Source organism: Carboxylicivirga mesophila, from assembly GCF_018271975.1.
Taxonomy (GTDB): Bacteria; Bacteroidota; Bacteroidia; order Bacteroidales; family Marinilabiliaceae; genus Carboxylicivirga; species Carboxylicivirga mesophila.
Genome location: NZ_JAGUCN010000019.1, coordinates 57672 through 115342 on the forward strand (window position 1 = coordinate 57672; position 57671 = coordinate 115342).

A 57671-nucleotide genomic window follows, 5' to 3' on the forward strand; every position below is an offset into this window, starting at 1 on the left:
ATCTTTGGTAATGCCAATGATACGACCCGGCAACTGACGCTTTAATTCTTCTTTAGTGGCGAAAAAGGCAGCATGCGGTCCGCCATAGCCCATTGGAATACCAAAGCGCTGAGTAGTACCAAATACAATATCAGCTCCCCATTCTCCAGGAGGCGTCAATAATGCTAAGGACATTAAGTCGGCAGCAACGGCAATACGGCAATCATTGGCATGTACTTTTTCGGTAAGCGCTTTGTAACATTCAACAGTACCATTGGAGTTAGGATACTGCACCATCACACCAAATACCTTGTCATTACACTCGAATGTGTGAATGTCACCAAACTGCAGTTCAATACCCAGTGGCTTGGCGCGGGTGATAAGTACCTCTTTTGTTTGAGGCCACATATTTTCGTCTGCAAAAAGCACATTCACGCCAGCTTTGGCTTGTTTTCGGCTTCTTGAGTTAAAAAGCATAATCATGGCTTCGGCTGCAGCAGTAGCCTCATCCAATAAAGACGCATTGGCTAACTCCATACCGGTCATCTCCGTTACCACAGTCTGGAAGTTTAATAATGCTTCTAAACGCCCTTGAGAAATCTCCGCCTGGTAAGGTGTATAGGATGTATACCACACCGGATTCTCCAATACATTGCGCTGAATAACGGCTGGCGTAATAACATCGTAATACCCCATACCAATGTAGGTATTGTATACCTTGTTTTGCTGAGCAATGTCGTGTATTTTTCTAAAATACTGACGCTCAGTCAACCCTTTACCGATATTCAATGGTTTCTCCAATCGGATAGAGGACGGTACAGTTTGTTCAATCAGCTCATCCAGGCTTGATGCGCCAACAGTTTTTAGCATGGTGTCTATCTCATGATCCCTAGGACCAATGTGACGAGAGACAAACTTATCGGTTCCCATATGCTTGCGTTTATGTTATCGATTTACTTTTTGGTATAATTTGAAGATTCAAATTGATTAATAAAAACTCAAAAAGACAATGATATTTGCTTGGTTAATAGAAAATAATTATCAATGAAAAAAGCTCCTTCTCCAATAAAGGGAAAGAGCTTTATGCTTTACTAAGTTAAAAATGGATTACTGGTTCTTTCGTGCCCAATTGTTGATGCGGGCCCATGACCGGGGTATACCTTCACCTCATCATCCAGCGCCAACAGCTTGTTTTTAATATTTGACACCAGCGCTTCGAAATCGCCGCCCGGCAAATCTGCCCTGCCGATACTTTCACGAAACAGCACATCGCCCACAATGGCTATCTTATCCTCTTTGCTTAAAAAAACAATACCTCCAGGTGAATGACCTGGCACATGTATCACCTCCAGTAATGAATTTCCAAAAGTAACTTTATCACCTTCGTTTAAATAGTTACCAATGGAGGGTGGATTAGCATCGAGCTCCATCCCAAAATTAGCTGCATACTCAACCGTTTGTTCACCCCAGAATTCATCATCTTTATGGGCTTCCAGCTTAAGGTTGTATTTGTCAGCTATAAACTTACTACCAAACACATGATCGAGGTGCATATGTGTTTGCAGCAATCGCACTGGCTGGTAGCCTTTCTCTTCAATAAACCGTGCAACTGCATCGCGTTCCTCAGCCGATAAACAGCCCGGATCAATAATTACGCATTCCTTTGTTTCATCTGACAGAATATAGGTGTTTTCCTGCCAAGGATTAATAGGTATTATATCTACATGTATCATTATAATTAGTCTTTAGCTCTTATTACAATTTTATTTGCCAACTACTCCATTGAGCATGGGCACAAAAGCACACTCTTCAATTTCCTCTTGCTCAAATTCATCCTCATTGATCCGTATAATGCGCATCAACACCTGCTTTGTGTCGCCAAAAGGAATAACCATCATCCCACCAACTTTCAACTGCATCAGCAGATTTCGGGGGATTATTGGCGCTCCTGCCGTAATTATTATTTTATCGAAAGGCGCCTGAGCCGGTAAGCCTTCGTAACCATCTCCCAAGTAAAATCGCCCTTGGTACCCCAGTTCCCTGAGCAAACGCACAGAACGCTGATAAAGTTCACCCTGGCGCTCAATCGAAAACAGTTTTACACCCATTTCAAGCAATACGGCTGCCTGATAGCCTGAACCAGTGCCAACTTCCAATATTTTTTCTCCCGCCTTGACTTCTAATAGCTGTGATTGCAATGCTACAGTGTATGGTTGAGAAATAGTTTGCCCTGCCCCTATTGGAAATGCCTTATCCTGGTAAGCAAACTTTATAAAACTGCTTTCGAGAAACAGATGTCTTGGCACCCGGCCAATAGCCTCTAGAACTCGCTCATCGGTGATTCTTTTGCGGCGCAACTCCTCAACAAGTCTTGCTCGCATGCCTATATGTCGGAATGAATCTTTACGCATCATGGCGCCAAAAATAATGCATTTATTCGGATTCCGCTTCTTATAAACACAAAGAGGCTTTTCACATTACCTTCTATGCCGCTGATCAAAAAAAATGCAACCCGATTGACTAAAACCGGTAAAATCAAATGGTACTATAATAAATCAAAAATGCCAACGTTATTATAGGCAGAACAATTGGGGAATGTTGAAAGACAGGGAGAGTATAATGCAAATTGCACCAGGATACACATATAGTTACGAGCGAGAACTGGATAGGCAAATTCTCGAGCATCGAAGCTCAGAGTTAGTACCTGTACCAGTTTGGAATAAAGCAAAATACGCCATCAAGCGAAGCAGTGATGTGACCATGTCACTCATAGGCCTTTTGGTCATATCACCTTTTATACCCTTAATTTATTGGAAAATAAAGAACGAATCGCCGGGGCCGTTTATTTATAAGCAGGAACGTGTAGGCGAAAATGGGAAGACCTTCCAGATACTGAAGTTCAGAACAATGTATGATGATGCTGAAAAAAACGGACCTGCCTTATCCTCAGCTACAGATGAAAGAGTTACGCCATTTGGTCGTTTTCTGCGGAAGTGGCGTATCGACGAACTCCCTCAATTCATAAACGTTATTAAGGGAGAAATGTCGGTTATCGGCCCACGACCAGAGCGGCAACACTATATTAATCAATTAATTAAAGACGAACCTGCTTTTTTAGAGTTACTTAAAACAAAGCCCGGCATCACATCATTGGGTCAGGTGCTGTTTGGTTATGCGGAGAATAAAACAGAAATGCTGCAGCGCCTTAAGCTGGAGTTGTTTTACATGAGAAAATACTCGTTACGGCTCGATATAAGGATTTTCTTTTATACACTGCGAACACTTGTAAAAGCAGAAGGAAAGTAATAAAAAATGGCCTTTAGAAATCATCTTAAGGCCATTTTTGTATTTTATTGTTTCACTAATTTTCTGACTTCGGTTTTTCCTTTACTTCTAATTCGTAACAGGTAGTGCCCCTTGGGCAAGTCACTCCAGCTTAGTGTTGCGGCCCCTCCGTTTATGCGTCCCTTCTTCACCAAAACGCCTGTTAAACTGAATAACTCGTACTCTGCTACAGACTCATCAATCTTAATAGAAACATCATCCTTAAACGGATTTGGCGACACCCCAAGTGTCAGACTATTTAAATCATCGCCAATGGAAGTGGGTTGTTCAAAACCACTCAGCTTCTTTTGACTATAAACCACATATTCGCCAGGTTGAAGGTACACCTGCATTTGCGTATCTGTTACATCAATACTATCGCGTACAAATACATTGTACCACTTGCCTTTTGTACTGAAATTAGGTGTCATACTCGCTGCTTCAACACCAAAATTAGCCACTATACGCACATCGCTGCCGTTGCTATTTAACTCAATACGCTTCGCTTCTCCGGCCACATCCATCACAAATTGATTGGTGGCAAATACCGGCTCGTTCTTTTTGTACTCAATCATTTTCTGGTACACTTTAAACAAGCGCATACGTTCTTTGCTATTCTGGTACTCCCATTTGGGAGGCTTGGCAGCCAATCGGCAGTCATTGCTAATTGTTCCGTCGGTACAGCGATTAATACTTAATTCAAAGCCTAACTCACCAAACTGCCATATCATCTTCGGTCCAGGAATGGCCATAAGCATGACTGCAGCGGCCTCAGTACGTTTTAATGCTGTTGCAAGTTCTGTTACATCATAGTCACCACTGCTATTACCATACTCTAAATTTTTATACATGATGCGCTCTTCATCATGACTTTCCATATAGTTCACTACGCCTGGTCTGTCCCATCCTCTTTTTTGATAAGATGTCCATGATAAATCAGATGGGTACCCCATTGTAGCTTCATTAAAATCATGATTAGCATTGCCCCACAACAAAATGCCGTTACCATGGTTAGATAGCTCTTTCTCTTCACTATTCTCTGACAAATGCTCAAAAATAACAATGGCATCAGGTTTCTGCTCCCAGATAGCAGAAGCCATTCGTTTTAGAATACCAATACGGGAGGCATCGTAAGCACTTGCCCAATTACCTGCCGGATATGGCGTATTCGTAAATCCTTTGGTAAAATCAAACCGAAAACCATCAATCTTGTACTCTTCCATCCAATATGAACAGATACTGTCAACCAATTGCTGCGTATGCGTGCTTTCGTGATTGAAATCGTAGCCCCATTGAGCAGCTGGTTCTGCCATGTTATGCTCTGTATTGTACCATGGATTGTTTAAGGGCTTGCCATCATCTCCCAGATACATCCTTGCAAAAGGCGACTGCCCATAGGAATGGTTCAACACCATATCCATAATAACAGCAATACCAGCCTTATGACACTCATCGATAAAGGTCTTGTAATCCCCTACCGTACCATATGCTTTGTCGGCAGCAAAATAAAACGATGGATTATACCCCCAGCTATCATTGCCTTCAAACTCATTAAACGGCATCAGTTCAATGGCATTAACCCCTAATCTCTTCAGGTAAGAAAGCGTATCGGTTATGGTCTTAATATCTTTGTTATCGGTAAAGTCGCGAATCAACACTTCATAAACCACAAGTTCTTCGGGCGATGGGGCTACAAAATCATTTACCTCCCAGATAAAAGTCTGATCGGCTGTTGTAAACACACTCACTATCTCATCTGTTTTTCCTTCGGGATAGGCTTTTAGGTTGGGATAGATATCCTCTGGTATGTATTTATCATTCCATGGATCCAGTATTTTAGTGGCATAAGGATCAGCTACTTTCAAATCGCTACCAATCCAAAACTGATAAGCGTACTCTTGTGTATCATCCAAGTCGGTTAGTGTTAACCAGAAATAATCACCATCTTTCTTCATCATGGCCGAGTTAGATGGCTCCCAATTATTAAAGTCACCCATCAGATACACATATTCTTTATTAGGGGCAAACAAAACAACTGTTGCAGTATTGGCATCAATTACATTAACGCCTCGTTTTAGCCCTAAGGGTAAAGGCTCGTTCACCACCTCTCCTTTTACAAAAAATTTAGTGGTAGCGCTTATCGAACTTGTAGCATCACTGGCTGTTGCCTCTAAAATGTACTGATCCAGCGTCACATTGGTGATGTCATGTACCAGTTCCTGGCCGGTGGTGCTGGCTACCACTTCACCATTAACCCTTAACTGAAGCTGATCATTTAACAGAGCATTGACCTGCACCTTAACAGTCGAACCACTTTCATGAATACTGTTATTAACAGGACTAGATATCGAGACTGACAGTTCTTCATCCGACACATCCACAAAAATATCTTTGTTACCTGTATCCTTGCCTTCTTTAGAGTTATCGGTACTGCGAAACACAAATGCCATTTGCTTGATGACTTCAGAGGCTGCAACGCCATAGTAATCTCTAATGTTAGGAGTAATCTCAAGCGTATACTCGTTGGTCGAAACACGCGTCATTTTGTATTTGGAACTGTTATCACCCCATGTAGGCGCGTATTTCCAGTCACTCCCACTGGTACTTTCGTTGGTAATAACACCGGTATGAGCATATACATCGCCTGTGTAATCCATGAGTCCCTGGTTACCTTTATCTGCATAAAAAGTAATTGTAACAGATTTTGATTCAACAGGAATAGCAGGTTCAGAGGTAACCACCTGTGCCTTTAGTCCAATGGAAACAAGGAACATAAAGAGCAAAAATGTGCCCCTGCTAATTAGTTTATTTAGGTAATTATCTCTCATAAGCATGTGTTTTAAAAAAAAAGCCGCCACAGTGGGCGGCTTTTTTATGCAAATATTATTAAGTGTTCTATTCAACTATTTCAAAAGTATAAGTCATATTGTTTAAATCAAATGTTACGTGGTAGTTACCAGGCGTATCGCATGAAATGTTATCACCTGAACCTACAAGATTACCATTAGAATCACCTGTAAGGTCACCGCCCCATGAACTATTCTTTCTGAATTTCCAACCTCCTGCTACGAAATCAGCAGTTGCCTCCCAGTACTTACGCTGGCCATTGTAGTGCATAATGATATCATCAGTATCACCCCAGCCACCAATGGCTTCACCAATTATTCCCCAATAATCAGTTTTAGTCAACGTTATTGTATTCGCATCCAAGTCAACTCTAAATACATATGTACCAGGAGTTACTTTGAAGTTATCTCCACCGCCAACGGTTCCTGTATAATTGTCACCATCTGCAGTTAATGTTCCACCCCAGTTTACATCCCAGCTAGGACCTTCAGTTAATTTAAACTCTCCATTATTATCAGCTGTTTCAGTAATTCTGATGATTCCCTCATAAACATTGTCGAAATTATACGAATACAACCTACCATTTTCGGCACCTGGACTCCAACCTTGGTATGCTCCAGGAACATAAATCATTGGGTAATCGATTATTGTTTCATATGGAGTAGTCGTATACTCTTTGAAAGCAGATACTATATCATCTACATTCTCATTAATCTTAGCCAAAACACGCAAATAAACTTGTGTTTCAACACCAGGATCCAATTCTAAAGCAATTAATGCATTATTAACACCACTAACTTTAATATCAACACTGGTTTCGCTAGTTTCAGCCAAAGTAGTTACAACATCAAAAATATTTGTTGTAGAAAGTTCAACTACATAATCAACCTGAACACTTACACCAGGATCTGTAGCTGACCACTCGAATGTAATTAATTCATCGGCATCATCTTTTGTAAATACTAATCCATCAGCACCTGGCAAACTAATATTTGACTCAGTTGCTAACTCAGGGTTGTATGTTAATTTATCATCTTCTGAACAAGACGAAAACAACATGGCTCCCAGTAATATAACAGCTATATATTGAAATATTTTCATTTGTCTAAAATTTATAGGTTAACGATTAATAACCTGGGTTCTGATTAAGATTTGGATTTGCAGTAATATCTGTAAATGGAATAGGCATTAGATTATACTTATCATCCACATCTTTCCCCTGCAAAGCATCACCTTTTAGAGGCCAGTTATAACCTTTTGTAAACTTACCAAAGCGCACAAGATCTGAACGACGGTGACACTCCCAATATAATTCACGAGCTCTCTCATCAAGAATCCAATCTAGATCAATTGTTCCTGGTAAAGTTGTTCCTGCTCTATCAGCAATCTCTTGCAAGTATGCCCTACTTGCACCCGAAACAGCTCCATCTAATCTTAGGTCAACCTCAGCAGCCATTAAATAAGCATCGGCCAAACGGAAAACAGGAATGTTAATATCAGTCCAGTCTGATTTACCTTCGTTAGAACCATAACCACCACTTCTTGTTCTGTTTTTATACTTAACAACCGCATAGCCGTGAGTAAATTGATCTTGTTGCTCAATTTCTAACTGCTGGCCAGTTGTAAACCAAAGTGCACGGTTATCATCAACACTAAATTTATTTACCAGGGCCTTTGTAGTGCGGTTACCACCCCAACCATTAGCCATACCATAATCATTTGGCTTCATTTCATCACCACCGATAGAAGCAGCTACCACATATGTCATACCACCATACGTTCTGGTATCATCACCATTGGAGTTAATTGAATAAATGATTTCATTATCAGCTTTATAATTATCAGCTAAGAATAGGTATTCATATGGAGAATACACATCACCCGCAACAGCATCAGCATCAGTAATCAGGCTATATCCTGCTGACGTTACTTTATTGATGTAAGTACGAGCTTTTGTATAATATGCATTGTCTAATTCTCCTCTGTAAATATTATGATTCAAATACAACTTTGCTAATACCATCCATGCTGCAGCTTTATTAGCCTGGCCTCCATAAGTTTGGCCAACATCAGCTAATACCTGTGATTTATCTTCACCTTCTCCAACTATGGCTAACAATTCACTTTCGATGTAATCGAACAGTTCTGGTCCACGTGGGTTTTCACCAGCAGGTAGAGGTAAAACAGAACCAATGGCACTATTCTCAGTTACAAATGGAACACCATTTCCAAATAAATCCAAAGCATGCCAGTATGATAAGGCTCTTAAGAAACGAGCTTCTGCCATATACTGCGGTAAGTTAGAATACTCAGGTTTTCCTAATCTGTTTGCCTGACGAATAAACTCGTTAGCTAAAGAAACCTGGTAAATAGCTCTGTAGTAAAATTGACGGATGAATCCATTGTTTGCACCCCAATCTACCTGACTTACATCTGGCAAATCACCATCAGCCCATCCATTTACGGCTTCATCGGTTGGTAATTCCTGACAAACGAAATAACCTCTCCAATACTGGCTGTGACCTTCGTCAAAACCAACTAAATCTGGATCACCTGCAGGTCCTTGTTGGCCTGAAACTGCAAAACCAGCATAAATCTTAGCCAACACTTGAGCAAATGCCTCCTCTGAATCCAAAACTTTATCTGCTGTTGCCAAGTTTGGATCAATCGGCGTAACATCTAAATCACTTGTACATGCACCTAAACCAACGATAATAGCAAGTGCAAATGCAATTTTATTTAATACTTTTATCTTCATGACTTCTTCAAATTAAAATGTAACATTTACACCAAGTAAAAATGTTCTTGGACGTGGGTAAATATTATTATCAATACCTCCACTCACCTCAGGATCAATTCCTTCATAGTCTGTAATAACAAATACGTTATTAACCGAAGTGTAAACTCTCATCTTCATATTGTTGTTCAACAAATCAGACATATCATATCCAAGGGTGATATTGTCCATTCTGAAGAAAGAGGCATTCTGCACATAGTAATCACTTAAGTATTGAGCAGTGTTAAAACCTGTATTGAATACATCTTTATTCAAATTATTCAGGTACTCACCACTAATTTGCATTCTGTTATAGAATCCACCATCAGAGGCCATGTTATTATAGACATATTGACCTAAGTTAGCGCGTCCTGCCATGCTGAAATCCCAGTTTTTATAATTGAAGTTAGTATTCAAACCAAGCATCACTTTAGGAGCTGATTGCTTATAAACTCTCAAATCACTTTCGTTGAATTGTCCGTCTCCATTAACGTCTTCATATAAACCTTCAATTGGCATGCCATTAGTACCATATATTTGCTTATAAACAAAGAATGAATTAGCTGGCTGTCCAACTTGGTGAATTTGAACCATATTACCAGTACCACCTGAAATACCACCTGTTTGAACACCCAAGTAGTTCGGATCTTCAACCCTTGTTAATTTTGTAATCTCATTTTCATTATAGGCAACATTGGCACCAATACTCCAAGAGTAATCGCTTCCTTCCAACGCAATTGCATTAACAGACAATTCAAAACCTTTATTCTCCAACGAACCAACATTTGTAACAAGTTCATTAGTTAAGTTAGCACCTGCAGGCACAGGAATCTGGTTCAACAGATCCTTTGTTTCACGTAAGTAGACATCTAAGGTACCGCTAATGCGATTATTTAAGAATCCATAGTCGAATCCAATATTATAGGTTGTTGTTTCCTCCCATTTCAAATTCTCATCATATCCGTTAGGGCGAATTGTAGTTAATGGCACACGATCATATGAACCAGTCACATTGTTGTAATAAACATACTGCGCTGTTGGCTGTCCTGATTTATAAGTTCCGAAATAACCATAGTCAGAACCAATATTTTGCTGACCAGTTACACCATAACCCAATTTCATTTTCAAGGTAGAAAGCACATCACTTCCTTCTAAGAAAGATTCTTCTTTCACATTCCATGCTAAAGCAACAGATGGGAAAAGACCCCAACGATTATCTTCTGAGAAACGTGACGATCCATCATTTCTTAAAGTAAATGTTAAGTAGTATTTATCGGATAACACATAATTTAATCTACCGAAGAATGATACCAGGTAGTTCTCATTACGGGTCAAGTTTTCTGGATCTCTCACGAAATCACCATCTTCATTTGGTAAGTTGAACCAACTACCTGATGTGTTTTCAGTCCAGAAATGTTGCCATGAGTACCCACCCATCACATCAAAACGAGAATCTATGGCATCTAGGTTTTTAGTATACTGCAAGTAGAAATCAAGTAATTTATTTTCTTTCTTTAATTTATACTTTTCATAAGAACCTCCACGCAAATATGCATCAGTATCCCATGCAGCACCAGCCATAACTTCTTTTGGATCATCCTGTGATTCCAGCATGTCCATCCCGATATTCAAATTGGCGCGAAGCTCTGGTAAAAAGTGGAATTTATAGTCGAATTGAGCATTTCCAATGAACCTATTCACTTTAGATTTATCAACTCGCTGGTCAATTAGTGCTCTTGGGTTATCAGGGGCATTACCATTAGGAGTTCCATCTCCACGGGTCCATGTAAAGTAACCTCCATAAGGCTCAAACATATCACCTGTTATCATTTGTGTTGGATCCATAGAAATTGCGGCTCCAACAGCTCCTGTATTTGAAAAGTTGTTGTTAACAAACATTCCTTTGGCAGAAAGATTCACTCTTAAGTGATCATCAAAAAATGTTGGATTAACATTAATTGACGCTGTTGTTCTTTCCATACTTGATTCATCAAGGATACCATTTGAAAGGTTGTATCCAACAGAAGCACGATATGGCATTTTGTCCGCAATCATACCTGACATTGCAAGGTTATGATCAGTACTTACTGCAGTTCTATAAACTTCTTTTTGCCAATCAGTACTTGCCTCTCCCATTAAACCTACATTATCAGGGAATTTATCTGTAAGAACCTCTCTATATTGATTAGCGCTTAAAATGTCTAACTCATTCGCTTTAGTTGCCACAGATACATTACCTGCATAATCTATCTTCATTCCAGCTCCACTACCTTTTTTAGTAGTAATTAAGATTACTCCATTAGATGCTCGTGAACCATAAATTGCGGTAGCTGATGCATCCTTTAATACAGTAAAAGTTTCAATATCATTTGGATTAACAACATTAAGCGGGTTACGCATACCTCCTACATCTCCTCCATCAAGAGGCACACCATCAATAATAATTAGAGGATCATTAGACGCTGTAAGTGAAGAACCACCGCGAATTCTAATAGTCGCACCTTCTCCAGGCGCACCACCACCATCAGTAATCTGCACACCAGCTACTTTACCATTAATTAACTGTTGTGGAGATGCAATCGCTCCCTGGTTAAAATCATCAGCATTAACGGTCTGGATAGATCCTGTTAAATCTTTCTTTTTTGTAGTACCATACCCAATAACAACCACTTCTTCCATGCCAATTATATCTTCTTCCAAGGCAACATTAATGGTTGTATTAGTAGCAACAATTTCTTGTGATTTATAGCCAATAAATGAGAAAACCAGCGTTTGCCCATTTTCAACGCTTAACGTGTAATTTCCATCAGGAGTAGTAATTGTACCGGTTGTGGTACCTTTAACTGCAACGGTTACGCCAGGTAATGGCATTCCATCAGCTGCGTCTGTTACCGTTCCTGACACTGTCATTTGTTGGGCGTATAGCGCTGAAAAGCTAAAAAGCGCCACAACAATAAGCAGTAACTTAAAAAGATTTGACTGTCTTTTCATAAAAACTAGATTTTCATGTGTTGATAAAAAATTTAATTTATCATGTTAGCCCCCTTGCAATTGGGGTGGTTTAGACCACTAATCAAAATTATACCAATTTAAACGTGGTGCTATACCGAATTAAACATCCGTTATCCGTTTTAAAGGATTTTCATTTGTGGATTAATTGAGAAGATGATTCTGTTAATACCTTTAAAACAATGCTTAATTTAACCACTAAGACCGCTACAAACATATGCAATTTTGAAGATTCTGTAAACATTTATTAACACACAAATACACAATTTTGCAGATAATTCGTCGCAACCGTTTGCGGTGTCGTTTGCGGTGTCGTTTGCGGTAAAACAACCTGCTGTAGAACATGTTTTGTTTTTTTCAGAATTATGATCCGTCAACTCATTTTTCGGCAAACTATGAGAGGTATTGATGTTTTTGCTATCTTTAATTTTTATCAGTCTAACAACAGTTCCATAGCTATAAAAATGAAATCCCAACCAATCACGATTAAAGATATTGCCAGAATACTTGGTATCTCACCATCTACTGTTTCAAGGGCTCTGAAGGACCACCCAGACATTAGCCCGAAAACCAAACAGTTGGTGCAAACATTTGCCGAAAAAGTAAACTACCGTCCCAATGCATTGGCGTTAAGTTTGAGGAGCAGTAAAACTAATACCATTGGCATTGTAATACCGGAGATTGTTCACCATTTCTTTTCTACAGTTATTAGTGGTATTGAAGATGTAGCATATGGAAGAGGTTATAATGCCATCATTTGCCAAACGAATGAAAATTACCAGAGAGAGGTGATTGACCTACAAGCGCTTGTTGACAACCGGGTGGATGGTATTTTAATATCGATGAGCAAGAACACACATGAGTTTGCCCACTTCGAAAACCTGAAGGAAAATGGTGTTCCAGTGGTGTTTTTCGACCGAATATGCGAACAAATTAGCTCCGACAGAGTAATTGCTGACGATTTTGAAGGCGCCAGAATTGCCACTCGTCATTTGATAGATAAAGGCTGTAAAAAAATTATGCACCTGGCAGCACCGCAACATTTATTAATAGGTAAAAACCGCAAAGAAGGATATTGCAGTGCTCTAAAAGAGCATAAACTCAGCTGTGACGATCGCTTAATAGTTAAGTGTGACACACGTGAAACTGTATTTGCCAGGGCTGATGATATTATCCGCTTAGCTCCTGAAGTTGATGGTATATTTGCCGTTAACGACAGTACTGCCATTGCTGCTATGCAAGTCCTTCAGCGTAACGGCTACAGCATCCCCAAAGACATTGCAGTTGTGGGCTTTGGCGACGGCCCCAATGCCAATATAGCTTACCCACCACTCACAACCGTTGAGCAAAAAGGCTATGATATAGGACAGGCCGCTATGCGCCTATTAATAGGCCATATTGAAAACAATGTGGATGAGGAAGAATATGAGACGAAAATATTTACGCCTGAACTGGTAGAACGCGCCTCATCGCAACTAGGCACTGAATACTAAGCACTACCCTTTACTTTAATAATTAACTGCATTGATGGCCATTGTTAACCATGCAGTCTATGGGCTATTGGCTATAAAGTAATACCTTCCGAAAACGTTTGCAAAAAATCCGGTTTGTTAATTTTCAGCCTATCTCTAAAAAATGCAAGGCATTTCGCAAACGATTGCAATCAGTAATAGTACTGATTTATTAGAAGATAGCCTAAAACACCGCAACAAATAAAGCTGGCATAAATATTAAGTTTATCTTAAATTTGTATTGGATTTAATTGATAAGAGACTTTCCTGTTAATGCCTTTCAATAATGCTTATACCTTTATAAGTCATTAAGGTATTGTTGTACCTCATCTAAGACTATGAATATCATTTTGCCTGCGGTTGGTTTACTAACTGTTATCAATTGGTATTCCTGTAACTAAAAACAAGTAATTATGAAACAATTACCAAAGTTATCCTTTTGGCAAATTTGGAACTTAAGCTTTGGCTTTTTAGGCGTACAATTTGGGTTTGCACTGCAAAATGCAAATGCCAGTCGTATTTTAACCAGTTTAGGTGCCGACCCACATAACCTGTCGTTTTTTTGGTTGGTTGCTCCCATTATGGGGTTAATCGTTCAACCGGTTGTAGGTGCAGCCAGTGATAAAACATGGACAAAGCTCGGTCGTCGTTCACCTTATATATTAGGTGGTGCCATTGTTTCAATGATTGCTATGTTTTTTATGCCCAATGCGCCTTTGGTAATAAAAGCCGGCGGGGCTGGTGTTTTGTTTTTCGGTGTTGCTATGCTGGCACTAATGGATGGTTCATTTAATGTGACATTTCAACCATTCAGAGCCCTTGTAGCAGATATGACGCCGGAAGAACAGCGTAACATTGGTTATTCAGTCCAAAGCTTCCTGATTAATACAGGAGCTGTTATTGGATCTGCATTACCTTTTATACTTACGGCAATAGGTATTGAAAATGAACCTGAGGCTGGAAAAGTAGCCCCATCGGTTATCTGGTCATTCTACATTGGCGGATCATTATTACTGATAAGCGTTTTGGTAACTGTATTTAAAACAAAAGAGTACCCTCCGGAGGAGTTTGAGGCATACAAAAACATTACTGAAGAAGATAAAGCCCAGAAAGAAAGTTTCTGGAAGCTTTTAATCAACATGCCAAAAACAATGCAGCAATTGTCAATTGTACAATTGTTTTCATGGTTTCCACTTTTCCTGTTGTGGGTATATTCTACTACAGCTATTTCACAACACTATTTTGGCGTACCAATAGATTTTAATGCCGAAACAGAAACAAATGAAGCCACACTAAAAGCTTTTAATGAAGCTGGTAACTGGGTGGGTATTTGTTTTGCAGTGTACAGTGCTGTGGCTGCTATCTTTTCAATTGTTATGCCTTGGTTTATTAAACTAACCAGTCGCAAAACAGTTTATGCCGGTTCATTGCTACTCGGTGGCTTAGGATATATTTCAACCTACTTCTTTGATGATCAGTACATGCTATTGATATCAATGGTTGGAATCGGAATTGCCTGGGCAGGTATTTTAGCAATGCCATATGCCATTCTTTCTGGCTCACTTCCTGCCAAACGCATGGGTATTTACATGGGACTGTTTAACCTGACAGTTGTTGTCCCTCAAATTTTGAGTGGCGTCATAGGTGGTCCTATCTTACGAATGTTTTTTGGTGGTGAAGGCATATACATCCTGATTATGGCCGGTGTAATTATGATTTTAGGTGCCTTCATGGTATCATTTGTAAAATCAGAATCAAAAACAACAGAATAAAACAAATTGGATGGGACAAATAAAAGCATGTTTGTTTGATTTAGATGGAGTGATTGTTGATACGGCAAAGTATCATTATATCGCATGGAAAGAACTGGCAAGCAACTTAGGCTTCGAGTTCACAGAGGAAGATAATGAGCGTCTGAAAGGGGTAAGTCGAATGACTTCGCTTAACATACTGCTGGAGATAGGCGGAATAACCCTGAGCGATGAAGAGAAGCACCGCCTGGCTGAAAAGAAAAATGAAAACTACAGAACATTCATTTTAAAAATGCAGCCCGATGAAATTTTAGATGGTGCAAAAGAATTTTTACAAGAGTTAAAAGCTAAAGGCATTAAAATAGCATTGGGTTCTGCCAGCAAAAATGCCATGACCATCCTGGAACGATTAGAATTAACCGAATTGTTTGAAGCCATTATTGACGGAACCAAGGTAACTGAGGCAAAACCCAATCCTGAGGTTTTCCTGAAAGGAGCTGAGGCGCTAAATGTTGCACCGTCGGAATGTGTAGTATTTGAAGATGCTGAGGCTGGTGTTGAAGCAGCTTTGGCCGGCAATATGAAATGTGTGGGTATTGGGTCACCTGATGTATTAGGCAAAGCTAACCTGGTAATTGATGGCTTGCATCAAATGACCTATGAGAAATTAATGGAACTAAACTAGAATTACGGTTTTGATGAAAAGTGGCGCTAGTCACCAACTTAAAATCTTAAAACCAAATTACAATGAAGGAGTATTTAAAACACGATGAGTGGTGCATCATAGAAGAAGGCTTTAACCCCGAAAACCACCAGTCTTCTGAAAGTATTTTCAGCCTGGGTAATGGTAAAATGGGACATAGAGCCAATTTTGAGGAAACCTATTCAGGTCCATCCTTGCAGGGAAGTTATGTAGCGGGTATTTATTATCCGGACAAAACCCGTGTTGGATGGTGGAAAAATGGTTATCCTGAATATTTTGCGAAGGTATTAAACAGTCCAAACTGGATTGGTATTGACGTGCAAATTGATGGCCATTACCTGGACCTATACACTTGCAAAACAGATAATTTCAGACGTACTCTTAACATGAAAGAGGGCTATCTGCTGCGTGAGTTTACTGCCACCATGGATGATGGTAAGAAAATACAAGTGTCGGCTAAGCGCTTCGTAAGTATGGCTGACACTGAGAATGGTGCTATCCGCTATTCGGTTACTCCGCTTAACTTTGATGGTAAAATTGCTTTCACGGCCTACCTGGATGGTGATGTGGAGAACGAAGATTCCAATTACGATGAGAAGTTCTGGAATATTATTGAGATGGAAGCACACGCCGGCGAAGCATACCTGGTAACTGAAACAAAGAAAATTGGCTTCAGAGCCGGTTTTGGTATGAAAATCGTCGCAAAAATCGGTGATTCTGAGCTCAAAACAACACCTGAAGTACTTAAAAAGGAAGCTTGGGTGGCTAACCGCATTGAAAGAACCGTAAAAGAAGGCGAATGCTTCTCAATTGATAAAATTGTTGGGGTTACCAGTTCGCTGAACTACGACAAAACAGCAGTGTTAGAAGCCACAAAAAAAGTTACTGCGTCAGGTTTTCAAAAAGGATTTGATGCTTTATTAAAGGATCATATAAAAGTTTGGGCCGACAAATGGGTGTTAAGCGATATTCACATCAAAGGCGATATAGCTGCCCAGCAAGGTATTCGCTTTAATATCTTCCACCTCAACCAAACATACACAGGTGAAGACGAACGTTTAAATGTAGGTCCTAAAGGTTTTACCGGTGAAAAATACGGCGGCTCAACTTACTGGGATACTGAAGCATACTGTGTGCCGTTCTTTATTGCAACAGCCCCTTCGGAAGTGACGCGCAATCTACTCATCTATCGATACAAACACCTTGACAGAGCCATTGAAAATGCCGAAAAACTTGGCTTTAAAAATGGAGCTGCCCTCTACCCAATGGTAACCATCAATGGTGAAGAATGTCATAACGAGTGGGAAATTACCTTTGAAGAAATACACCGGAATGGCGCTATCGCGTTTGCAATCCACAATTATATCCGTCATACTAATGATGAGGCTTACCTAAGCGAATACGGGCTGGAAGTATTATTAGGTATTTCTCGCTTTTGGAGCCAAAGAATCACCTTCTCAGAAGAACGCCAAAAGTATGTAATGCTGGGGGTTACCGGACCAAACGAATACGAAAACAACATCAATAACAACTGGTATACCAACAAAATGGCTGTATGGTGCTTAAAATACACCATTGAGTCATTGGCCAAGGTGAAGGCCATGAATGAGGCACGCTATAACGAAATTATAGCTAAAACTTCGTTCAGCTATGATGGTGAAGTACCACGATGGGAAGATATTATTGACAAAATGCATTTCCCATATAACGAAAAGCTGCAGGTATTTATGCAGCAGGATGGCTATATGGACAAAGAGCAGATATTGGTTGACCAGCTAAATCCGGCCGAACGCCCTATCAACCAATACTGGTCGTGGGATCGTATCCTACGCAGCTGTTACATTAAGCAGGCCGATACTCTGCAAGGCATCTATGTATTCGAGGAAGAATTTGATATGGAAACCATCAAACGCAACTTCGAATTCTACGAACCTCGCACAGTGCACGAATCGTCTCTTTCACCTTGCGTACACTCGGTGTTGGCCGCTAAAATTGGTGATTACGACAAGGCCTACGAAATGTATCTGCGTACATCGCGATTGGATATTGATGACTACAATCATGAGGCACACGAAGGCCTTCATATTACAAGTATGGCAGGTACATGGATGTCGATTGTTGAAGGATTTGGCGGAAAGCGCGTTCACGACGGTGAGCTCTTCCTAAATCCTATTATACCTAAACAATGGCAAGAGTATTCATTCCGCATTGCGTTTATGGGCAATGATATGGAAGTAATTGTTAATAGCCAGGAAGTAACCATTCTGTCACATGCTAAAAATCAGATTGAACTGAAAGTATATGACCAGAAAGTAAGCGTTGAACCAGGGCAATCAACAACCATTCAGACAAAATAATTTTGCTGATTATATAATGTCGAAGAGGAGCCGTTTTAAGGCTCCTTTTTGCATTTAAGCTGCTTCTTCTTGCAATAGTAAGCAGCTTTATCTATTTTGTGCAGTCACCCATACACACATCTTTATAATTCGATTAAAATGAAGATTCGCACAGTCTTAATCAGTAGCCTTTGGCTTGTATCCAGCCTTATATGTTTTGGAAAGGACATTAAAATAAGTCCTCAGAACTGGTGGATTGGGATGAGTAGCCATAACGTTATTGTCATTGCCGAAAACATACCATCAGAAGTACAAGACATCAGTATTAATCCGGCTCACATCACCTTAACAAAGCACTACCCCGCCGCCAACAGCAATTTCCACATTCTTGAAATAACTGTGCCTGACAGTGTTCAACCCCATATAGCTAATATCACATTTCATACTAAAGGTAGAAAGCCTTATACCCTGCCCTTCAGGATTGAAAAACGTAAAGAACGAGCTGAACATGTGTCGCTTCAGCCAGCAGATGTCATTTACCAGATAATACCCGATCGATTCTGCAACGGCGATGAAAAAAACGATAATATCAGCAGCTACTTTGAGAAAAAAGATCGCCTCAACCCTACCGGCATTCATGGCGGCGACCTAAAGGGTATTCTTTCAAAACTGAACTACATTTCGGATTTGGGATTTACTGCCATCGAGCTAATGCCCATACTGGAAAGTAACCTGATGATGAACTCCTATAAACGTCAGGCTCCAACTAATTTTTATAAGATTGACCAAAGGTTGGGTGATATTCAACTCTACAACAACTTATTGGAAACCTGCGAACAGCAAAACCTTAAATGCATACAGACTTTTAACCTGAATCAGTTAGGTAATCAGCACCCTTTCTTTAAAGAACTAATTGATTCAACTTTTTTTTATCCTGAAGTATTTGGAGACGATACCGATTACCCTAACCATAACATACTGACTGATCCATACAGCCCACCTCAAACACAAGAGAAAAACAGACGGTTGATTGAATATTCTAACTTCCCTACCCTGAACCAGCACAATACGCTCGTCAACAAGCTGATTATTCAGCATTGCATATGGTGGATTGAAACAACAGGTTTACAATACATTAAAATTGATCAGGCAGCCAGGAATCAACCTGTATTGATTGAGGCACTATACCAACAACTAAAGAGCAACTTTAATGATCTAACAATAGTTCTGGATAACCACTCGTATACTAATCAGCATATCTACTGGAAATCAATAGCCGGAGGATTAAATACGCTGATATACAACTACAACTATCCGAAGATTATGGCCGATGCCTTTTCGCCTTTTCAGGATTCTCAAATTGGTATTGCATCAATCTACAATTATTCGCTCAATCAATCACCTGCTCAAGCACGCCACAATATTATTATGCTTGACAATCATACGCTGAATCGCGCATACACCAATGCCGATAGTGAAATACAGCAACTATTGATGATGACTGCTCACTTGCTAACGTCACCTGGCATTCCATCAATCTATTACGGAACAGAATGGATGATTAAAGGTCTTCAAGGCAAAGGACTTAGTAATTTATCCAAGGATTTTCCGGGAGGTTGGGAAGACGATGTAGCCAATGGTTTTACAGGTGCCGGCTTGAATGCTGAGCAGCAGCAGTTTCATGACAACCTCAAAAAACTGCTCAACTGGCGGAAAGCGAATGCTTCAATACTGAATGGTCATTTTTATCACTTCTTTCCCGAGAACGATATATATGCCTATTCAAGAGGAGATGATCAACAGGCCTTGATGGTGTTTATTAATAACTCCAGCACTTCGAGCTACCGGGTTGAAACAGAAGAATACAAGGATATCTTATCGCAATACAGTTGGGGAATCGACATCATAACGGATGAATCATACAAAGATTTTAACGATGTAAATATCCCACCTAAATCAACGATTATTCTACATCTAAAAAAGTAAACATACGCATGTGTGCATAGCTTACCAAAGCTTCGGTAATTTGAGCGAATTGGGATAGCAAATGGTCTTTTCAGAGCCATTTGTTCATGTCCTTTTGGCTAATTTTATCGTCTTAATTTTTCCCTGTAAAACTATACACATGTCTAAGAGATTAAACAGCACAAGAAAACCTAACTATCAGGAGGATCAATTATTGTTTATTTTAATGTCTTATCAATTTGATGTAGACCGCACTAAGAAACTAATTGTTACTCCAGAAGATTATGCTCCACTGAACCTCAAGCAGATTGGACTGGAATTAACGGGAATCTTTCGTCATCTGAAAAAAATGGGATGGTTCATCCCCCAGGTTCTATGAAGTTTGAGCAATATTGCAGCACCTATTATTCCACTTGGATATACGTTTAAAAGTGAATGACCGAACAGACTAAATCAGGGACGGTTTCTGTCCGGCCAAATCACTTCAACCAAAAAATACTAAAAAGAACCGGTTATTACACGAATAACCATCACAATTACGGTTAGTACAACAACCCCTATCCACATTTTAGAGGATTGATAATTGTTAGCGCTATTGATTTTAAGAGAAATATTTTTCATTGCTATAGATTTAAAAGATATTTACCTCTACCCCTGTAAAAGCATTACATTAAAATAATTGAATCTGAATATAATAGGCTAGTGCACCAGCCAGATAACCCACCAAGGCAATCCAGCTTATACGTTTGAGGTACCACAGAAAATTAATTTTCTCAAGTCCCATTGCAGCTACACCCGATGCCGAACCAATAATTAACAGGCTGCCACCTGTACCGGCACAGTAAGTCAGAAACGTCCAGAAAACACCATTTTGTACAAAGTTACCGGCCATTCCAACAGCATCGGCAGCCTCAATTGAATACATGCCCATAGAAGCAGCTACCAATGGTACATTATCAACAATCGATGAGATAACACCTATCAGCAGGTTAATGGCGTAAATGTTATGGACCTTATTATCCAACCAGCGTGATAACACATCTAAATGACCGGCCGATTGAAGGGCGGCCACAGCACTTAATACGCCGAGAAAAAATAAAACAGTTGGTATATCCACAGCCTTTAGCGCTGCTGTAACTGTCAATGTTCGTTTATCAGCAGCACTGCGCTTTTTAAGGTACCTGTCGGTCATAATCCATAACACAGATAAGCCAAGCAACATCCCCAAATAAGGTGGCAAGTGCGTGATAGTTTTAAAAACAGGAACAGATATTAAGGCAAGCGTACCAACTACCAACATAAATACCCGTTCCTGATGCGTGGTAAACTCACGCATTTCATCATCTGGCAACACCGGCTTTATAGATTGTCCTTTAACTGTGAAAAGACTAAACAATGCCGTTGAAACCAACACATTAACTACACTTGGTACAATTAATGATCCTATTATATGTGCCGCTGTTATCTGGCCGCCAATCCAAAGCATTATAGTGGTAACATCACCAATTGGAGACCATGCTCCGCCTGCATTAGCTGAAATGACAACTACACTGGCAAACACCCACCTGTTTTCCTGTTTTGTTAATAATTTTCGTAAAACAGTTATCAACACAATAGTAGTGGTCAGATTATCGAGCACTGCCGACATAAAAAACGTAAGCAGACTAATAATCCAGAGGAGCCGCTTAATATTACCACTCTCAATTTTACTGGTGATTACCCTAAAACCCTGGTACTTATCAACCAGTTCGACAATCGTCATGGCCCCCACCAGGAAAAACAAAATAGATGATATCTCCGATAGGTGGTGGAAAAGCTCATGATGCGTTATGAAATAAGTTACGTCTTTTGCATGAGTCTTGGAGAATTGTAACCAGGATGCGCTGGCGCCATTGGATAAAATCCCTTCTCCTCCCAAAGCATAGATTGCCCATAATATGGTGCCAATAAATAATGCTGTTGCCGCTTTATTAATATGATTTACATGCTCAAACACAATAAATCCGTAGCCCACGACAAAGACTACAACCATTAAAAGAAACATACGATAGTTTTACTAAAAAGGAAAAAACCTCTAGTTATAATAATAAATTAGCTAAAAGAAGATAGCCCCAATAAGGCTTATTAGGCTAATGGTGGAGATGTATCTGATTCAAAAAGAATAAAAAAGCAGAAACTATGAAACAAGTGCGTTAGCGTGCCAAAATGTGGGTAAAAGATAGTTTGTTCTTGCTCACCAACAAAAACAATATGCGTTGATGCATCGGCTTCTTCCTCCCCTGTTTCAAAACTATTTTCGCTAAGGAGAACCTGTAGTAAATTGCCAGAATAACAGGCATTATCTGACCCAACCTGGTAGTTTTTATCGCAGACATAGTCATATGCAAAAGTTACTTTTGCAGAATTAAAGATGACCATTGTAATCATCACAGATATATACCAGATTTGACTCATGCGATTATTTAAGGCGGCAAATGTAGTATAAAATTTGCTGGCTTGATTCTTAAAAAAACTAAAATGTGGTGAACCAACTTCAAACACATACATCCATTCATATGTTGATTATGTTGAAAACAGATCCAACACCTTAGATAAGCCACCATTAAAACATTTGCATCATAAGCAGTTCCGGTTCTATTTTTGTAGTATGCTAAACACCTGTAAAACCATATTAACAAGAAGCGCTTTAATAGTGGTATTGCTTGTATACTCACTTGCCAATTCCAGTATTGAAAGTCAGGAATTAGCCGATTCCATCAACCTGATACTGCAACACCGAATTGTTAATCACGACACAATACCGCATGTCAACCTCAAAGAAGTGCCGGTGATACCAGCGTATGTTTTTAAAAATAAACGAGCCAAGCGCCATTATGGAAAGCTAGTCAGGAATGTAAAAAAAGTTCTTCCATATGCGCGTAGCGCAGGAGAAAAAGTGAACACCATCAATGCCGATTTAGCCCTGCTTACCAATGAAAAGGAAAAGAAAGCTTACCTCAAAAAAGCCGAAAAGGAGTTATTTGATGAATTCGAAGCACCACTCCGAAAATTAACCTTTTCGCAAGGCCGGCTGCTTATTAAACTCATCAACCGCGAAACTGGCAATACCACTTATGACTTAATCAAGCAGTTTAAAGGTGGCGTATCGGCATTCTTCTGGCAAGGTATAGCCCGCTTGTTTGGTTCCAATCTTAAATCAGAATACCATGCCGAAAGTGAAGATAAAATGATTGAACACATCATTTTGCTCATCGACAGCGGCATAATATAATGCCACAAAAGCCTGTTGCAAGATACAATCTTTACTATCTTTATGCCCCAATATAATATTCAATGTCACCATCATCATATCCATCCAAATTACTTGAAAATGCTGTTAACGAGTTTGCCAAACTACCTGGCATCGGACGAAAAACAGCATTGAGACTGGTACTGCACCTGCTTAAACAAGAAAAAGAACAGGTGTATAAATTTGCCGATACTGTTCATCATATGCGTCAGGAAATCATGTATTGTAAGAGCTGTTATAATATTTCCGACAGTGAAACCTGTAGCATCTGTGCCGATATGAACCGCGATCACAGTACAATATGCGTAGTTGAAAGCATCAGGGATGTGATGGCTATTGAAAGTACACAACAATTTTCAGGTGTATACCATGTTTTAGGCGGCGTTATTTCACCTATGGATGGCATTGGGCCCGATGACCTCACCATTGCACCGCTGGAAGAGAAGATAAAAAACGGTTCGATCAAAGAAGTTATATTTGCTCTAAGTACAACCATGGAAGGTGACACAACCAACTTCTATCTTTATAAAAAGTTTGACAAGTATAATATTACCACCACCACCATTGCCCGCGGCGTATCAATTGGTGATGAATTAGAATATACCGATGAAGTAACGCTTGGCCGTTCCTTAATTAATCGTTTACCCTTTGAAAAGACAATTTAATATGAGCTCATTGAAAACTATAAAACAAATCCGCCTCATTTACTTTATTGTAAGTATTCTGCTGGCAGTTTTCGCTGCCCTGGCATTTGTTTTTATCACTATAAACGGACGCGTATACCCGATGGATCTGGCTGCAGAAAGCAACCTCAAGTCATTGATTATTGTTTTAGCACTTGCAGGTATACCAGCCAGTTACATGTTTCACAACCGAAAAGTAAAACACATTAATCCCGACTTGAGTGCAGAAGCAAAACTGCAACAGTACCGCATGGCCTATTTCATTAAAATTATGACACTCGAAGGCATTTCATTGCTTAGCTTACTTGGCTACCTGATGACTGGCAGCCTTAATCAACTGATGATCTTCGGTCTTGTATACCTTTTTTTATTACTTAATTACCCCCGAAAAACAAGTATATTAGAAGAATTAACTATTGATCCTAACGAACTTTAATCCTCTATTTGTATGTTGATAGCTGTTGATTTTGACGGAACCATTGTAGAACATAAATACCCTGCCATTGGCAAAGAGCGAATATTTGCTTTTGAAACATTAAAATCACTGCAGGATAAAGGCCACCTGCTGATATTATGGACCATCAGAACCGGCAAAGAACTGGATGAAGCCGTTGAATATTGTCGTAAAAATGGCATCGATTTTTACGCTGTTAATCGCATGCATCCCGAAGAAGAATATACTGCTGGCATCAGCCGTAAAGTTAACGCCGACCTGTTTATAGACGATCGTAATGTGGGAGGCTTTATGGGCTGGGGAGAGATTTGGCACTGGATCAATAAGGACGCATCTGATAAAGAAAAGTCTGATTATCAGCAAAGGTATTTGAAAGCAAAGAAACGAACACTTTGCGGCTTTCTGCAGGCAATTTTCTGCAGATAATAACATTTATCTGAAATTCACGTTCATAAGTACTGAGTGAGATACATTATGAATGATTCAAATATAGAGTTATCAATAATAATTGTTGGTTATAATGCTATTGATTTTCTGAAGCTAACTCTTGATTCAGTTGCTAAAGCTATAGACAACATTAGTGCTGAAGTTTTACTGATTGATAACTCAAACAACCAAATACTACAGGCTACAACTCGAAAGCAATATCCTTTTGTAACCATTATACCAAATTCTGAGAATCTCGGGTTTGCTAAAGCCAACAACCTTGGCCTTAGAGCAGCTAAGGGGCATGTAGCCATACTGCTTAATCCTGATACTATTGTAGCTGAAGATTCGTTTAGTCAGGTATTGAAGTATTATAAAAATAATCCAAATACGGGTGGACTGGGTGTCAAAATGATCGACGGCAATGGACACTACCTCAAAGAATCCAAGAGAGGATTCCCTGATGTTAAGACATCCTTTTTTAAACTAACTGGTCTCCACAAGCTTTTCCCTCAATCTAAACTATTAGCAAATTATTACGTGGGTCACCTCAAACAAAACGCCATTCATTCAGTAGATGTTTTATCAGGTGCTTTTTTAACCATACCACGCGACAATAAAAACAGGTTCACTCTATTGGATGAATCGTACTTTATGTATGGTGAGGATATTGACTTATCGTGGCGATTAAAACAGGCACACGGCAGTAATATTTATTTCCCAAACACAACTATCATACATTTTAAAGGGCAAAGTACTTTCTTAAATAGAACAATCATCGGGCACTTCTATAATGCTATGTGGCTTTTTTACAAACAGCATATCTCCTCTAACCAATGGTGGCTAACTAATTCACTCATATGGAGTAGCATTAAGCTGGCAACCAATCTACACATAGCATCAAACTTGCTAACGCACAGCAACTACCACAGAAGCAAGCATTCTTACTTTCAGAAAGTTATCCTTTTGTCAGACAATAAAGGTTTGCAACAGTCAATCAATAATGCGCTCGGCACTATAGTTAAAATTTCATTGTCAGGCATTAGCAAGTCTGCCGATAACCAATTGACCATTTTCGACTTTGCTCATACCTCATATAAAGCAGCAATAGAGATGATTGAAAAGCAACCAGGCAACTATGCTTTTCTAACTTACGATTACAAAAGCCTGATTATATGCACACAGTCTGATGGAAAAGGACAGGTGATTCACCTTTAATTATTTACATCTAGCCAAAAAGACGATACTATTAGGGTTCTTATCCTTGCCTATCATTAATGATTTTTGCAATTTTATTCTCAATATTGAGTCACTGACAAATAACCTCATCATGATAAAGAACTTCTTAATTATCATACTGTCCTTTATTCTTATGCCAGCGATAGCATCTGAAAAGAAACCTCGTAAGAAAGACCTGGTTCCTATAGAAAACCTCATGCAAGTTGATAACTACGAAAAAGCAGCCGATCAAATTAAGCAGTTACAGAAAAAACATCCAAACAACCCATATCTCCATTTAATTAATGGCATCTGCCTCCTTAATATTGATGGAAGGATTAAAGAAGCTATACATCCCTTGCAATTGGCCAAAGCTCATTACGGTGTGTACTCAAATAAAAATGACAATGCGCTAAAAGCCAATTATCATCTCGGACAAGCCTATCATCTTACCTACAAATTTAAAGAGGCTCTGACCCTTTTCGAAACATTACAGGATAGCGTTCCCGTTAACCGTTCCAATATACATGCGCAATTGAAGCAACAAATTAACTGTTGTAAAAATGCTATTGAGCTCGAGAAACAACCGGTTGAGTTTCGCATCACCAACCTTGGTCAGGCTATTAATACTGAATATGACGAGCACAGTCCTATCATCTCCGGCGATGAAAACCTATTAATGTTTACCTCCAACAGAAAAGGGTTGAGTAAAAAAATAAAGGATGAAGCACTTTTTCCTGAAGACATTTACTCAACCAAATGGCGCGATGGACAATGGCTCCCTTCGGTAAATGCCGGCATCAGTATCAACACCAATAAATATGATGCCACCTGCAGTTTAAGCTCCGATGGTCAGTCTTTAATTATTTACAGAAACGAAGGGAGTGGAAACCTATACATCTCCCAGCAGTCTGACAACAAATGGACCGAGCCTCAAAAGCTTCCTAAGCCTATCAATTCTGCCTACGAAGAGTCGCACGCCAGTCTTTCACTTGATGGAAACAGCATTGTCTTCACCAGTTCAAGGCCCGGCGGATTGGGTGGCAAGGATATATACATATCCCATAAACTACCCAATGGAGACTGGGGTAAAGCAAGTCTGCTGAGCTCAGCTGTAAACACTCCACTCAATGAAGAGAGTCCCTTCTTATCATACGATGGTCAAACATTATTCTTTGCTTCTGAAGGCCATACCTCAATGGGTGGATATGACATCTTTAAATCGGAGAAAGACAGCAGTGGCAACTGGGGCCAGGCGATTAATATTGGCTACCCCATAAATACACCAGGTGATGATTTGTTTTACATTCCAACATTGGATGGACAACGCGTCTATTTCGCTTCTGAACGTAATGAGGGCTATGGCCGTTCCGACCTATATATCATAGAATTTCCCGAAACAGATGAACGCTCACTTGCTGTTGTTTCAGGCTATTTATTTACTGAAAACGGGCAACCTTCCTCTGAATCCGTTATTACAGTTACCAAGGCCTTATCGGGTGAAGAACAAGGCATTTTCAGGCCTCAAACCAACACCGGGAAATATACCATGATCTTGCCAACAGGGGTTGAGTATATAATGACCATTGAAACGCCCGGTATGATTACCATCTCAAAAGAATTAAAGTTGCCCTACAGAAGCAACTACAAAACCAGAACGAGCGCAACATATCTTGAGCCAATGGTATTGAAGAAATAGTTGTTTACAAATAATTAATCAGAAGATCTATCATAAAACAATGCTCATTCATAAAAAATAGAAGTATATCAAACATTACCTGCACATTTTTAGTTATTTTGCAAAGTCAATTTAAAACCAAACATTAAGTACTGAAGGCATGATACGACCAAATGCACTCTTTGTAGCCCTTTTCATTCTTATCGCCCAACTAACACTGGCTCAATCTGACAAAAAAACTGATGACAAAAAGTTTAATCAGGCTGTTAAATTAGCAGATGATAAAGATTTTGGAGAAGCCATTAAACTATTTTCCGATATCCTGGAAAATGAGCCCAATAACGTACCCGCACTCTATAACATTGGCAACTGCTACCTCAACACCTCTGACGGACCTGATACTGCTATCGTTTTTTTCCAGAAAGCATACAGCTTACTTCAGGAAGACGAAAAAATTGGTGATGTGGGTGTTGATATCCAACTATCCATAGGTAAATCTCACCAGTATCTTCTAGAGCATGAAAAGGCCATTAGCATGTATGAAGAGCTCATCACCATAATACCTGCCGAAGATGAGTTACTAAGACAGGAGGCCTTGCGTGAAATAGAAATCTGCGAAAATGCCATTGAGCTGATGCAAAAGCCGGTTCAGCTGAAAGTAAAGAACCTGGGGCCCAATATCAATTCGAAATATGACGACCATAGTCCGTTAATTACTGCTGACCAAAGTATGCTATTCTTTACATCACGCAGGGCTTCAAGTTATAGCGAACTATTATTTGATGGTCAATATGCCGAGCGTATCTATTCATCAACCAAGGAGGAAGAAGAATGGGACAAGGCCAAATCCTTAAAAGAATTATTCAGGCGCTCAGGGCATGAAGCTGGTGTTAGCTTGTCGGCCGAAGGTACAGAGCTTATTGTGTACCGTAACGATGTTGATGGTGCTAACCTCTACATTTGTCAGTATGACGGTGAAAACTGGGGAGAACCGGTAAAAATGGAAGAGCCCATCAACTCAAAATTTGAAGAAACACATGCTACCACATCAGCTGATAAGCAAACGATGTATTTTACTAGTAACCGCCCGGGTGGTTTAGGAGGGTTGGATATTTACCGTGTTCGCCGTTTACCTAATGGTGAGTGGGGCAAAGCTGAAAATATGAAAGCTTTCAATACCCAATACGATGAAGAAACACCTATTCTGCATCCCAATGGCAAAGTAATGTATTTTAGTTCCGAAGGACATAACTCAATGGGGCAATTCGATATCTTCTATTCGGTTATGGATGATGAGGGTAACTGGGGACCGGCCATTAACATGGGCTACCCGATTAACACACCCGATGATGATTTCTTTTTTGTACCAACTGCCACGCCCAATATTGCTTATTATGCATCGGCAAGGTACGATGACAATTTAGGAGGATCAGACATTTACCTTGTAGAATACGAGGAGCCTGAAATCAACCGTCTGGTAGTTATTAAAGGCTGTGTTAACTCAACCAACGAAGCGCCTATTGAGAATGTACAAATCTTAGTTAAAAAACAAGGAGAAAGTGAGTCGGCTGGTGTTTACAAACCACACCCCGGAACAGGTAAATATGTGCTAATACTGGAGGCAGAAGGTAAGTACAATATCGAATATAAAGGCACCGGTTTCGAGAGTCAGGAAAAAACCATTGATGTAACCCGGGAAATGACTTACAAAAGTACTAATCAAACATTTGACATCGATGATGTGATGCTGGTGGCCATTCCTCAGCCTGAAGTAACAGAAACAAAACTATTGGCCGATGATGCAACAGAAGCCACTTATGATACCAGCGATGGCATCCCTTACTATACTGTACAGATTCTGGCACTCAAAAAACCTATTGCTTCGTATGATATATTTGTTGATCTGGAGCAAGACTTGATTAAAGAATACAAGTGTACCGATGGATTCTATCGTTATGCATACGGCTCCTTCAAAGGCTACAAAGCCTCGCTAAAAGGCAAGGATAAAGTACTGAAAACAGGCCTGTGGAGTGATAGTTTCATCAGAGATATCAAACAATACGACCAATTGACAAAAGAGTAATGAAAACAGAAGAGTTGGTTTTAAGAGCACTCGAACCTGATGATATTGACCTGCTCTACCAATGGGAAAATAATATGGATATATGGGAGGTGAGCAATACGCTCACCCCTTTTTCTAAGTACCAGTTGCAAAAATTCATCGAACAGGCTCAACTCGATGTCTTTCAAACGAAACAACTCCGGTTAATCATTGAGCTGGAGCCATCAAAAAAAGTGGTTGGCATGATCGACCTGTTTGATTTTGACGGTTTTCATCAGCGGGCTGGCATTGGCATTATCATACATCAAAATTACCGTCAACAGGGCTTTGCCTATGAAGCACTAATAATGTTTACCGATTACTGCTTCAATAACCTGGGACTTAACCAGCTTTATGCCAACATTTCTGTCCACAACACAGGCAGCATTGCTCTGTTTGAAAAAGCCGGTTTTATGCTGGTTGGCATTAAAAAGAAATGGCGAAAAACGAAAGACGGATTTATAGATGAAGCCTTATATCAACTGCTACGCTAAGTTATTTATACACCTCAGTGGCCTCGGGTATTGATTTAAGTAACTCATAATGACCTTCTTCATTAAGCAGCCGCGCACAATAGTGCTGCATGCCATTTGTTACAATCAGATAATCAACATTTAAGCGTGTATTATAACGGGCAGCCTGGTTAAACACCTGCCTTGTAACCGGCACCTCAGGCGCCTTACACTCCACAATTATTACCGCCTGTCCTTTTTTATTGTATAGAACAACATCAGCTCGCTGACTCAAGCCATTGACCTTTACCGGCATTTCTACTGCAATTAAACCAGGGGAATAATTAAGCTGCTTAACCAGGTAGTGCACAAAATGCTGCCTTACCCACTCCTCAGGCGTTAATGCGACATATTTCTTACGCACCTCATCAAATACCTGAAACTTGCTGCCAACAGACTTTGTTTTGAGTTGTACCGCAGGAAGATTAAGTTGTTGCATGAACGTCTAATTTTTCAACAAAATAAATCAAATTCAACAGAAAAAGTTACCTTAGCGTGAAGAATAAAATTCAGCATCTCGCACTTTATTCCCATCGTGCCAGGCGAAACCGCTACCGCACTTAACCTTAAAAATTTTTTCGGATGAAAACCAAGAAAGAAATTGTTGACAATTGGCTACCCCGCTACACCGGTAGAAAACTGGAGGAATTTACGCCATATATCCTGCTCACTAATTTTAACCATTACATTGAGCTGTTTTCGGAGTGGTACGATGCCCCAATTATCGGACGTAACGGAAGTATGCCCAATTGCAGTGCCAATGGTATCACCATTATCAACTTTGGTATGGGAAGCCCCAATGCAGCTACTATGATGGACCTGTTGAGTGCCATATCACCTAAAGCCGTGTTGTTTTTGGGTAAATGTGGCGGATTGAAAAAGAAGAACGAGTTGGGTGATTTTGTACTACCTATTGCCGCCATTCGCAGCGATGGTACCTCCGATGATTATCTGCCACCCGAAATACCAGCCTTACCGGCATTTAGCCTGCAGCGTGCCGTATCAAGTGCTATCCGCGATAGTGAAATGGACTATTGGACCGGCACTGTTTTCACCACCAACAAACGGGTATGGGAATACGATGAGCGCTTTAAAAAGTATTTGGAAAAAACGCGCGCCATGGCAATAGATATGGAAACAGCAACTATTTTTACAGTCGGTTTTTATAATCAGATACCAACTGGAGCTCTGTTGTTGGTATCTGATCAACCAATGATTTCAACGGGCGTTAAAACAACGGCCAGCGACAAGGTAGTTACTGAGAATTTTGTTCAGAAACATATTCAACTGGGTATCAAGGCCCTGTCTACCATAATGAACAATGGCAAATCAGTAAAACACCTGAAATTTGACAGTTAAGAATACAGTTTGATGACTTTTGAGCAGATATTACAGGAACTAAAACAAAAAAACTATCGCCCTATTTACTTTTTAATGGGCGATGAAGGCTATTTCATTGATGAGATAACCAACTATATTGCCAATAACGTACTGACTGAAGAAGAGAAGGGTTTCAATCAGACCATTCTTTATGGAAAAGACGTGGATACAACGGATATTATCCATGCCGCCAGGCGCTTTCCTATGATGTCGCAATACCAGGTGATTATAGTAAAGGAAGCTCAAAATATTCCTAAAATTGAAGACCTGGAGGTGTATGCCAATAATCCGCTCATGTCAACCATTCTGGTGATTAACTATCGCTACAAAACACTTGATAAGCGCAAGAAGTTTTATAAAAGTGTGGCTAAAAACGGCATCCTCTTTGAAGCCAAGAAGCTATACGATAATCAAGTGCCTCAGTGGATCAGCACTTATCTGCAGTCAAAAGGAAAAACCATTGAGCCCAAAGCATCGGCATTGCTGACTGAGTTTTTGGGCAGCGACTTATCGAAAATTGCACACGAACTTGATAAGCTGGAACTGGCGATAGGCGCCGACATCACCCAAATTAACTCAGCTCACATCGAAAAGAACATTGGGGTCAGTAAGGATTACAACAATTTTGAGCTACAAAAGGCTGTACTGAATAAAGACATCGCCAAGGCCAATAAAATCATCCTGGCTTTCGGCAAAAACCCCAAGGCCTACCCCATTCAGATGACGACTGTCACGTTATTTGGCTATTTTCAAAAACTACTGGCCTATTATTACCTGCCTGATAAATCTAAAAATGCCGTGGCTGCTGCCTTGAAAATAAATCCTTTCTTTGTGGCAGATTACACTACCGGGGCACGACACTATCCGGCTCGTAAGGTGGTACAAATCATCAGTCTTATTCGCGAGTACGACATGAAATCGAAGGGATTTGGAAGTGCCACAACAGAATCGGGTGAACTGCTCAAAGAGTTAATCTTTAAAATTATGAACTAAGAGTCTGTCATACTTTCATGACGTTCAACAAGCATTTAGAATGAATATCGCAATTATTATCATCATCGTCATCAGTTTAATCAGTATTGCCGGCTTTAGTCAGCCCGAACTGATTTATAAATACCAGTTCAATGCCTGGCAAATTAAGCATCGGAAAGAATATCTACGATGGATTAGTCATGGATTTTTCCATGGCAGCTGGATGCACCTGCTCATCAACATGTTTGTGTTATGGTCATTCAGCCGTGCAGTCCTGTTCTATTTTATGCGCAGTCTGCCGGGTAACAGTAATATTGTCTTTTTGCTGTTCTTTTTTTCTGCCATTGTTGTATCCAGTATCTATTCTTATCTAAAAGAGAAGGATAACTATAACTACAACGCCATTGGAGCATCAGGGGCTGTGTCAGCAGTTGTTTTTGCCAGCATTTTGTATGATCCATTTCGCATTATTTACCTGTATTTCATTCCTGTTCCGGGTATATTACTCGGTATTGGTTATTTGATTTATTCAAGGGTAATGTCGCAACGAAATACAGACAATATTGGCCATGATGCGCACTTTTGGGGAGCCGTATATGGCTTTGTGTTTCCAATCCTGTTAAATCCTTCGTTGTTGGGCCGATTCTTCAACGAATTAATTTCTATATTTTAAATATGAGTCAAAAAGCAGTTTTTATCGATAGAGATGGTGTTATCAACAATGATGAAGGCCATTATTACATATACAAAATCAAAGACTTCAAACTGAACGAAGGCATTATTGAAGGGCTAAAACTGTTGCAGAATGCAGGCTACAAGCTGTTTGTTATCACCAACCAGGGAGGTATTGCCAAAGGCGAGTATACCGAAGATGATGTTGAAATGGTGCACGGACACTTCCTGCAGCTGATGTTTGATAACGATATTCGCATTACCGATATTTACTATTGCCCGCATCACGATAGTGTAGAACCATGTGACTGTCGTAAACCGCAACCTGGCATGATTATTCAGGCCATAGAAGAGCACCAGATAGACAAAAGCCAGTCATACCTGATAGGCGATTCGGAACGAGACATTGAGGCGGGCAAAGCAGCCGGCCTGAAGCAGTGCTTTCTGATAGATAAAAACAGTTCAATCATACCTGTTTGCCAAACAATTATTAAGCACTAATGCCACAGCCGTCCTACATTGTATTAAATGGTCATAGGTTATTAAACGACTCGCCTGTTCTAAGGTCCGACAACCGGGCCTTCAGGTACGGCGATGCCTTGTTTGAAACCATACGTTGCATGCATCAGCGCCCGCTTTGGTTTACCGATCACTATCAGCGCCTGCTGAATGGCATGAGCCTGCTAAAGATGGATGTAAAAAGCTTGCCGCCAGCTGGCGTGCTTGCAGCAGAAATCAGCACCCTGATACAAAAAAACCGCCTGTTTGGCGATGTGAGGGCCAGACTGACTGTCTTCAGAGAAGAGGGCGGATTGTATACCCCGGCCGGCAATAAGGTGAACTACCTGATTGAGGTATCGCCACTCACAAGCAATGGCTATGAGTTGAACAGCAAAGGGCTTTTGATTGATGTATATACCGCTGACCAAAAACACATCAACCATTTTAGCCATTATAAAACTGCTAATGCACTATTGTTTGTAATGGCCGGGCTATTTAAGAAAGAACAAGGTAAAGATGATGTGCTTATCCTCAACTCACACCATCACATCATTGAAGGATTGGCCTCTAACCTGTTTTGGGTGATTAACCATGAGGTATTTACGCCATTGCGTTCAACCGGCTGCGTAGATGGCATAATGCGCAAGCAGATCATTCGTTTATTGAAAGAGAAACACCAACGCGTGCATGAAGTTAGTGGTGCCGATCTTAACACCCTTTTACAGGCCGAAGAAGTATTTCTAAGCAATGCCATACAAGGCATACAATGGGTAGTAGGCTTAAAACAAAAGCGCTATTTCTGTAAGCTCAGCAAAGATATTTGTCGGTGGTTAAATGAAGATGCTGCTAATTATATGCAGGATTCTCAGGAAAGTTAGTCCAGGCTTTAAATACATCGCCAAGACCTTCCATGGCATGTGTCCAAATATGATCAATATCCTCATTCATAATCATTTCATCATCCACGTCGGCCACAATCCATGAGTTTTCATCAATCTCTCCTTCAAGCTGACCTGGTGCCCAGCCTGAGTAGCCAGCAAAGAACTTCACCTGGGTATGATCAGCCAAACCTGTATTGACCAGGTTCTTAATCGCATCAAAATCGCCCCCCCAATAGAGAGAGTCGGTTATTTTAACTGCATTAGGCACTTTATCACCTAATGTATGGATAAAATATAGGGTATTAGACGACACAGGTCCGCCAACGAACAATTCACCTTTAAAATTAAAAAGATCATCAATGACTTCATCAGGGTACAGGTCAGATGATTTATTTAATACAAAGCCAACGGCGCCATCCTCGCTATGTTCCGTTAAAATAACTATTGAACGGTTAAAATAGGGCCCTTGTAAAAATGGTTCCGCTATTAGTATGCGACCTTTAGCAGGTTTTAATCCTGGCTTTTGTGCCTTAAATATGTCAAAATCCAAACTTTTCATCTTTCCTAACACTGTTTTAATTCTCCACCACAAACGTTGGTTTAATTGCTTCGCCTATCTCTCTTGGTCAATCAGGTTGTTTAAATGTACTATTTTATATCGAAGCTCCCATGATAAAAAAGAAACATTCCTCAATAAAATATGACCGTTTACCAAAAGCTGGTGAAATATAACCACTTCATTTACTTGACATTGACATCAATTTAATACATATCTTAGGAGAATACAAGCATTTAAATGTATTTTTGCAGGTTCATAAGCCGAAGTATTTCATTCTTTGAGCTTACCGATCCCAAATTTTTAGTTTTATTAAATTAAAAATTCCAAAAATGCTAAAGCTAATTGCGAACCGACTTTTGTTAATCACTTTTATCCTGCTGGCGCCTTTATCGCTCATTAAAGCGGATGATGTTTCAACATCATACCTGGAACTTCCACCGGCTATAATGAAGCATGTACCCACAGTTATAAGGATACAGACTGCCAATGCAGATGATTTTGTGGAACCCATTCTCATGATTGATGGTGTTAAACGTGAAATTCTGTCCGATGAAGAGGGGCTGTACCTTGAATATACTTTTACCGAAGCGTCAGAAGTTCAATTAATACAACAAAGCCGGATTGAAAGTAAGCGCATTACGCCTATTCCTCTCTGGTTATCTATTCTGCCCCCATTGATAGCTATTGTCATGGCGCTTATCACCAAAGAAGTATTCTCTTCCCTTTTCATAGGCTTACTAATAGGCACCTCCGTTATCTACAAATATTCGGGCATTAGCTTTTTTGTCGCTATTTTTAAAGGGGCCTTTGCCATTATTGACACCTACCTGATGTATGCCCTGCTCAGCCATGAGCACTTATCGATCATTATCTTTAGCATGCTCATTGGCGGAATGGTGACGCTTATATCGCTCAACGGCGGAATGAAAGGCATTGTGAATATCCTATCAAAATATGCCAATAACAGACGCTCCGGTCAGTTTATCACCTACATAATGGGGATGCTGATATTTTTTGACGACTATGCCAATACGCTGGTGGTAGGTAACACAATGCGACCTGTAACTGACAAACTGAAGATATCTCGCGAAAAACTGGCTTATATTGTTGATTCAACATCGGCACCCATTGCAGCTATCGCTTTTATCACCACCTGGATTGGCGCTGAGTTAAGCTACATCCAGCAGGGTATTGCTGAAGTTGGCTTGTCATCATCGGCCTATTCTGTTTTTCTTCAATCGTTAAAATACTCTTTCTACCCTATATTAACCCTCATCTTTGTGCCCATGCTGATATGGCAAAGGCGTGATTTTGGCCCCATGCTGAAGGCCGAAAAACAGGCAAAGATGGCCACTCAAAGATCAACTGAGAAAAAGGGTCGTTCACCACAGATTATGAAAGAGCTTGAAGTAGCTGAGGATGTACAGCCTCGCTGGTTTAATGCAGTTATACCGGTTTTCATTGTGGTAGCAGGTACCATAGCCGGGTTAATATATACAGGATGGAACCCGGCCATATGGGGAAATGACCACTTAAGTTTTACCAGTAAACTCTCCACAACCATTGGCGATGCCGATGTATTCAATGCACTGATATGGTCGTCGTTAGCAGGCGTATTTGCAGCATTGCTGTTAACCACCTCGCAGCGCATTTTAAACCTGAAGGAAAGCATCGAAGGCTTAATCAATGGTTTCAAAACCATGTTTCATGCCATTTTAATACTGTCACTGGCCTGGTCATTGGCATTATTGACCGAACACCTGCACACGGCAGAATTCATCACCGGTTTGTTAACCAGCATCAATATCAGTCCTGAATTTATACCGGCTCTCACCTTTGTATTCTCTGCCGCCATTGCCTTTAGCACAGGCTCCAGCTGGGGAACCATGGCCATCATTTATCCATTGATATTGCCTGCCATATGGAAAATAGGTTTGGAAGCGGGCATGGATACTGAGGCGATATTACCCTTGTTTTATAACGCTGTATCCACCGTACTGGCTGGTTCGGTATTAGGCGATCACTGCTCGCCTATTTCGGATACAACCATATTGAGTTCCCTGGCCTGCTCGTGCCATCATATTCACCACGTGCGAACCCAAATGCCCTACGCATTAGTGGTTGGCAGCATTGCCTTAATAATAGGAACACTGCCATCAGCTTTTGGCTTTCCTGTTATTGCCTCCTATGCGCTGGCGATAGGAATACTATTTGTATTTATTCGCTTAAAAGGAAAACTGATATAGGGTTTTGATATTATTATCTTATCTGACTTCTTCGGAGGGCTGATTAATCGAATAAAAAAAGCCTGGTCGATAAACAGTTATATCGGACCAGGCTTTTAGTTGATAGACTATATTTGTTTTAATAAATAGCAGGGAAACGTTTGGGATCGCTTTCTGCCATCAGGGCATAAATCGCTTCGTACACATCCTCTGCATTGGGATTACTAAAGTAATCACCATCTGTACCATAAGCCGGACGATGATCTTTAGCAGTTACTGTTTTAGGAGCTGCATCGAGGTGATAAAAACCACCATGCTCTTCCACCACTTTATGCATCATATAAGCCGTTGCACCACCTGGTACATCTTCGTCGAAGAAAACCACACGATTGGTCTTCTTTAAGGATTCTGCAATGACTTTATTGACATCAAATGGTAGCAAGGTTTGTACATCAATCAATTCTACAAAAACACCAATATCCGCCAGTTGCTTCACCGCATCCTGTGCAATACGCACACATGAGCCATAGGTCACCAAAGTCACATCACTTCCTTCATGAATGATTTCAGGTACACCCAGCGGCACCTTGAACTCGCCTATGTTAGAAGGCTGCTTCTCGCGCAGTCGATAACCATTAAGCGGTTCAATAACTAATGCCGGATCATCGGCTGACAGAAGGGTATTATAAAAGCCTGCTGCCCGCGTCATATCACGTGGTACACATACATACACACCACGTATGGAATTAATCACCATGCTCAGTGGCGAACCACTATGCCAGATACCTTCCAGACGATGGCCACGGGTTCGCACAATCACCGGTGCTTTTTGCCCGTTTTTAGTACGGTAGCGCGTGGTTGCCAGGTCATCACTCATGGTTTGTAAAGCATACAAGAGGTAATCGAAATACTGAATCTCGGCAATGGGGCGTAATCCACGTAATGCTAAGCCGATGCCCTTACCCAATATGGTTGTCTCACGAATCCCAGTATCACGAACGCGCCAGTCACTGTATTTAGCCTGCATACCCTCCAGGGTCTGATTGACCCCTCCTAAAAAGCCGGTATCCTCACCAAAGGTGACCACTTTAGGGTTATTGCCAAAAATATAGTCAAAATTGTCCCTCAGGATCTCGCGCCCCGGAACACCTGGTGCATCATCGGCATAAGCCGGTGCAACAGGTGTTACTTTAAGAGCTGAGTTATCGTCTTCACTGTATAGCCATTTACTGTAATTTTCATGGCCTTCATCAAAGTACTTTTTTACCCATGCTTTTAACTGCGATTTCATACTATTGGGTTTTTCGCAGGCCGAGCAATAGTGGCGCAACACTTTGCGGGCCGCACTCAGTATCTCTTTCCTGTTAAGCGAAAGGCTGGACTGCAAACCAGCCACAATCCCATCTATTTTATCCTGTTTTATCTCATTACACACGCAGTTCTTTTGTGTAATGATATCCAACAGCTCTTTTCTCTCCGCCTTAAAAGCTTCCATTAGCTCTTTGAAGGCTTCCTTTTGAGCGGCTTTCACTTCCGCAGTAGCATCCTGCTCTATACCATCCAGCTCTTCATTGGTAGCCAGATTACTTTTGATCATCCACTGGCGCATTTGCACCAGGCCATCATATTCTTTTTCCCACTGCAGGCGTTCGGGCGTTTTGTAGCGCTCATGCGAACCACTGGTTGAGTGGCCAACAGGCTGTGTCAGCTCTTCCACATGAAATAAAACGGGCACATGCTCTTCGCGGCATCGCTTAATACCCTCCTCGTACATTTGGCATAAGCCTGCATAATCCCATCCTTTGGCCGTATAAATAAGCATCCCGGTTTGGTCCTTTGGTCCCTTCTCAAAGCCTTTTAATGCCTTGCTGATGCTTTCCTTGGTCGTTTGCATCTTTTTAGGCACCGATATGCCATAGCCATCGTCCCACACAGACACAGCCATTGGAATCTGCAGCACGCTTGCTGCATTGAGCGTTTCAAAAAAATGTCCTTCGGATGTACTGGCATCACCAATAGTACCGAAAGCCACCTCATTACCATTGATGCTGAATTGATCCAATTGTTTGAGAGCCGGATTATTACGGTATAATTTTGAAGCCATTGCCAGTCCTACCAAGCGAGGCATTTGACCGGCCGTTGGCGAGATATCAGACGAGGTGCATTTCATAGCGGTTTGGCTCTTCCAGTTGCCATCCTCATCAATTAGCCTTGTGCCAAAATGGTTATTAAACGAACGCCCCCCATTATCCGGGTTTAATTCGGTTCGTGTTTCTCCGTATAACTGTGCAAAAAACTCCTTGGGTGTAATCATACCCGCCGCCAGCACAAAAGTCTGATCGCGGTAATAACCCGAGCGCCAGTCGCCATTTTTATATTGTTTGGCCATAGCAATCTGGGGGATCTCTTTGCCATCACCAAAAATTCCGAATTTTGCCTTTCCTCCAAGCACTTCCTTACGAGCCAATAAACTCATATTGCGGCTCACACAGGCTATTTTATAGTCGGTAATCACTTCTTTCTTAAACTCAGCGAAGCTGAGTTCACTTCCTTCTACAGACATATAAATGATTTTTACTGTTTTTTAGTTGCTGATCACAAATCTAGCAAGAATGTTGATTTTTTATTGGGCAACTATCAAACATATGAACGAGGTCGTTTGTTTGGTTAATAGCAAATTTTAGTACTTTTGTACCGAATTTAAACAGATAGATTATGTGGCCGGTTTTATTATTGAGTGTTGTGTTGATGGGAATTGTGTTTGTGTTGATGTCCATTCGGATTTTACTGCAAAAGAATGGCAAGTTTCCTAATACACACATTGGAGGAAACAAAGCGCTGAATGACAAAGGCATTTATTGTGCCACTACACAAGATAAGCTGGCGCGTAAAGAAGCCTTTAATATTAAACCGCTTAAGCTGGATGGCGAATACGAAAGCCAGACGACAAGTTGCTAAATAAGTATTTCATATCAAGTCTATTCGCTCAAAAAAAACAAACTAAAGAGCACTTGCCAATGACACATGGTTGGTTGCCCTGATTTATTCTTACCTTAGAGCTGATATCTTTATGCCATCGCACTATAGTTACATTATGGAGGCTGTTCCTTTTTGGTGTACCATCCTATCTGCGCACCACCCGCTTAATGCTTTTTTGATAGAAGGTATACTAATATTCATTTTCTGTTTTTAAGATTATTGATGCGCATAGCTGGAAGATAATTTACGAGGAACAATTTGAAAATGAAACATGTACGTTGATTCCAAATTACTTCGCTGCAATGCACCTTGAACATTCTAATAGATCACGGTTCACTTCTCAATAAGAATGAATAAATGTTAATTTCTTTTAAATAACTTGTCTCATTAGTGTGACATTTTTACATTTGTCACACTAATGAGACATTATGAACGATACTAAAACAAAAATCATAACTGGCGCCATTGATATTTTTAGCAAAAACCCATCAGCATCGATAGAAGAAATTGGCGCATCTATTCACCTTAGTCGACGCACTTTACACCGCTATTTCAGCAGTAAATCTGATTTAATAGCAGAGATAACTGCTTATGCTAGCAACTTTTGTCTTCATAAAACTAAGTTAGCCGTTAAGTCTTCAGAAGATCCGATTGACCAGCTCAAAACGATGTTTTACAACGATATCGAAAGTGGTTCCAGATATCGCTTCTTATACACCTATAGAGATAGTATGGAAGACTTGGAAGCGACCTCAGCTGACTTTCAGGAGATGATGCATTTATTCAGAAAGTTGTTGCAAACTCTACAGAACAGGAAGCAACTGGAACCAATTTACACATTAGAATGGATAGAAAAGCTTTATTTCTCAACTATTAATGCGGCAATAGATTTGATTCAAACGAAGCAGTCAAACGAACAAGAGATTGTAAAGATGGCTTGGACATCTTACTACAATAGCATCCTGAAAAAATAAAATTAACATATAAATATTTGTAATCAACAACTATAGATTTATTTCTCGATTAAATATTAAATTATGGATAATACAATAAATTTGGAATTAGCTCTTATGGGCTTGGCCCTGCACATTTTAATATGGAGCAAGTTACCTGAATGGGGAACCTGGTTTTCAAAGCTAATCGGATTATTACCAAAACCACTTCGCCAGCTATATGAAGGTTGGCAATGTCCGTATTGCTTTGGATTTTGGGCAGCCCTGGCTCTTCATGGATTAACAGGCATTCAGACACTACCAGCTTTATTTGGCACATCCCACTTAGGACTAGCTGGGATAATCATTGCTTGGTTTCTGGATGCACTGGCAACTGCAACGTTAATATACTTTGGCAGCCACCTATTAGGTACCTTAAGCTGGGGAGCAGCAAAGGGTTATTTTGCGGCACAGGAATTCAAGGCCAGTTTTAACAACACTGATGAGGAAGAATAAGAATGAACTAAAGATAATTGCCGTAAAAAAGAGGTTTTCAGATTACCTGAAAGCCTCTTTTTTCATTCACATTCACACCCAAACCCACACCATTATCTCATTTTCTCTCCCACTTCACAATCCTGTTCTCTGTAGATTTGCCATGCCAGTTTATCAACAATCATTTTCGAAAGGTAGAGTTCTTTCATCTGTTCAAACAGATTAGAAAGGACTTCCTGGTTATCGCCAATTAATTCGGAAAGCAGCACCTCTGATTCATCATTAAACGTAATGCGTATATCTTTACTCATGTGCATAAACAGGCAATTAATACTGCCTGGCAATTCACCATTGGGCATGATCACTTCCACCAGTGCATCCTCCTGTAACTCTCCTCCCTTATACACCACATATACTATTTGCTGCTCATCATTAAAGGTTCTTACAATCTTAATATCACCAATCAGCATCTCATAAACGAATTGCAATGCAAGCTCCTCTGATGCATCAAATGGGATAAAGACCATTGTTTCATTGAATAGAATATCCTGCTCGGTATTCTCGAGGCTGTAGCTGAGTTTAATGGTATCGTTAAACTGCGCCATGATGCTGATAAAATGCTCATCGGTAAAGCCAAACTTTGAATATATTTTTGATTTAAAGAACTCCTGACGAGTTTCCTCTACCCAAAGTTCGCCGGCATATTCATCCTCCAAATCAAAACGGGAAGCCAGCTGGTAGTTGTGCCACTTCATGCTTTGATCAGTCTCAAATAAAAATTGTGTGGTCGTGATTTTAAAATTGTTATTGATGACATCCTCAGGAGTGAAATCAAACAAATCATGGGGCTTTAGTACTTTTTCGTGTGGTAAAAGTATCACAAACCACTCACTATCATCTATCCGCTTAAAATATGATTTGCAATGCCCATTGGTGGTTTTACCGCTCCCTTCTGAATCTTCAACAGGATCATAGGCGTATACACCCATCAGGTCTTCGAGGTAAATATTAAGAGCAGGTACATCATCTTCCTGTTCGCCCTTAAGCTGAGACCCCTGCTGAAATAAACCATAGGCTGTTGACAGCTCAATGGCATTTACGGCATCATCCAATTGTTGAGCCGATACATCCAAAGCTTCTTTAAGGTTTAATAATTCTGTTTTTGAAGGAGATTCATCAGTTCCATTCTCACAACTGTTGAACAGGGCAAGCAATAAAAGTCCGCCCAAAACAAAGGCCATCTTCCTCATGAGTCAATTGATTTATTTGGTTAACAAATACTGTAAGTTTTCTCATTTGAAGATGCAAGTTAAGCCGTGAATCAGGGCTTGTCAATAATGAACTTTGAAAAACCTTCTGACATTTTGATGGTGTAGTCATCCTGATGGCCATCCAGGATAAAATAAGCTTCTAAATCGGCATTGGCTTCAACTATCTTTATACTCTTTTCGTAGCCCAATACCATAAAAGCTGTTGCATAGGCATCCGCCGTCATGCAGTCCTTTGCCAGCACTGATACCCCCAATAAACTATGACTTACGGGGTAACCCGAATAAGGACTGATGGTATGGGCATACTTCTTGCCACCTTTGATGTAAAAATTGCGGTAATTGCCTGACGAAGCCAATGCAATATCCGTGATACTGATCACCTCCTGCAGTTGCCGGTTGTGCACTTCAGGATCATCAATGGGTTTATCAATGCCCACACGCCAGTTGACTGCATTTGGATTATGTCCCTTCACACGCATTTCTCCACCAATCTCCACCATGTAGTTAACAACATCATGTGCCTCTAATAAATCGGCAATAACATCAACAGCAAAGCCTTTGGCAATAGCACTGCCATCGAGCATTATCTCAGGCCTATCCTTTACCACATGCGTTCCTTCAATACGTACCATATCCATGCCCACAAAATGCCTGATGGAGTCAATAGCGGCTTCCGTAACACTATCTTTCTTGGAAAAACCAAATCCCCATAGATTAACCAGTGGCGCTACTGTCATATCAAAGGCCCCACCGGTAGCGGCCGTTATTTCTTTGGCTGAGTTAAAAACCTGGCGAAAGTACTCATCGGTTTCGTCCGACACATTCCGGTTAATTTTACTGATAACCGACTCTTCTTTATATGTAGACATGGACCAGTCGAAAGCATTTAAGGTGCTTTGAATGGTGTCAGATAAATCTTCCGATGCTTCGTAGGTCATGTGGTAGATAGTGCCGAAAATAAGCCCCTCTGTACGGACATACTCTTTTTGTGGCTGGCAGGCGATAGCGATAAGCGCTATACTTAGTATATAAAATAAACGCATAATGATAGTTTTTACCATGCAAAGGTGATAAAGCCATTAGTAATTTCCAATACTTTAAACACAAATGCCCGACACAAATACGTGCCGGGCAAATTCAAGATTTATCTGCGTATTATATAATTAGAATCCAGGTGTTGGCTCAACCTGGCTATTACGCTGTACTTCCTCAAGTGGTATTGGGAAAAATTTATGTTTAGTCTCAAAGTTTTGAGCAAAAGGCTGACCAGCATTGCTGAGCTGTTCCTTAACAATATCCCAGCGTACCAGGTCATAGTACCTTGAGTTTTCACCCACCAGCTCAATCATACGCTGCTTTCTGATCTCATCGCGCAAGCTGGTACCCGACAGGTTCACATCACCCAGACCTGCTCTCAATCGTATGTCATTTACCTTGTCAAGTGCCTCACCATCTTTGCCCAGTTCGTAATAGGCTTCGGCCTCCATCAATACCACATCGGCATAGCGCATCAGTATTAAATCAACCACGCTACGGTTGGTGCTAATGGCATTTAACGACTCCACATACTTAATGCTCATCTTAAAGTCTGGATCATCAAAATGGATCACCTCACCATCAAAAGTTTCGCCATCCTGCAATACTGAAGCAGCTTTGCGGATATCACCATCCTCAAGCTGGCTCATAAAATAATCAGAGATGCTGGCCATGAACCATCCTCCATTTAGCTCTGCCGGTGCCATGGCTACTCCCAACTGGTGATAAAGGTATAAGATGTCCATCTGGTCGGCGGTATAGCCTCTTGAGAACAGCACCTCTTCGTTTTGCTCGTAGCTGCCATCAAATAGGCCGCGGTAATCCTCTCCGCTCACCAAATCATGCCCTTTAATTTCGGCAAATGCATCAATAGCATCCTGGTATTGCTCAGCAAATAAATAGGTTTTACCCAGGAAAGCATAGGCTGCATTGCTGGTGGCACGTCCATAGTTATCATCAGACCAGCTGGTCGGCAAATATTTGGCTGCAAAGGTTAGATCCTCTTCTACCTGTGCATATACCCCTTCAACCGGAGTTACAGGAATCTGCAAATCGGCAGGCGAAGTGGCCACATCAAGCGGCATAATGATCGAGTGGAAATTCATCTGCAGATTCAGGAAATAGAAGCCGCGCAGGAATTTTGCTTCAGCCACCAGTTCGTCGCGCTGCTCTTGTGAGATCATATCCATGTCCGGCACATTGGCAATCACATCATTGGCCAGTTTTACGCCTTTGTACCAGTTTCTCCACATATAAGCCGGCACACCATCAGCCGCCGTGTTATTAAAGCCAACGATACGACCCAAATATGACCAGGATGTTGTACCTCCTTCAGGAAACATATCATCACCTCTGAAGTTTTGAGGCAGGTAATAGTACTCGTGGTAGCGCCATCCGGTAGGTGCCAGGTACGAATAGGCGGAAACCAGGTAACTTTCGGCTGCTTCATAGCTCACCCAAACCTGATCGGTGGTTGGCTTATCGGGTGACTCCTGTGTCAGGTAATCTTCGCACGACACCATCATCAGTGACGATGCAAACAGTATGATATATAATGCTATATTTTTCATGTGTTTAAATATTACTTTCATTGGACAAATGGAACTCACTGGTAAAGTCTAATCGCGTACATGCGTACATCTTTATTATTAAAACTTACCTGCTTGTTGCCTATGCCTTTAGTTTAAATAATGATTAGAATGATATCTGTACACCCGCTGTAAATGTTCTGTACATTGGGTAGTTACCATGGTCAACACCCTGTGTTAGCGCATTAACCGGAATTACTTCAGGATCATAGCCTGTGTAGTTGGTAATGGTAAACACGTTATCGGCATTCAGGTACACCCGCAGGTTATCCACTCGTATCTTCTGCGCAAAAGTTTGAGGCAGCGTGTAACCAATCTGGATGTTCTTCATACGGAAATACGAGCCATCTTCAAGGTAACGGTCCGACATCATGTAGTTGTTATTGTTATCAACAATTACATTTCGTGGCACATCGGTATTGGTATTCTCCGGTGTCCATGCATTGGTCAAACGGTTAGAAATATTGTAACCCGAGTTAGCTGCTTCCAGCTCGTAACGGTTCACATTTAAAATATCATTGCCGGTTACACCCTGGAAGAACATCGACAAATCAAATGCTTTGTAGGTTAACGCAATATTTAAACCATACTCAAGGGTTGGCAATGGGGAGCCCACTTCAGAGATATCGTTTGAGTCGATAATGCCGTCGCCGTTTACATCCACATAGATAACATCACCAGGACGGGCATTAGGCTGTATCTTATTGCCATTTTCATCAACATAGTTATCGATCTGCTCCTGCGACTGGAAGATGCCACCTGTTTTATACATGTAGAACTGAGAAGCTGCTGCGCCTACCGAAGAGTAGGTATATGAACCCGACCATGCAATGTCATCGCCAGGCAACATGCCTTCACTGTTACCCAATGATTCAACCTTGTTTTTGATGGTGGTTAAGTTACCCTTCAGGTCGTACTTAAGCTGGCCAATGGCACCGCGATAGCCCAACTCAAACTCAAATCCCTTGTTGGAAATAGTTCCTAAGTTCACAATAGGCGCTGACACACCACTTGATGGAGGTGTATTCGGCTCCTCAAGCAATAAGGACTCAGAGTTGTTTTGGTAATAGTTAATGGTACCATAAATCTTGTGCTGATACAAGCCAAAGTCTAAACCAATGTTAGTGGTTTTTGACTCTTCCCAGGCCAGCTGGTTGTTGGCCATCTCAAAAGAGCCGTTACCACCTACTGGCTTACCATTAAATACATACCACCAGCCACCGCTTACAAGGGCCTGACGTGAATAGGCTCCTAACGTGGTTTCACGACCTAAAACACCATACGATGCACGTAGCTTCAGTTCTGAGAAAATATCGGTCAACCCGTTGAAGAACGACTCGTTATTAATTTTCCAGGCTGCTGAAACAGATGGGAAAGTTCCCCAGCGGTTATCGGCACCAAACTTCGAAGAACCATCAACACGCACAGTTGCCTGTAACAGGTAACGATCGTCGTAGCTATAATTTAAACGCGACATGTAGCCAAAGCGTGTTACCGTGCTAAAACCGCCGGTTCCGATAAAATCACCAGACTCCATTCCGCCAAATGATGGCTCTAGACCGCCAAAATCGGGGAACATGGCACCACCAGTTACTTCCATACTCACATTCTGATAGTCGTAGCGGTACCCAACAATACCAGCCATTGCCGAAAAGCTGTGCTTATCAACAGTCGTCATGTAGTTAAGAGTAAAGTCATAGTTCAGGTCCGACCAGTCGGCACGGTATTCTTTCAGGTAAGGATCTTCGCGCTGCGTATCCGACGCCAACACATAGGCTGGTGAATAGTAGCGATCCTTATAAAATGTTTTGGTGTATCCAAGGTTACCGGCTGCGAAAAAGTTTTTCGTAAACTGGTAATTCAAGCCCAGGTTAGCCTGCAGCTGATCTTTTGTAGTTTCTGAATTGATGAGCTCCGATTGACCAACGGGGTTAGCTCCCGTGCGAATGCCATACTCGTTAAGGTAGCCATAACCTGACTCCTTTGATTCGTCACGCACCGATACCAGTAGCGATGACTTTTGCATATTGGCCATCCACATGGTGTTGTTATCGGTTACTGTGTGGGTGTACATGATGTTAGGCATCACTTTTAAATTACCCTTCTCAAACATCGACTTAAAGCGAAAGTTATAACGCTCTGTTCCGGTGTTAATCACAACCCCTTCTTGGTTGAAATAGTTGGTAGAGAAGTTATAGTTTGATGACTCTCCACCACCACTGATGCCTAACGAGTAGTTTTGAATAACACCAGTTTTGATGGTTTCATCCTGCCAATCGGTGTCGGCATAGTTATTCAGGTCAAAACCCGAACCTGGCTGTAGGTAAGCAGGTTTTTGATCATTGCTTAATGAGCCATCGTTTACCGAATTGGTGTAGGCCTGATCCATAATTGAATGCCACTCGGCAGCATTAGCCATTGGCAACTTATTGGTAGCACTCTGCACCCCTGTGTACATGCTGAAGTCTATTTTAGCAGGCTGGTCTTTTTTCCCCGACTTAGTAGTCACCAAAATAACACCATTAGCTGCTAATGAACCGTAAATAGCGGCTGCAGCACCATCCTTCAAAATTTCAAAAGAAGCAATATCATCAGGATTAATCATCGACAGGTCGCCACCAGGAATACCATCGATTACATACAATGGCTGCACGTCGCCAAATGACGACATACCACGAATTTTGATATAAGGAGACGAACCTGGGGCTCCTCCGTTTACCACCGATACACCTGCCGAACGACCTTGAATCATCTGACCGGGTGATGCAGCAGCAATCTTATTGGCCTCCTCTGCTTTTACAGTTGAAACGGCACTGGACAAATCACTCTTTTTCTGAACACCGTAACCAACCACAACTACCTCATCAAGCTGCTCGTTATTGGGTTGCAGACGAATACTCAAGTCCTGAGTCTGAGCTGTCACCGCCACTTCCTGAGATAAATAGCCGATAAAACGAAACTCGAGCACATCACCTTCCGATGCTGTAATTGAAAACTTCCCGTCGAAATCAGTCACCGTTCCCCCGCTGGTTCCTTTAATAACCACGTTTACGCCAGGCGTTCCGTAACCTGTTTCATCGGTTACAGTACCCGAGACTGTTTTCAGTGATTGTGCATAGGATACTGCTGATAAGCCCAACAAAAGTGCCATCAGCACAAAGCTTTTTAAGCTTCTACCCGACATCCTCATAAATAACTTTTTCATTTGTAATAATTAATTAGTACGACAATGGATTTAGCAATATATTGGCACAAGGCATCCTGATTCAGATGCCTGACAGCCTCTAATTACTTTTCATTTGATTTGATCGATTAGTTGGGATAGATTTGGTTTGCAACTAATCTATTAGCTTAGTAATATGGATTTTTACTTATAGAATTAGCGGTATTAACAATGGCACCAGCACGGTTAGAACGATGCCGCTGAACAAAGCAATAATTGCATACTCTTTGCCTGAATAGCGTGTAATAACCGGTAAGGTGGTATCCATTGAAGTGGCACCTGAACTGGCAATTGGCGCCATATTGCCAAAAGCCTTCACTAATAAAGGTGCCAAGACCAGAGACAACAGTTCTCTGGAAATATTAGAGAGTAAAGCAATCACCCCCAGTATGGTATCATAGGTACTTGAGATAATGACACTCGATAAACTGTAATAGCCAAAGCCCGCTCCTACAGCCATTCCTTCTACAAACGATTCGGCTATTAAAAAGTATGCCAGACCTGATCCGATAATGCTCCCTACTCCAATTGAGATGGGTACTAATAGTAAGCCCAGATTGGCTTTCTTAAGGATATTGATAGACGACTCGTCCATCCCCAGACTGACACCAACCAGGGCCATGAGAGCATACAAGGCATAAGTACTCAAATCATTTTCCAACAATGCCTGCGGCGTCAACCCATAGATTGAGATAAGACAACCTCCAACGAAAAACAGCAAGGTGATGAGTGTTCCCTTCATGCTTTAAAAAATTTACGATAAACGAAATATGAACAAGCAATGCTACCAGCGATGCCACCAAATGTTAATACCATGGCTTTTGTGCCAATCACATGGATATTTTCTATTACCTGCTGATTAGCTCCAATGGCAATGCCCAAAAACAAGAGTAGCAGCCATATCATAACAGTGATGCTTTTCTCAACCCCTGCCCGCAGCTCTTTCCTCTTTCGGAACAGATAACCAAGCAGTACTCCTCCGCACAAAAACAATAAGGTTTCCATTTATCTCAATCGCTTATTTGTTATATGTATATTTCACTTTATTATTTACCTCGCTAAGTTTCACCGGACTCAATCGGAAACTAAAGCTGTATTGACCAGCCGATACCCGATACTGTGGATGCGCCTGTGCACGCCAGCCCCAGGTAGTGTCGCCACCTACGCCCATATGTTTGTGATCGAGGCAAACAGAAATGGTTTCACCCGGCTCGATGTCGGTACCGTGCGCCATTTGTCTCTGGCCATTGTGCTCCAGGTCAGCAAAATCGAATTGCTGTGCATTAAACGCCATTGAACCTTCGGCTACAATCAGGATACCATTGCCAGCTTCATTTGTTAAGGTCAGCCAGTTAACATCTTCTTTAAGGCCTGTTTCCTGAGGACGCACGTAGGGATAGTACTGCTCCCACACTTTACCCTGGTAAAGCCCTTTCGGCATGCCTGTCTTCCGGTCGGCATAGCTTTCGAGCGGACCACGACCATACCATTGCAGGTTGTCAAATTCGGCTGCCATTTTAAAAGCTAAACCAACCCTTGGCAATTCGGGCAGTGTGTCATTAATGTCATAATTAACAGACACATTGACGTCTCCATTTTCATATAGTTCGTAACGGGTAGTTACAAAGGAGTTGTCCTGACTCAATGCCTGTTTGATAAGGACCTCCACCCGATTATCTTGCTTATTCACTTTTGTTTCAACAGCCTTCCACGATACATCTCTCCAGTCCCCACATTTGATATTCATGCCCCAGGCCAAATCATTCTCGGTAGGTGAGCGCCAAAAGTTGGGTTGAAGGGGTGCTTCTAACAACGATAGACCATTGCTTTCCCACGTGGTCAATTCGCCACTCTGCTTATCAAACACCAGCCTGGTCGTTTTATTAGCAACGCTGATTTGCTTGCTTGTTTCCTTTACTTTATAGCTGCTCTTTGAGGTAATCGCTTCCTTTCTATCAAACGACTTAATCACAAACTGATCCCAACCGGTTTCGTGCCCTTTGGCTATGAGCTGCGTTGAATTCTTCCGGCGGATATGAAAGGTCACCAGATACTCTCCACCAACTTGTCCATCAAGCTCGCCATAGTTAACGCTGAAACCCACTGTATCCTGCGGAGCTACCTTTGGCATCTCAATCGCTTTGGTTTGTAGAACTGTTCCGTAGTAACTGATCGTATAGCTCAGCTCATAATCATCAGTACCCACAAAATTCAAACGGTTCCACAGCTTAAATTCACCCTTGGATGCATTCACTTCCAGCACCTTTAATGGCTGATACACCTTTTTAACCTCATAGATATGTGGATTAGGCAGGCGATCGCTCGTCACCAGACCATTGGCACAGAAAGATGAATCGTTGCTGATGCCAACGTAGCCTAAATCACCACCATAAGCGTAGTAAGGCTTACCCTCAAGGTCCTTAACCGTAAAGGTTTGATCGGCCCAATCCCATATAAAGCCACCTTGCAAGCTGGGTTCGCTATCTATTAAATCCCAATAGCCTTGCAGGTTACCTACCGAATTGCCCATTGCATGCGCATATTCACACAGGATATATGGCTTCTTATAATCGCCTTCAATGTACTCACGCATCCAGTCTATAGTCGCATACATTGGGGCTGTAATGTCGGTATGGTCTTTTGAACGCGCCTGCTCATATTGCACCGGACGCGATGTATCGCGCGACTTGATCCATTCATAGGTTTTCTCAAAATTGATACCATCGCCGGCCTCATTCCCTAACGACCATGTGATAATGCTCGCATGGTTTTTTGTGCGCTCAAGCATCCTTTTGGTTCGGTTCAAATGGGTCGCCAGCCAGGCTGTATCTTTAGCTAATGACTCTTCGCCATAACCCATACCATGCGACTCAATATTTGCTTCATCCACCACGTACATGCCGTATTCGTCACATAACTCATACCAGCGCGCCATATTAGGATAGTGGGATGCCCGCACGGCATTAATATTGTGCTCCTGCATCAAGCGGATGTCCTTAATCATGTCTTCTTCGGTCAGCACATTACCATTAACAGCATGGTGCTCGTGACGATTGACGCCCCTGATGGTAACCGGTTGACCGTTGATAAGCAACTGACGGTTGATAATTTCGGATGTTCTGAAACCAATGCGACGCACCGTCGACTCCAATACATTCTTTTTACTATCGTATAAAGTCAGACGCAGACTGTAAAGATTCGGTGTTTCGGCGGTCCACTTTTTTACATTAGATATACCCTGTAGAAATGCCAGCTGAAGTTGTGTTTGTGCACCTTTAATCGCGCTTTTGGTATCGGCAATTAAGGTGTTTCCATCAAACAGTTCCATACCCAGCGCCAACTTCTCCTTATCAGCACGCTGCAATTCAATATCAACACTCAAAGTGCCATCGGTATAGTTGTTAGTTAGCCCGGCATGCACAAAGAAATCGCGCACATGATTAGGTGTACGCGCCACCAGGTACACATCACGCTCAATACCGCTCATCTTCCACATATCCTGATCTTCGAGATAGGAGCCACTGCAGAAGCGATACAACTCAACAGCCAAATCATTTTCTCCTGCCTGCAAGTATTTGGTAATATCAAATTCCATCGGCGTTTTTGAACCTTCGCCATAGCCCACTTTCTGACCATTCACCCACAAATACATCGCAGAATTAACAGCACCAAAATGGATAATCACCTGCTGGCCATCCCAACTTTGTGGCACCGTGAACTTACGCTTATAGGAACCTACCGGATTGTGATCAATAGGCACAAACGGCGGATTGGGTTCAAAGGGATAAGGCACATCAGTATATATTGGCGCAGAGTAACCTTGCAACTCAATATTCGCCGGCACTTTTATATCGTCCCAATTACTCACATCGTAATTGGACTGGTAGAAGTTTTTAGGTCGCTTGGGAGGAGCCACTGACCAGTTGAACTTCCAGGTGCCATTTAACGACTGATAGCGATCGGACTGTTGCCAGTTAATAGCCATGGCGTCCTCTGGCTTATCGAACACATAAAAAATAGCATGTGGTGCCAGCATATTAATCGCGAAAACATTCGGGTCTTCCCAATCCTGCAGTTTCTGAGCATCAATAAACTGAACCAGTGTCAGTAAAAATATTACGGATAGAAATCGAGTCATCGTTTTAAAATTGTGTCTGTTAATAATCTAGAACAACATCAAAATGTGGGCAGCACTCCAGCTAAAATGCTCAGCATTGAGTCCTTCCTTAGTTATTGGATGGTAGTTTTCACGAATTGGCTCCTGTGTGAATGCCAATCCTTTGGCACTTTCCACCATCTTCTGAGCCATTTGACGGGCTTCAGCTTCAAAGCCATAATTATTTAATCCAACAATGGCAAAATAGGCCTGATCGAGCCATACTGGCCCACGCCAGTAACCTTTTTCAGGGTTGAACTTTTCGTGTGCAGCGCTCAGAGTTGGGAATGGCATTGGCGTATTAAAACGCTCCTTATCCATTATCACCTCTTTAATTTGTTGAGCCTGCTCAGATGTAGCCACTTTATTGTAAAGCGGAGCCCAGCCTTCGGGTCCCTGTATGCGGATTTTCTCCTGGCTTTTCATCTCCACATCGTAATAGAACCCATCTTCGGAACAGTACATCACCTCCTGAATCTGATTGTTCAGTTGCTCTGCTTCACGGGCATATTTTTCAGCTGTTTCATCATCCTTAAGGATGCCGGCAATCTGTTGAATATATCTTTTCTCTTGCGCCAGATAAGCATTCAAGTCTACCGACTCCTGATTAAGCGAGAAGGCGCCCGGCTTGTTCTCCATGATGATAGCATCGTCAAAACGTACGGCATTGTCCATGCCACTTTCCCAGGCTGCCGCAATACGCGTCCCGTCGGTTGAACCATATTCACACAGGCCGTTCTGGTCATGGTCGCGGTTAATATACCACCACTCATGGTATTTCAGCAACTTAGGATATAACTCTTTAAGAAACTCCAGATCTTGGGTTTGCTCATACACTTCATAGATACACCATGCCGATAAAGGAGCCTTGGTATTGCGCCAGTTGACACCCTCAATATCCAAATCCCGAAAGAAACAGTCGGCAATCATGCCCTCTTCGTTCTGGTAATCATACATGGCACGGATCTGGTCCTTGGCCAGCTCGCCTTCGAAAGGAGCAATGGCAACAGCATGCTTCCATGAATCCCAGGCCCATAAGCCCTGGAAATAACTAGCTGCATAGGATGGGACAATTCCCTGGTGATAGATATCGCCTGCAGCACTTCTCCAGTTATGCATCAGTGTGAGCAAGGATTTTACCGCCAGTTTATCGTACTTATTCACATCGAGCAATGCCTTGTCAGAACCTTTCAATAAAGTCTTTAGATAGGCGTTCCAGCGTTGCTCGTTTTGTTCTATTGCAGGATTAACATTATCTATTGTTTTTAGAGCTTCTGCAGCGTATTGGTCTAACTCTTCCTGGTTAAAGGTGTAAGTGAAAGCAGTCGTAACAGTTGCTTTTTGTTTTGGCTTCATGCTTACAGCTGCCTCAAGGTATGAATAACAGCTATCAGTCAAGGTTATATTGCTGTCTTTAAAAATAAGTTGAGCATTTTCCTCATCCTGAATATTTATGAGTACTCTATTATCATGCTGACTCATTCCATTATTCATCACAGCAAATACTTCACCTTTCCAACCGAATTGCAGTTCTTTCGTTTCACCATTATTGATAATATCTGCTGTTACAATGGTGGTGCGTTCATTGGTATTCAACAGCGATAAGCTGATCTCCAGTTCGCCTATGCTAAATGATTGCTGAAGTATACCAGGGTAAAATGTATTTTGAACCTTTTTGGAGGCGCTTAGATCAATAAACTTATCCGCCTGCACATCCTTGATTTGAAGACCTATCAGCGATGGGCTCAGCCAGAAGCTACGTTGCTGGCGCATGAGGTATGGCCCTACAAAACTTCCGACCTTCTCAAGGTTATCGTCTTCAATTAAACTAAATGAGTGCCAGGTTCCCTTGTCAGAAAACGATGCTACATTATCCTCCTGCGGGAGTTTAATAGAACCGGCTAAGTTTAATACATTGGGATAGTTGCTGCGATCTATAACAACTTGTTTGGGTTGATGCTTTTGACATGCAACCAAAATAAGTGCCAGTACAAAAACAGAAAGTAGCTTTTTCATTGTGGATAAAATTGTCAGTTGATACTTTTTTCACACTGCTAAATAGCGCAGCAAAAATCAAAAACCCCAATATTATACCTCTATGAAATCTATACAATTCAGTTCTTCAAGCCCCTACAGCTACATCACACTATATTACAATAACATACAAATTATAACATTATCTCACAATAAAGCTATTTATCAACCTGTGTAGAGGTAAAACTCTACATCAAAACTATATTTTCATGATAAAATCTTTGAGTTGAATGCCCTTTTCAAGCTGTAGCTTCTTGCGCAAGCGGTAGCGGCTCATCTCAATGGACTTCACTTCCACGTGGTATTTATCAGCCAGTTCTTTTGAAGTAAGATCTTTGCGAATATCAATGATCAGCTGCATATCCTTATCGGTTAAGGATGGAAATTTGGTCTTCAGCCGGAACTTGAATTCCTTAATATACTCCTCTGACAGCATCGAAGACTCAGTATACTGGTCGAACTCCAATTGAAACTTTTTCCAGGCCGCTTTCAGCTCATCAGACGATGATTTACTCACATCTTCGGCTACACTCTTCACCAGATCATTTCGCTGCGATATGGTCAATGCTAGCGTCTCAATAGCTTCATCTTTATAGGCCAGCTTGTGGCTCAATTCGGCTTGTTGCTGCTCCTTTTTCTCCAGTTCCTGACTCAGCAGCTGTTGTTTGAGCAAGGCTTTCTCTGCCTTTGACCGAAACATTAAATACAGCACAACAATAATAACAAGGGTAGAAATGATGCCAACAATTATGAGTACTTGCCGATTAAATGCAATCTCCCTCGCCTGCTTTATAAGAAGCTCATCCTGCTTTATTTTTTCATCCTGAACACTCATCAGGTAATTCATTACCTCCTGAGCGTCGTTATTGTTGATTTTTTTATACAACTGAATGTATTTATTCTGATAGCGATAGGCGGCACTTAAATTGCCTGCAATGAACTCGTATTCATGCCTGATTTGGAAATACTCTATCAGGCTAAAACTATAGGAAGTAAGATAACTAAGCTCTTCTGCCGCATCTAAATAGTACTTACACTTTTTGTATTGATGCGTACTTAAATATACTTTGGCCAGTAATGAATAGGTTTCAATAAGTGCCGAGGCATGACCAGAACTATTATCAATAGCCTGAAGCAATGACTCTTCAGCTTTTCCCCAATCTTCGTATCTGACATAAACAACTCCCATATTATTCTGCACCGTTGCCAATAGTGATTTATTTACAGGGTCCATGCGCGATAACAGGAAAAGTGCTTTTTGAAACAAGCCCAATGCTTTTTGGTATTGGTTAAGATTGAGGGCATTTAAACCTAATGCGTTTGTATAAACAATTTCACTGCTTAAATCATTCCTTAACTGGGCAATATCCAGAGCTTTTTGGTGATAGGGCTCTGCCTGCTTATAGTTCCCAATATCGTAAAAAATCCAACCTGTGGTAGCTTTAATTCGTTGATGTAATATGGCCGTATCCTTATCTGCGAATAACTCTTCGCCTTTGAAAGCATATAACAGTGCTGAATGGTATTTGTGCTTATACAGGTAGGCCTGGGCCAAATTCCATAAAGCATGAGCCTTTTCGATACGTTGATTATCATTAAGCTGAGTGAAGATTTCGTATGAAATAAGGATGCAACTATCGGGATTGGTTTCCTGCAGATTACTGGCCCGGTTTAAATCTTGCTGAAGAGACTGCCCATAAACCGATAAACACAAAAACAGAAGTGAAATAATCGCCCAAATACCTTTCATACGTGCTAAGATTTGGTGTGCAATTTAATGATTTAAATGGACGATTAAGGTCCATTCTAACGTATTTATGCACTGACCTTCCTCAGGTATTCAGTAAAGACAAGAGCAAAAAAAAGCCCCAATTAAGGGGCTTATATATTTATGATCCGAAATCGTCAAAGGCAACCATCTCGTCGGGCACTCCCAAATCATACAGCATTTTATTTACCGCATCATTCATCATTGGAGGTCCACATAAGTAGTATTCGATATCTTCTGGCTCTTCATGCTTGCTCAGATACTCGTCATGAATCACCTGGTGGATAAAGCCTGTAGCGCCATCCCAGTTATCCTCTGGTAAAGGTTCAGAAAGCGCAATTGTGAACTTAAAGTTCGGGAACTCCTTCTCGATAGCGCGGAATTGATCTTCGTAGAAAATCTCTTTGCGCGAACGAGCTCCATACCAGAACGTAGCC

General features: G+C 41.1%; 46 protein-coding genes (2 of these 46 cut by a window edge). 24 read left to right on the forward strand and 22 right to left on the reverse strand.

From position 1 onward, the window contains the following. The 3 genes from gcvP to KEM09_RS15680 form a co-directional block, all read right to left on the reverse strand. A protein-coding gene (gene gcvP, locus KEM09_RS15670; RefSeq protein WP_212229714.1) for an aminomethyl-transferring glycine dehydrogenase crosses the window boundary here: on the reverse strand, window positions 1-909 show its 5' portion. Its footprint begins 1962 nt before the window's first position; only the first 909 of its 2871 coding nucleotides appear in the window; the start codon lies at window positions 907-909; the stop codon falls past the left edge of the window. A gap of 161 nt (window positions 910-1070) precedes the next feature. Further along, a complete protein-coding gene (locus KEM09_RS15675; RefSeq protein ID WP_212229715.1) occupies window positions 1071-1712 on the reverse strand; it encodes an MBL fold metallo-hydrolase in 642 nt (213 codons plus the stop codon). 30 nt (window positions 1713-1742) lie between these two features. Further along, the gene (locus tag KEM09_RS15680; protein ID WP_212229716.1) at window positions 1743-2393 is read right to left on the reverse strand and encodes a protein-L-isoaspartate(D-aspartate) O-methyltransferase; all 651 of its coding nucleotides are present in this window, start codon (window positions 2391-2393) and stop codon (window positions 1743-1745) included. 181 nt (window positions 2394-2574) lie between these two features. On the opposite strand from KEM09_RS15680, the gene KEM09_RS15685 reads away from it, so the two are divergent. Continuing rightward, entirely contained in the window at window positions 2575-3285 is a 711-nt protein-coding gene (locus KEM09_RS15685) for a sugar transferase (RefSeq protein WP_212229717.1), read from the forward strand. Between the two features lie 44 nt (window positions 3286-3329). Here KEM09_RS15685 and KEM09_RS15690 read toward each other — a convergent pair whose 3' ends face one another. From KEM09_RS15690 to KEM09_RS15705, 4 genes are all read right to left on the reverse strand, one after another. Then, window positions 3330-6131 (reverse strand): alpha-amylase family glycosyl hydrolase, encoded by a 2802-nt coding sequence (locus KEM09_RS15690; RefSeq protein WP_244825051.1) that lies wholly within the window; start codon window positions 6129-6131, stop codon window positions 3330-3332. Between the two features lie 67 nt (window positions 6132-6198). Further along, complete coding sequence (locus KEM09_RS15695; RefSeq protein WP_212229718.1) at window positions 6199-7251, reverse strand: SusE domain-containing protein; 1053 nt, start codon at window positions 7249-7251, stop codon at window positions 6199-6201. 25 nt (window positions 7252-7276) lie between these two features. Next, window positions 7277-8908 (reverse strand): RagB/SusD family nutrient uptake outer membrane protein, encoded by a 1632-nt coding sequence (locus KEM09_RS15700; protein ID WP_212229719.1) that lies wholly within the window; start codon window positions 8906-8908, stop codon window positions 7277-7279. A gap of 12 nt (window positions 8909-8920) precedes the next feature. After that, window positions 8921-11917 carry a SusC/RagA family TonB-linked outer membrane protein gene (locus KEM09_RS15705; RefSeq protein ID WP_212229721.1) on the reverse strand — a complete coding sequence of 999 codons (2997 nt, stop codon included), beginning with the start codon at window positions 11915-11917 and terminating at the stop codon, window positions 8921-8923. Window positions 11918-12399: 482 nt separating this feature from the next. Between KEM09_RS15705 and KEM09_RS15710 the strand changes: the two genes are divergently transcribed. The 6 genes from KEM09_RS15710 (at window position 12400) to KEM09_RS15735 (ending at window position 20580) form a co-directional block, all read left to right on the forward strand. Next, window positions 12400-13428, forward strand: coding sequence for a LacI family DNA-binding transcriptional regulator (locus KEM09_RS15710; RefSeq protein ID WP_212229723.1), 1029 nt, complete (start codon window positions 12400-12402; stop codon window positions 13426-13428). Window positions 13429-13859: 431 nt separating this feature from the next. Continuing rightward, on the forward strand, window positions 13860-15218 hold the full coding sequence (locus KEM09_RS15715) for an MFS transporter (protein ID WP_212229725.1): 1359 nt from the start codon (window positions 13860-13862) through the stop codon (window positions 15216-15218). A gap of 10 nt (window positions 15219-15228) precedes the next feature. Continuing rightward, a complete protein-coding gene (pgmB, locus tag KEM09_RS15720; RefSeq protein ID WP_212229727.1) occupies window positions 15229-15882 on the forward strand; it encodes a beta-phosphoglucomutase in 654 nt (217 codons plus the stop codon). Between the two features lie 62 nt (window positions 15883-15944). Then, complete coding sequence (locus KEM09_RS15725; protein ID WP_212229729.1) at window positions 15945-18257, forward strand: family 65 glycosyl hydrolase domain-containing protein; 2313 nt, start codon at window positions 15945-15947, stop codon at window positions 18255-18257. Window positions 18258-18395: 138 nt separating this feature from the next. Further along, entirely contained in the window at window positions 18396-20222 is a 1827-nt protein-coding gene (locus KEM09_RS15730; RefSeq protein ID WP_212229731.1) for an alpha-amylase family glycosyl hydrolase, read from the forward strand. Between the two features lie 139 nt (window positions 20223-20361). After that, complete coding sequence (locus KEM09_RS15735; protein ID WP_212229733.1) at window positions 20362-20580, forward strand: hypothetical protein; 219 nt, start codon at window positions 20362-20364, stop codon at window positions 20578-20580. A gap of 291 nt (window positions 20581-20871) precedes the next feature. On the opposite strand, the gene nhaD is transcribed toward KEM09_RS15735, so the two are convergent. Both nhaD and KEM09_RS15745 read right to left on the reverse strand, forming a co-directional pair. Next, window positions 20872-22245 carry a sodium:proton antiporter NhaD gene (gene nhaD / locus KEM09_RS15740; RefSeq protein WP_212229735.1) on the reverse strand — a complete coding sequence of 458 codons (1374 nt, stop codon included), beginning with the start codon at window positions 22243-22245 and terminating at the stop codon, window positions 20872-20874. 80 nt (window positions 22246-22325) lie between these two features. Next, window positions 22326-22742 carry a hypothetical protein gene (locus tag KEM09_RS15745; RefSeq protein ID WP_212229737.1) on the reverse strand — a complete coding sequence of 139 codons (417 nt, stop codon included), beginning with the start codon at window positions 22740-22742 and terminating at the stop codon, window positions 22326-22328. A 106-nt stretch (window positions 22743-22848) separates the two neighbouring features. On the opposite strand from KEM09_RS15745, the gene KEM09_RS15750 reads away from it, so the two are divergent. The 8 genes from KEM09_RS15750 to KEM09_RS15785 all read left to right on the forward strand — a co-directional run bounded on the left by KEM09_RS15750 (window position 22849) and on the right by KEM09_RS15785 (window position 30544). Further along, the gene (locus tag KEM09_RS15750) at window positions 22849-23472 is read left to right on the forward strand and encodes a DUF4294 domain-containing protein (RefSeq protein ID WP_212229739.1); all 624 of its coding nucleotides are present in this window, start codon (window positions 22849-22851) and stop codon (window positions 23470-23472) included. Window positions 23473-23534: 62 nt separating this feature from the next. Beyond that, on the forward strand, window positions 23535-24155 hold the full coding sequence (gene recR, locus KEM09_RS15755; protein ID WP_212229741.1) for a recombination mediator RecR: 621 nt from the start codon (window positions 23535-23537) through the stop codon (window positions 24153-24155). Window positions 24156-24165: 10 nt separating this feature from the next. Beyond that, window positions 24166-24609, forward strand: coding sequence for a hypothetical protein (locus KEM09_RS15760; RefSeq protein ID WP_212229743.1), 444 nt, complete (start codon window positions 24166-24168; stop codon window positions 24607-24609). Window positions 24610-24621: 12 nt separating this feature from the next. Then, the gene (locus KEM09_RS15765; RefSeq protein ID WP_212229745.1) at window positions 24622-25053 is read left to right on the forward strand and encodes a BT0820 family HAD-type phosphatase; all 432 of its coding nucleotides are present in this window, start codon (window positions 24622-24624) and stop codon (window positions 25051-25053) included. A 48-nt stretch (window positions 25054-25101) separates the two neighbouring features. Beyond that, window positions 25102-26271, forward strand: a complete 1170-nt coding sequence (locus tag KEM09_RS15770; protein WP_212229747.1) for a glycosyltransferase family 2 protein — start codon at window positions 25102-25104, stop codon at window positions 26269-26271. Between the two features lie 112 nt (window positions 26272-26383). Continuing rightward, entirely contained in the window at window positions 26384-27970 is a 1587-nt protein-coding gene (locus KEM09_RS15775) for a PD40 domain-containing protein (RefSeq protein ID WP_212229749.1), read from the forward strand. A 139-nt stretch (window positions 27971-28109) separates the two neighbouring features. Further along, on the forward strand, window positions 28110-30032 hold the full coding sequence (locus KEM09_RS15780; RefSeq protein WP_212229751.1) for a PD40 domain-containing protein: 1923 nt from the start codon (window positions 28110-28112) through the stop codon (window positions 30030-30032). Next, the gene (locus tag KEM09_RS15785) at window positions 30032-30544 is read left to right on the forward strand and encodes a GNAT family N-acetyltransferase (protein WP_212229753.1); all 513 of its coding nucleotides are present in this window, start codon (window positions 30032-30034) and stop codon (window positions 30542-30544) included. The genes KEM09_RS15780 and KEM09_RS15785 overlap by 1 nt, the downstream gene beginning before the upstream one ends. A gap of 1 nt (window position 30545) precedes the next feature. Here the strand turns inward: KEM09_RS15785 and KEM09_RS15790 are convergent, their stop codons facing one another. Further along, window positions 30546-31001 carry a type I restriction enzyme HsdR N-terminal domain-containing protein gene (locus tag KEM09_RS15790; RefSeq protein ID WP_212229754.1) on the reverse strand — a complete coding sequence of 152 codons (456 nt, stop codon included), beginning with the start codon at window positions 30999-31001 and terminating at the stop codon, window positions 30546-30548. A gap of 143 nt (window positions 31002-31144) precedes the next feature. Here KEM09_RS15790 and KEM09_RS15795 point away from each other — a divergent pair, with 143 nt between their 5' ends. Genes KEM09_RS15795 through KEM09_RS15815 form a run of 5 tightly spaced genes read left to right on the forward strand, consistent with a single transcriptional unit; the run spans window position 31145 to window position 34965 of the window. Next, window positions 31145-31921: an AMP nucleosidase gene (locus KEM09_RS15795; RefSeq protein ID WP_212229756.1), complete on the forward strand. Its 777-nt coding sequence runs from the start codon at window positions 31145-31147 to the stop codon at window positions 31919-31921. Window positions 31922-31933: 12 nt separating this feature from the next. Next, on the forward strand, window positions 31934-32935 hold the full coding sequence (gene holA, locus KEM09_RS15800) for a DNA polymerase III subunit delta (protein WP_212229757.1): 1002 nt from the start codon (window positions 31934-31936) through the stop codon (window positions 32933-32935). A gap of 40 nt (window positions 32936-32975) precedes the next feature. After that, window positions 32976-33587, forward strand: a complete 612-nt coding sequence (locus tag KEM09_RS15805) for a rhomboid family intramembrane serine protease (RefSeq protein WP_212229758.1) — start codon at window positions 32976-32978, stop codon at window positions 33585-33587. A gap of 2 nt (window positions 33588-33589) precedes the next feature. After that, on the forward strand, window positions 33590-34087 hold the full coding sequence (locus KEM09_RS15810; protein WP_212229759.1) for a D-glycero-alpha-D-manno-heptose-1,7-bisphosphate 7-phosphatase: 498 nt from the start codon (window positions 33590-33592) through the stop codon (window positions 34085-34087). Continuing rightward, window positions 34087-34965, forward strand: a complete 879-nt coding sequence (locus tag KEM09_RS15815; protein ID WP_212229760.1) for an aminotransferase class IV — start codon at window positions 34087-34089, stop codon at window positions 34963-34965. The genes KEM09_RS15810 and KEM09_RS15815 overlap by 1 nt, the downstream gene beginning before the upstream one ends. On the opposite strand, the gene KEM09_RS15820 is transcribed toward KEM09_RS15815, so the two are convergent. Beyond that, on the reverse strand, window positions 34934-35527 hold the full coding sequence (locus KEM09_RS15820) for a YqgE/AlgH family protein (protein ID WP_212229761.1): 594 nt from the start codon (window positions 35525-35527) through the stop codon (window positions 34934-34936). The two genes, KEM09_RS15815 and KEM09_RS15820, sit on opposite strands and share 32 nt — an antisense overlap. 329 nt (window positions 35528-35856) lie before the next feature. Here KEM09_RS15820 and KEM09_RS15825 point away from each other — a divergent pair, with 329 nt between their 5' ends. After that, complete coding sequence (locus tag KEM09_RS15825) at window positions 35857-37773, forward strand: Na+/H+ antiporter NhaC family protein (RefSeq protein WP_212229762.1); 1917 nt, start codon at window positions 35857-35859, stop codon at window positions 37771-37773. A gap of 118 nt (window positions 37774-37891) precedes the next feature. Here KEM09_RS15825 and KEM09_RS15830 read toward each other — a convergent pair whose 3' ends face one another. Next, a complete protein-coding gene (locus tag KEM09_RS15830; RefSeq protein ID WP_212229764.1) occupies window positions 37892-40315 on the reverse strand; it encodes an alpha-ketoacid dehydrogenase subunit alpha/beta in 2424 nt (807 codons plus the stop codon). A 152-nt stretch (window positions 40316-40467) separates the two neighbouring features. On the opposite strand from KEM09_RS15830, the gene KEM09_RS15835 reads away from it, so the two are divergent. The 3 genes from KEM09_RS15835 (at window position 40468) to KEM09_RS15845 (ending at window position 42179) form a co-directional block, all read left to right on the forward strand. Further along, complete coding sequence (locus KEM09_RS15835) at window positions 40468-40710, forward strand: hypothetical protein (RefSeq protein ID WP_244825053.1); 243 nt, start codon at window positions 40468-40470, stop codon at window positions 40708-40710. A 449-nt stretch (window positions 40711-41159) separates the two neighbouring features. Then, window positions 41160-41705 carry a TetR/AcrR family transcriptional regulator gene (locus KEM09_RS15840; protein ID WP_212229766.1) on the forward strand — a complete coding sequence of 182 codons (546 nt, stop codon included), beginning with the start codon at window positions 41160-41162 and terminating at the stop codon, window positions 41703-41705. Window positions 41706-41768: 63 nt separating this feature from the next. After that, complete coding sequence (locus KEM09_RS15845) at window positions 41769-42179, forward strand: hypothetical protein (RefSeq protein ID WP_212229768.1); 411 nt, start codon at window positions 41769-41771, stop codon at window positions 42177-42179. Between the two features lie 92 nt (window positions 42180-42271). Here KEM09_RS15845 and KEM09_RS15850 read toward each other — a convergent pair whose 3' ends face one another. The 10 genes from KEM09_RS15850 to nqrF all read right to left on the reverse strand — a co-directional run. Further along, window positions 42272-43408: a hypothetical protein gene (locus KEM09_RS15850; protein ID WP_212229770.1), complete on the reverse strand. Its 1137-nt coding sequence runs from the start codon at window positions 43406-43408 to the stop codon at window positions 42272-42274. Between the two features lie 71 nt (window positions 43409-43479). Beyond that, window positions 43480-44472 (reverse strand): FAD:protein FMN transferase, encoded by a 993-nt coding sequence (locus tag KEM09_RS15855; RefSeq protein WP_244825055.1) that lies wholly within the window; start codon window positions 44470-44472, stop codon window positions 43480-43482. Between the two features lie 120 nt (window positions 44473-44592). Then, window positions 44593-46035: a RagB/SusD family nutrient uptake outer membrane protein gene (locus KEM09_RS15860; protein WP_212229774.1), complete on the reverse strand. Its 1443-nt coding sequence runs from the start codon at window positions 46033-46035 to the stop codon at window positions 44593-44595. Window positions 46036-46159: 124 nt separating this feature from the next. Continuing rightward, a complete protein-coding gene (locus KEM09_RS15865) occupies window positions 46160-49258 on the reverse strand; it encodes a SusC/RagA family TonB-linked outer membrane protein (RefSeq protein WP_212229776.1) in 3099 nt (1032 codons plus the stop codon). Window positions 49259-49424: 166 nt separating this feature from the next. Beyond that, complete coding sequence (locus KEM09_RS15870) at window positions 49425-50018, reverse strand: LysO family transporter (RefSeq protein ID WP_212229779.1); 594 nt, start codon at window positions 50016-50018, stop codon at window positions 49425-49427. Beyond that, a complete protein-coding gene (locus tag KEM09_RS15875) occupies window positions 50015-50281 on the reverse strand; it encodes a LysO family transporter (RefSeq protein ID WP_212190471.1) in 267 nt (88 codons plus the stop codon). The genes KEM09_RS15870 and KEM09_RS15875 overlap by 4 nt, the downstream gene beginning before the upstream one ends. 13 nt (window positions 50282-50294) lie before the next feature. Beyond that, window positions 50295-53414, reverse strand: a complete 3120-nt coding sequence (gene lacZ, locus KEM09_RS15880) for a beta-galactosidase, LacZ type (protein ID WP_212229781.1) — start codon at window positions 53412-53414, stop codon at window positions 50295-50297. A 27-nt stretch (window positions 53415-53441) separates the two neighbouring features. Next, window positions 53442-55448 carry an MGH1-like glycoside hydrolase domain-containing protein gene (locus KEM09_RS15885; protein ID WP_212229783.1) on the reverse strand — a complete coding sequence of 669 codons (2007 nt, stop codon included), beginning with the start codon at window positions 55446-55448 and terminating at the stop codon, window positions 53442-53444. Window positions 55449-55665: 217 nt separating this feature from the next. Further along, window positions 55666-57216, reverse strand: a complete 1551-nt coding sequence (locus KEM09_RS15890) for a tetratricopeptide repeat protein (protein WP_212229785.1) — start codon at window positions 57214-57216, stop codon at window positions 55666-55668. 139 nt (window positions 57217-57355) lie between these two features. Continuing rightward, window positions 57356-57671, reverse strand: partial view of an NADH:ubiquinone reductase (Na(+)-transporting) subunit F gene (gene nqrF / locus KEM09_RS15895; RefSeq protein WP_212229787.1) — the 3' end only. The gene runs 944 nt beyond the window's last position; the window shows 316 of its 1260 coding nt (coding positions 945-1260); the start codon falls outside the window, past its right edge — the gene reads right to left on this strand; its stop codon occupies window positions 57356-57358.

Coding starts and splice junctions, on each gene's coding strand:
- KEM09_RS15785 (WP_212229753.1), top strand. CDS start 30,032: ATGAAAACAGAAGAGTTGGTTTTAAGAGCACTCGAACCTGATGATATT.
- KEM09_RS15695 (WP_212229718.1), bottom strand. CDS start 7,251: ATGAAAATATTTCAATATATAGCTGTTATATTACTGGGAGCCATGTTG.
- KEM09_RS15770 (WP_212229747.1), top strand. CDS start 25,102: ATGAATGATTCAAATATAGAGTTATCAATAATAATTGTTGGTTATAAT.
- KEM09_RS15725 (WP_212229729.1), top strand. CDS start 15,945: ATGAAGGAGTATTTAAAACACGATGAGTGGTGCATCATAGAAGAAGGC.
- KEM09_RS15845 (WP_212229768.1), top strand. CDS start 41,769: ATGGATAATACAATAAATTTGGAATTAGCTCTTATGGGCTTGGCCCTG.
- holA (WP_212229757.1), top strand. CDS start 31,934: ATGACTTTTGAGCAGATATTACAGGAACTAAAACAAAAAAACTATCGC.
- KEM09_RS15855 (WP_244825055.1), bottom strand. CDS start 44,472: ATGCGTTTATTTTATATACTAAGTATAGCGCTTATCGCTATCGCCTGC.
- KEM09_RS15810 (WP_212229759.1), top strand. CDS start 33,590: ATGAGTCAAAAAGCAGTTTTTATCGATAGAGATGGTGTTATCAACAAT.
- KEM09_RS15750 (WP_212229739.1), top strand. CDS start 22,849: ATGCTAAACACCTGTAAAACCATATTAACAAGAAGCGCTTTAATAGTG.
- KEM09_RS15705 (WP_212229721.1), bottom strand. CDS start 11,917: ATGAAAAGACAGTCAAATCTTTTTAAGTTACTGCTTATTGTTGTGGCG.
- lacZ (WP_212229781.1), bottom strand. CDS start 53,414: ATGACTCGATTTCTATCCGTAATATTTTTACTGACACTGGTTCAGTTT.
- KEM09_RS15815 (WP_212229760.1), top strand. CDS start 34,087: ATGCCACAGCCGTCCTACATTGTATTAAATGGTCATAGGTTATTAAAC.
- KEM09_RS15805 (WP_212229758.1), top strand. CDS start 32,976: ATGAATATCGCAATTATTATCATCATCGTCATCAGTTTAATCAGTATT.
- KEM09_RS15710 (WP_212229723.1), top strand. CDS start 12,400: ATGAAATCCCAACCAATCACGATTAAAGATATTGCCAGAATACTTGGT.
- KEM09_RS15835 (WP_244825053.1), top strand. CDS start 40,468: ATGTGGCCGGTTTTATTATTGAGTGTTGTGTTGATGGGAATTGTGTTT.
- KEM09_RS15885 (WP_212229783.1), bottom strand. CDS start 55,448: ATGAAAAAGCTACTTTCTGTTTTTGTACTGGCACTTATTTTGGTTGCA.
- KEM09_RS15790 (WP_212229754.1), bottom strand. CDS start 31,001: ATGCAACAACTTAATCTTCCTGCGGTACAACTCAAAACAAAGTCTGTT.
- KEM09_RS15775 (WP_212229749.1), top strand. CDS start 26,384: ATGATAAAGAACTTCTTAATTATCATACTGTCCTTTATTCTTATGCCA.
- pgmB (WP_212229727.1), top strand. CDS start 15,229: ATGGGACAAATAAAAGCATGTTTGTTTGATTTAGATGGAGTGATTGTT.
- KEM09_RS15830 (WP_212229764.1), bottom strand. CDS start 40,315: ATGTCTGTAGAAGGAAGTGAACTCAGCTTCGCTGAGTTTAAGAAAGAA.
- KEM09_RS15675 (WP_212229715.1), bottom strand. CDS start 1,712: ATGATACATGTAGATATAATACCTATTAATCCTTGGCAGGAAAACACC.
- KEM09_RS15765 (WP_212229745.1), top strand. CDS start 24,622: ATGTTGATAGCTGTTGATTTTGACGGAACCATTGTAGAACATAAATAC.
- KEM09_RS15680 (WP_212229716.1), bottom strand. CDS start 2,393: ATGATGCGTAAAGATTCATTCCGACATATAGGCATGCGAGCAAGACTT.
- KEM09_RS15865 (WP_212229776.1), bottom strand. CDS start 49,258: ATGAAAAAGTTATTTATGAGGATGTCGGGTAGAAGCTTAAAAAGCTTT.
- recR (WP_212229741.1), top strand. CDS start 23,535: ATGTCACCATCATCATATCCATCCAAATTACTTGAAAATGCTGTTAAC.
- KEM09_RS15700 (WP_212229719.1), bottom strand. CDS start 8,908: ATGAAGATAAAAGTATTAAATAAAATTGCATTTGCACTTGCTATTATC.
- KEM09_RS15780 (WP_212229751.1), top strand. CDS start 28,110: ATGATACGACCAAATGCACTCTTTGTAGCCCTTTTCATTCTTATCGCC.
- KEM09_RS15730 (WP_212229731.1), top strand. CDS start 18,396: ATGAAGATTCGCACAGTCTTAATCAGTAGCCTTTGGCTTGTATCCAGC.
- KEM09_RS15795 (WP_212229756.1), top strand. CDS start 31,145: ATGAAAACCAAGAAAGAAATTGTTGACAATTGGCTACCCCGCTACACC.
- KEM09_RS15870 (WP_212229779.1), bottom strand. CDS start 50,018: ATGAAGGGAACACTCATCACCTTGCTGTTTTTCGTTGGAGGTTGTCTT.
- nhaD (WP_212229735.1), bottom strand. CDS start 22,245: ATGTTTCTTTTAATGGTTGTAGTCTTTGTCGTGGGCTACGGATTTATT.
- KEM09_RS15860 (WP_212229774.1), bottom strand. CDS start 46,035: ATGAAAAATATAGCATTATATATCATACTGTTTGCATCGTCACTGATG.
- KEM09_RS15890 (WP_212229785.1), bottom strand. CDS start 57,216: ATGAAAGGTATTTGGGCGATTATTTCACTTCTGTTTTTGTGTTTATCG.
- KEM09_RS15850 (WP_212229770.1), bottom strand. CDS start 43,408: ATGAGGAAGATGGCCTTTGTTTTGGGCGGACTTTTATTGCTTGCCCTG.
- KEM09_RS15715 (WP_212229725.1), top strand. CDS start 13,860: ATGAAACAATTACCAAAGTTATCCTTTTGGCAAATTTGGAACTTAAGC.
- KEM09_RS15875 (WP_212190471.1), bottom strand. CDS start 50,281: ATGGAAACCTTATTGTTTTTGTGCGGAGGAGTACTGCTTGGTTATCTG.
- KEM09_RS15690 (WP_244825051.1), bottom strand. CDS start 6,131: ATGAGAGATAATTACCTAAATAAACTAATTAGCAGGGGCACATTTTTG.
- KEM09_RS15825 (WP_212229762.1), top strand. CDS start 35,857: ATGCTAAAGCTAATTGCGAACCGACTTTTGTTAATCACTTTTATCCTG.
- KEM09_RS15820 (WP_212229761.1), bottom strand. CDS start 35,527: ATGAAAAGTTTGGATTTTGACATATTTAAGGCACAAAAGCCAGGATTA.
- KEM09_RS15735 (WP_212229733.1), top strand. CDS start 20,362: ATGTCTAAGAGATTAAACAGCACAAGAAAACCTAACTATCAGGAGGAT.
- KEM09_RS15685 (WP_212229717.1), top strand. CDS start 2,575: ATGTTGAAAGACAGGGAGAGTATAATGCAAATTGCACCAGGATACACA.
- KEM09_RS15840 (WP_212229766.1), top strand. CDS start 41,160: ATGAACGATACTAAAACAAAAATCATAACTGGCGCCATTGATATTTTT.